Origin of the sequence: Rhizobium sp. L9 (assembly GCF_002531885.1) — a bacterium.
GTDB lineage: Bacteria > Pseudomonadota > Alphaproteobacteria > Rhizobiales > Rhizobiaceae > Rhizobium.
Genome location: NZ_NWSZ01000007.1, coordinates 229,414 through 284,784 on the forward strand (window position 1 = coordinate 229,414; position 55,371 = coordinate 284,784).

The 55,371-nt window shown below is 61.1% G+C and carries 62 protein-coding genes (1 of these 62 only partly in view); 36 read left to right on the forward strand and 26 right to left on the reverse strand.

Translation table 11 applies throughout. From position 1 onward, the window contains the following. The first annotated feature begins 46 nt into the window (after positions 1-46). From rpsF to CO660_RS09450, 5 genes are all read left to right on the forward strand, one after another. Positions 47-505, forward strand: coding sequence for a 30S ribosomal protein S6 (gene rpsF / locus CO660_RS09430; protein ID WP_085777636.1), 459 nt, complete (start codon positions 47-49; stop codon positions 503-505). A gap of 12 nt (positions 506-517) precedes the next feature. Next, entirely contained in the window at positions 518-766 is a 249-nt protein-coding gene (gene rpsR, locus CO660_RS09435) for a 30S ribosomal protein S18 (protein WP_004680498.1), read from the forward strand. Positions 767-922: 156 nt separating this feature from the next. Next, the gene (locus CO660_RS09440; protein ID WP_097598481.1) at positions 923-1,909 is read left to right on the forward strand and encodes a DUF2232 domain-containing protein; all 987 of its coding nucleotides are present in this window, start codon (positions 923-925) and stop codon (positions 1,907-1,909) included. A gap of 22 nt (positions 1,910-1,931) precedes the next feature. After that, on the forward strand, positions 1,932-2,510 hold the full coding sequence (gene rplI / locus CO660_RS09445; RefSeq protein ID WP_085777634.1) for a 50S ribosomal protein L9: 579 nt from the start codon (positions 1,932-1,934) through the stop codon (positions 2,508-2,510). Between the two features lie 375 nt (positions 2,511-2,885). After that, positions 2,886-4,382: a replicative DNA helicase gene (locus tag CO660_RS09450; RefSeq protein WP_097598540.1), complete on the forward strand. Its 1,497-nt coding sequence runs from the start codon at positions 2,886-2,888 to the stop codon at positions 4,380-4,382. Between the two features lie 24 nt (positions 4,383-4,406). On the opposite strand, the gene CO660_RS09455 is transcribed toward CO660_RS09450, so the two are convergent. From CO660_RS09455 to CO660_RS09465, 3 genes are all read right to left on the reverse strand, one after another. Next, positions 4,407-4,709 carry an AzlD domain-containing protein gene (locus tag CO660_RS09455; protein ID WP_097598482.1) on the reverse strand — a complete coding sequence of 101 codons (303 nt, stop codon included), beginning with the start codon at positions 4,707-4,709 and terminating at the stop codon, positions 4,407-4,409. Further along, positions 4,706-5,425, reverse strand: a complete 720-nt coding sequence (locus CO660_RS09460) for an AzlC family ABC transporter permease (RefSeq protein WP_097598483.1) — start codon at positions 5,423-5,425, stop codon at positions 4,706-4,708. Before CO660_RS09460 ends, CO660_RS09455 begins: the two co-directional genes overlap by 4 nt. A 67-nt stretch (positions 5,426-5,492) precedes the next feature. Beyond that, the gene (locus CO660_RS09465) at positions 5,493-6,314 is read right to left on the reverse strand and encodes an AraC family transcriptional regulator (RefSeq protein ID WP_097598541.1); all 822 of its coding nucleotides are present in this window, start codon (positions 6,312-6,314) and stop codon (positions 5,493-5,495) included. Between the two features lie 188 nt (positions 6,315-6,502). Here CO660_RS09465 and alr point away from each other — a divergent pair, with 188 nt between their 5' ends. Next, the gene (gene alr / locus CO660_RS09470; protein ID WP_097598484.1) at positions 6,503-7,666 is read left to right on the forward strand and encodes an alanine racemase; all 1,164 of its coding nucleotides are present in this window, start codon (positions 6,503-6,505) and stop codon (positions 7,664-7,666) included. Positions 7,667-7,675: 9 nt separating this feature from the next. On the opposite strand, the gene CO660_RS09475 is transcribed toward alr, so the two are convergent. Continuing rightward, positions 7,676-8,308 (reverse strand): LysE family translocator, encoded by a 633-nt coding sequence (locus tag CO660_RS09475; protein WP_097598485.1) that lies wholly within the window; start codon positions 8,306-8,308, stop codon positions 7,676-7,678. Between the two features lie 165 nt (positions 8,309-8,473). On the opposite strand from CO660_RS09475, the gene radA reads away from it, so the two are divergent. The 4 genes from radA to CO660_RS09495 all read left to right on the forward strand — a co-directional run bounded on the left by radA (position 8,474) and on the right by CO660_RS09495 (position 13,120). Beyond that, the gene (gene radA, locus CO660_RS09480; protein WP_097598486.1) at positions 8,474-9,874 is read left to right on the forward strand and encodes a DNA repair protein RadA; all 1,401 of its coding nucleotides are present in this window, start codon (positions 8,474-8,476) and stop codon (positions 9,872-9,874) included. Between the two features lie 89 nt (positions 9,875-9,963). Beyond that, positions 9,964-10,578 carry a CvpA family protein gene (locus tag CO660_RS09485; RefSeq protein WP_085777628.1) on the forward strand — a complete coding sequence of 205 codons (615 nt, stop codon included), beginning with the start codon at positions 9,964-9,966 and terminating at the stop codon, positions 10,576-10,578. Between the two features lie 232 nt (positions 10,579-10,810). Next, positions 10,811-12,301, forward strand: coding sequence for an amidophosphoribosyltransferase (gene purF / locus CO660_RS09490; protein ID WP_097598487.1), 1,491 nt, complete (start codon positions 10,811-10,813; stop codon positions 12,299-12,301). 78 nt (positions 12,302-12,379) lie between these two features. Next, complete coding sequence (locus tag CO660_RS09495) at positions 12,380-13,120, forward strand: SDR family NAD(P)-dependent oxidoreductase (protein ID WP_097598488.1); 741 nt, start codon at positions 12,380-12,382, stop codon at positions 13,118-13,120. 9 nt (positions 13,121-13,129) lie between these two features. Here CO660_RS09495 and CO660_RS09500 read toward each other — a convergent pair whose 3' ends face one another. Continuing rightward, entirely contained in the window at positions 13,130-13,879 is a 750-nt protein-coding gene (locus tag CO660_RS09500; protein WP_097598489.1) for a GH25 family lysozyme, read from the reverse strand. 319 nt (positions 13,880-14,198) lie between these two features. On the opposite strand from CO660_RS09500, the gene cysS reads away from it, so the two are divergent. The 8 genes from cysS (at position 14,199) to rarD (ending at position 21,226) form a co-directional block, all read left to right on the forward strand. Next, entirely contained in the window at positions 14,199-15,575 is a 1,377-nt protein-coding gene (gene cysS, locus CO660_RS09505) for a cysteine--tRNA ligase (protein WP_097598490.1), read from the forward strand. A gap of 49 nt (positions 15,576-15,624) precedes the next feature. Further along, positions 15,625-15,993 carry an endonuclease domain-containing protein gene (locus CO660_RS09510; protein WP_097598491.1) on the forward strand — a complete coding sequence of 123 codons (369 nt, stop codon included), beginning with the start codon at positions 15,625-15,627 and terminating at the stop codon, positions 15,991-15,993. Beyond that, entirely contained in the window at positions 15,990-16,466 is a 477-nt protein-coding gene (locus CO660_RS09515; protein WP_097598492.1) for a GFA family protein, read from the forward strand. The genes CO660_RS09510 and CO660_RS09515 overlap by 4 nt, the downstream gene beginning before the upstream one ends. Continuing rightward, entirely contained in the window at positions 16,463-16,948 is a 486-nt protein-coding gene (locus CO660_RS09520; protein ID WP_097598493.1) for a GFA family protein, read from the forward strand. Before CO660_RS09515 ends, CO660_RS09520 begins: the two co-directional genes overlap by 4 nt. Continuing rightward, positions 16,945-17,421, forward strand: coding sequence for a GFA family protein (locus CO660_RS09525; RefSeq protein ID WP_097598494.1), 477 nt, complete (start codon positions 16,945-16,947; stop codon positions 17,419-17,421). The genes CO660_RS09520 and CO660_RS09525 overlap by 4 nt, the downstream gene beginning before the upstream one ends. After that, on the forward strand, positions 17,418-18,380 hold the full coding sequence (pip, locus tag CO660_RS09530) for a prolyl aminopeptidase (RefSeq protein WP_097598495.1): 963 nt from the start codon (positions 17,418-17,420) through the stop codon (positions 18,378-18,380). The genes CO660_RS09525 and pip overlap by 4 nt, the downstream gene beginning before the upstream one ends. Positions 18,381-18,556: 176 nt before the next feature. Then, positions 18,557-20,170 (forward strand): citramalate synthase, encoded by a 1,614-nt coding sequence (cimA, locus tag CO660_RS09535; protein ID WP_097598496.1) that lies wholly within the window; start codon positions 18,557-18,559, stop codon positions 20,168-20,170. Positions 20,171-20,308: 138 nt separating this feature from the next. Continuing rightward, positions 20,309-21,226, forward strand: a complete 918-nt coding sequence (gene rarD / locus CO660_RS09540) for an EamA family transporter RarD (RefSeq protein ID WP_097598497.1) — start codon at positions 20,309-20,311, stop codon at positions 21,224-21,226. Between the two features lie 34 nt (positions 21,227-21,260). Here the strand turns inward: rarD and CO660_RS09545 are convergent, their stop codons facing one another. The 3 genes from CO660_RS09545 to CO660_RS09555 form a co-directional block, all read right to left on the reverse strand. Continuing rightward, positions 21,261-22,193: a hypothetical protein gene (locus CO660_RS09545; RefSeq protein WP_097598498.1), complete on the reverse strand. Its 933-nt coding sequence runs from the start codon at positions 22,191-22,193 to the stop codon at positions 21,261-21,263. 89 nt (positions 22,194-22,282) lie between these two features. Further along, on the reverse strand, positions 22,283-23,290 hold the full coding sequence (locus tag CO660_RS09550; RefSeq protein ID WP_097598499.1) for an alpha/beta fold hydrolase: 1,008 nt from the start codon (positions 23,288-23,290) through the stop codon (positions 22,283-22,285). Continuing rightward, positions 23,283-24,176, reverse strand: a complete 894-nt coding sequence (locus tag CO660_RS09555) for an MBL fold metallo-hydrolase (RefSeq protein ID WP_097598500.1) — start codon at positions 24,174-24,176, stop codon at positions 23,283-23,285. Before CO660_RS09555 ends, CO660_RS09550 begins: the two co-directional genes overlap by 8 nt. Positions 24,177-24,263: 87 nt before the next feature. Here CO660_RS09555 and CO660_RS09560 point away from each other — a divergent pair, with 87 nt between their 5' ends. Continuing rightward, complete coding sequence (locus CO660_RS09560; RefSeq protein ID WP_097598501.1) at positions 24,264-25,199, forward strand: LysR family transcriptional regulator; 936 nt, start codon at positions 24,264-24,266, stop codon at positions 25,197-25,199. 38 nt (positions 25,200-25,237) lie between these two features. Here the strand turns inward: CO660_RS09560 and CO660_RS09565 are convergent, their stop codons facing one another. Next, complete coding sequence (locus CO660_RS09565) at positions 25,238-25,861, reverse strand: TIGR00730 family Rossman fold protein (protein WP_097598502.1); 624 nt, start codon at positions 25,859-25,861, stop codon at positions 25,238-25,240. A gap of 154 nt (positions 25,862-26,015) precedes the next feature. Between CO660_RS09565 and CO660_RS09570 the strand changes: the two genes are divergently transcribed. The 5 genes from CO660_RS09570 (at position 26,016) to CO660_RS33240 (ending at position 32,314) form a co-directional block, all read left to right on the forward strand. Further along, a complete protein-coding gene (locus CO660_RS09570) occupies positions 26,016-28,070 on the forward strand; it encodes a LysM peptidoglycan-binding domain-containing protein (RefSeq protein WP_097598503.1) in 2,055 nt (684 codons plus the stop codon). A 209-nt stretch (positions 28,071-28,279) separates the two neighbouring features. Further along, positions 28,280-30,157, forward strand: coding sequence for an ABC transporter ATP-binding protein/permease (locus CO660_RS09575; protein WP_097598504.1), 1,878 nt, complete (start codon positions 28,280-28,282; stop codon positions 30,155-30,157). A 136-nt stretch (positions 30,158-30,293) separates the two neighbouring features. Then, on the forward strand, positions 30,294-30,992 hold the full coding sequence (locus CO660_RS09580; protein ID WP_097598505.1) for a phosphatidylserine decarboxylase: 699 nt from the start codon (positions 30,294-30,296) through the stop codon (positions 30,990-30,992). A 51-nt stretch (positions 30,993-31,043) separates the two neighbouring features. After that, positions 31,044-31,889, forward strand: a complete 846-nt coding sequence (gene pssA, locus CO660_RS09585; protein WP_085777610.1) for a CDP-diacylglycerol--serine O-phosphatidyltransferase — start codon at positions 31,044-31,046, stop codon at positions 31,887-31,889. A gap of 278 nt (positions 31,890-32,167) precedes the next feature. Continuing rightward, entirely contained in the window at positions 32,168-32,314 is a 147-nt protein-coding gene (locus tag CO660_RS33240) for a hypothetical protein (RefSeq protein WP_176536258.1), read from the forward strand. A gap of 140 nt (positions 32,315-32,454) precedes the next feature. Here CO660_RS33240 and CO660_RS09590 read toward each other — a convergent pair whose 3' ends face one another. Both CO660_RS09590 and CO660_RS09595 read right to left on the reverse strand, forming a co-directional pair. Beyond that, positions 32,455-33,219, reverse strand: coding sequence for an SOS response-associated peptidase (locus CO660_RS09590; protein ID WP_097598506.1), 765 nt, complete (start codon positions 33,217-33,219; stop codon positions 32,455-32,457). Positions 33,220-33,283: 64 nt separating this feature from the next. Further along, a complete protein-coding gene (locus tag CO660_RS09595) occupies positions 33,284-33,604 on the reverse strand; it encodes a YnfA family protein (protein WP_097598507.1) in 321 nt (106 codons plus the stop codon). 183 nt (positions 33,605-33,787) lie between these two features. Between CO660_RS09595 and CO660_RS09600 the strand changes: the two genes are divergently transcribed. The 8 genes from CO660_RS09600 to CO660_RS09635 all read left to right on the forward strand — a co-directional run bounded on the left by CO660_RS09600 (position 33,788) and on the right by CO660_RS09635 (position 38,829). Continuing rightward, the gene (locus tag CO660_RS09600; RefSeq protein WP_085859061.1) at positions 33,788-34,204 is read left to right on the forward strand and encodes an NUDIX domain-containing protein; all 417 of its coding nucleotides are present in this window, start codon (positions 33,788-33,790) and stop codon (positions 34,202-34,204) included. 58 nt (positions 34,205-34,262) lie between these two features. After that, positions 34,263-34,685, forward strand: a complete 423-nt coding sequence (locus CO660_RS09605) for a TIGR02301 family protein (protein ID WP_097598508.1) — start codon at positions 34,263-34,265, stop codon at positions 34,683-34,685. 103 nt (positions 34,686-34,788) lie between these two features. Beyond that, positions 34,789-35,046, forward strand: a complete 258-nt coding sequence (locus tag CO660_RS09610) for a hypothetical protein (RefSeq protein WP_020920882.1) — start codon at positions 34,789-34,791, stop codon at positions 35,044-35,046. A 16-nt stretch (positions 35,047-35,062) separates the two neighbouring features. Continuing rightward, complete coding sequence (locus CO660_RS09615) at positions 35,063-35,818, forward strand: hypothetical protein (protein ID WP_097598509.1); 756 nt, start codon at positions 35,063-35,065, stop codon at positions 35,816-35,818. 96 nt (positions 35,819-35,914) lie between these two features. Continuing rightward, the gene (locus CO660_RS09620; RefSeq protein ID WP_097598510.1) at positions 35,915-36,760 is read left to right on the forward strand and encodes a folate-binding protein YgfZ; all 846 of its coding nucleotides are present in this window, start codon (positions 35,915-35,917) and stop codon (positions 36,758-36,760) included. Positions 36,761-36,789: 29 nt separating this feature from the next. After that, positions 36,790-37,362, forward strand: coding sequence for an HD family hydrolase (locus CO660_RS09625; RefSeq protein ID WP_097598542.1), 573 nt, complete (start codon positions 36,790-36,792; stop codon positions 37,360-37,362). Next, positions 37,359-37,889 carry a tyrosine phosphatase family protein gene (locus CO660_RS09630; RefSeq protein ID WP_097598511.1) on the forward strand — a complete coding sequence of 177 codons (531 nt, stop codon included), beginning with the start codon at positions 37,359-37,361 and terminating at the stop codon, positions 37,887-37,889. The genes CO660_RS09625 and CO660_RS09630 overlap by 4 nt, the downstream gene beginning before the upstream one ends. 58 nt (positions 37,890-37,947) lie before the next feature. Further along, entirely contained in the window at positions 37,948-38,829 is an 882-nt protein-coding gene (locus CO660_RS09635) for a mechanosensitive ion channel domain-containing protein (RefSeq protein WP_097598512.1), read from the forward strand. A gap of 28 nt (positions 38,830-38,857) precedes the next feature. Here the strand turns inward: CO660_RS09635 and CO660_RS09640 are convergent, their stop codons facing one another. Then, positions 38,858-39,361, reverse strand: coding sequence for a superoxide dismutase family protein (locus CO660_RS09640; protein ID WP_097598513.1), 504 nt, complete (start codon positions 39,359-39,361; stop codon positions 38,858-38,860). A gap of 124 nt (positions 39,362-39,485) precedes the next feature. After that, positions 39,486-39,827, reverse strand: coding sequence for a hypothetical protein (locus CO660_RS09645; protein ID WP_085777601.1), 342 nt, complete (start codon positions 39,825-39,827; stop codon positions 39,486-39,488). A gap of 423 nt (positions 39,828-40,250) precedes the next feature. On the opposite strand from CO660_RS09645, the gene CO660_RS09650 reads away from it, so the two are divergent. The 3 genes from CO660_RS09650 (at position 40,251) to CO660_RS09660 (ending at position 43,825) form a co-directional block, all read left to right on the forward strand. Continuing rightward, complete coding sequence (locus CO660_RS09650; RefSeq protein WP_097598514.1) at positions 40,251-42,155, forward strand: EAL domain-containing protein; 1,905 nt, start codon at positions 40,251-40,253, stop codon at positions 42,153-42,155. 143 nt (positions 42,156-42,298) lie between these two features. Next, complete coding sequence (locus CO660_RS09655; RefSeq protein WP_097598515.1) at positions 42,299-42,943, forward strand: HD domain-containing protein; 645 nt, start codon at positions 42,299-42,301, stop codon at positions 42,941-42,943. A gap of 24 nt (positions 42,944-42,967) precedes the next feature. Then, entirely contained in the window at positions 42,968-43,825 is an 858-nt protein-coding gene (locus tag CO660_RS09660; protein ID WP_097598516.1) for an MOSC domain-containing protein, read from the forward strand. Between the two features lie 102 nt (positions 43,826-43,927). Here the strand turns inward: CO660_RS09660 and CO660_RS09665 are convergent, their stop codons facing one another. The 12 genes from CO660_RS09665 to rpoZ form a co-directional block, all read right to left on the reverse strand. After that, positions 43,928-44,932 (reverse strand): aldo/keto reductase, encoded by a 1,005-nt coding sequence (locus CO660_RS09665; protein ID WP_097598517.1) that lies wholly within the window; start codon positions 44,930-44,932, stop codon positions 43,928-43,930. Positions 44,933-45,028: 96 nt separating this feature from the next. Next, entirely contained in the window at positions 45,029-45,799 is a 771-nt protein-coding gene (gene recO, locus CO660_RS09670) for a DNA repair protein RecO (protein WP_097598518.1), read from the reverse strand. 139 nt (positions 45,800-45,938) lie between these two features. Further along, positions 45,939-46,424, reverse strand: a complete 486-nt coding sequence (locus tag CO660_RS09675; RefSeq protein WP_097598519.1) for a response regulator — start codon at positions 46,422-46,424, stop codon at positions 45,939-45,941. A gap of 102 nt (positions 46,425-46,526) precedes the next feature. Beyond that, complete coding sequence (locus CO660_RS09680; RefSeq protein WP_097598520.1) at positions 46,527-47,279, reverse strand: Crp/Fnr family transcriptional regulator; 753 nt, start codon at positions 47,277-47,279, stop codon at positions 46,527-46,529. 146 nt (positions 47,280-47,425) lie between these two features. Beyond that, entirely contained in the window at positions 47,426-48,367 is a 942-nt protein-coding gene (gene era / locus CO660_RS09685) for a GTPase Era (protein ID WP_085777593.1), read from the reverse strand. A 7-nt stretch (positions 48,368-48,374) separates the two neighbouring features. Beyond that, a complete protein-coding gene (gene rnc / locus CO660_RS09690; protein ID WP_085777592.1) occupies positions 48,375-49,094 on the reverse strand; it encodes a ribonuclease III in 720 nt (239 codons plus the stop codon). After that, positions 49,091-49,834 carry a signal peptidase I gene (gene lepB / locus CO660_RS09695; RefSeq protein ID WP_064801523.1) on the reverse strand — a complete coding sequence of 248 codons (744 nt, stop codon included), beginning with the start codon at positions 49,832-49,834 and terminating at the stop codon, positions 49,091-49,093. Before lepB ends, rnc begins: the two co-directional genes overlap by 4 nt. A 225-nt stretch (positions 49,835-50,059) precedes the next feature. Beyond that, positions 50,060-50,464, reverse strand: a complete 405-nt coding sequence (gene acpS, locus CO660_RS09700; protein WP_097598521.1) for a holo-ACP synthase — start codon at positions 50,462-50,464, stop codon at positions 50,060-50,062. 37 nt (positions 50,465-50,501) lie between these two features. Beyond that, complete coding sequence (locus tag CO660_RS09705) at positions 50,502-51,092, reverse strand: DUF2062 domain-containing protein (RefSeq protein WP_097598522.1); 591 nt, start codon at positions 51,090-51,092, stop codon at positions 50,502-50,504. 153 nt (positions 51,093-51,245) lie between these two features. Continuing rightward, the gene (locus tag CO660_RS09710; RefSeq protein ID WP_064706756.1) at positions 51,246-51,395 is read right to left on the reverse strand and encodes a DUF3563 family protein; all 150 of its coding nucleotides are present in this window, start codon (positions 51,393-51,395) and stop codon (positions 51,246-51,248) included. Between the two features lie 197 nt (positions 51,396-51,592). Then, positions 51,593-53,827: a bifunctional (p)ppGpp synthetase/guanosine-3',5'-bis(diphosphate) 3'-pyrophosphohydrolase gene (locus tag CO660_RS09715; protein ID WP_085777589.1), complete on the reverse strand. Its 2,235-nt coding sequence runs from the start codon at positions 53,825-53,827 to the stop codon at positions 51,593-51,595. Between the two features lie 142 nt (positions 53,828-53,969). Then, positions 53,970-54,374 (reverse strand): DNA-directed RNA polymerase subunit omega, encoded by a 405-nt coding sequence (gene rpoZ, locus CO660_RS09720; protein ID WP_011424719.1) that lies wholly within the window; start codon positions 54,372-54,374, stop codon positions 53,970-53,972. 298 nt (positions 54,375-54,672) lie between these two features. On the opposite strand from rpoZ, the gene CO660_RS09725 reads away from it, so the two are divergent. Then, entirely contained in the window at positions 54,673-55,254 is a 582-nt protein-coding gene (locus tag CO660_RS09725; RefSeq protein WP_085777588.1) for an NYN domain-containing protein, read from the forward strand. A gap of 38 nt (positions 55,255-55,292) precedes the next feature. On the opposite strand, the gene smpB is transcribed toward CO660_RS09725, so the two are convergent. After that, positions 55,293-55,371, reverse strand: partial view of an SsrA-binding protein SmpB gene (gene smpB, locus CO660_RS09730; protein ID WP_004675044.1) — the 3' end only. 401 nt of this gene lie beyond the right edge of the window; only the last 79 of its 480 coding nucleotides appear in the window; its start codon lies off the right edge, out of view; its stop codon occupies positions 55,293-55,295.

Consider the following 55,371-nt stretch of genomic DNA (forward strand, 5'->3'; position numbering starts at 1 on the left):
CCGCCGAATATCGGGTTGAACCAAACGCAAGAAAGGCAAAGCTGTCATGGCTCTTTATGAACATGTATTCCTTGCCCGGCAGGATATTTCCGCTCAGCAGGTCGATGCCCTCGTAGAACAGTACAAGGGTGTGATCGAAGCTAACGGCGGCAAGGTCGGGCGCATCGAAAACTGGGGCCTCAAGTCCCTCACCTATCGCATCAAGAAGAACCGCAAGGCGCATTACGCCCTGATGGACATCGATGCACCGGCAGCAGCGATCCAGGAAATGGAACGTCAGATGCGCATCAGCGAAGACGTTCTTCGCTACATGACCATCGCCGTCGAAAAGCACGAAGAAGGCCCATCTGCCATGCTGCAGAAGCGTGACCGCGACGACCGCGGCCCGCGCGAAGGCGGCGACCGCGGCCCGCGCCGCGAATTCGGCGACCGTCCGCCGCGCCGTGACGGCGAGTTCCAGCGCGCCCCTCGTCCGGACCGCGCTCCCCGCGAAGACCGTGCATAAGGAGATATAAGAATGTCTGAAGCTTCCTCCGCTCCGGTCCGCCGTCCGTTCCATCGCCGCCGCAAGACCTGCCCGTTCTCCGGCGCAAACGCTCCGCGGATCGACTACAAAGACGTACGTCTGTTGCAGCGCTACATTTCCGAGCGCGGCAAGATCGTTCCGTCCCGCATCACGGCCGTTTCCCAGAAGAAGCAGCGCGAACTCGCCCAGGCGATCAAGCGCGCCCGTTTCCTCGGCCTGCTGCCTTACGTCGTCGCTTAATCGGCCGATGTGATGACATTTAGGGGAAGGCACTCGTGCCTTCCCTACTCCCTTCCGCGATGGGCGCGGATCGGAATTCTTAAAACCCATGTTGAGATGTTTCTGAATTCGATTCAGCAACAGCCTCTAACTGCTTGATGAAGCAGGACAGCGACCTTGAAACGACCGGATCTTAAAACGCTGCTGATCGGCGCACTCGCCGGATTGACCGCCGCCTTGCTGGTGCTGGGCGCGAGCATGCAGCCGTCGTTTTTCAGCGCGCTTCTCTATACGGCCTCGGCGCTGCCGATCCTGCTCGTCGGGCTCGGCTGGGGCAATGCCGCTGCAATTTCAGCCGTCGTCACGGGAGCGGCGCTTGGTGCTGTCCTCATCTCCCCGTCTTTCGCGCTCATCATGACGCTGGTGACGCTGCTGCCGGCCGGCTGGCTTAGCCATCTCGCCAATCTCGCGCGTCCCGCCTCCGAACTCGGCGGCCCAGACCATCTGCTTGCCTGGTATCCGCTCTCCGATATCCTGCTGCATCTGTGCGGCCTGGTGACGCTTGCCGTCATCGTCATCGGCGTGATGATCGGCTATGGTCCTGATATCACCGACCCGATCGTCGATCTGCTGATCACCTCGGTCAAGCAGCAGCAGCCGGAATTCATTCCCGATCCGGCGGCAACCGCGCAGACCAAATCGCTGATCCTGCTGATGCTGCCGGCCGTGCAGGGCTGCATGTGGGTCAGCATGCTGTTTGCCGCCTATTATTTCGCCGTGCGCATCGTCGCCGCATCCGGCCGCGGCCTTCGGCCGCGCGAGGATATTCCTTCGTCGCTGCGCATGAACCGCAATTCGATCTTCATCTTCCTGGCCGGGCTTGGCGCCTGCTTCTTCGGCGGCGTTCCGGCGCTCGTCGGCGCGACCGTGATCGGCACCTTCGGCGCCGGTTTCATGCTCTCCGGCTTCGCCTCGCTGCATTTCCGCACACGCGGCAAGGACTGGCGGATACCGGCCCTCATCCTCTGCTACCTGGCTTCGATGCTCATGCTGCTGCCAGCTCTCCTCATCCTGGTCGTGGGTCTTAGCGATACGCGCAAAGCGATCGCTCTGACCCCGACGAAAGATGCCGATACCTCCAAACAATCCGACACGAAAATCTGAGACACAAGAAAGGAACAAGAAAATGGAAGTCATCCTTCTCGAACGCATCTCCAAGCTCGGCCAGATGGGCGAAACCGTAAAGGTTCGCGACGGCTTTGCCCGCAACTACCTGCTGCCGCTCGGCAAGGCACTGCGCGCCAACGCCGCCAACAAGGCCCGCTTCGAATCCGAGCGTGCAACGCTCGAAGCCCGTAACCTCGAGCGCAAGTCGGAAGCCCAGAAGGTCGCCGACGTCCTCGACGGCAAGTCCTTCATCGTCGTACGCTCCGCCGGCGAAACCGGCCAGCTCTACGGCTCGGTCGCTGCCCGTGACGTTGTCGAAGTTCTCGCCGCGGAAGGCTTCAACATCGGCCGCAACCAGGTTCACCTCAACACGCCGATCAAGGCGATCGGCCTGCACAAGGTCGAGCTGCAGCTGCATGCCGAAGTCGAAATCAACATCGAGCTGAACGTTGCCCGTTCGGCCGAAGAGGCAGAGCGTCAGGCCAAGGGCGAAGAGCTCACCTCGGTCGACGCGATCTACGGCGTCGACGAAGACGCACTGCGTCCGGAAGATTTCTTCGATCCGGAAGCCGACGGCCTCGACGAAGACGAAGCATAATTCTCGACGGATATTCCTCGATAGGGAGAGCCCGGCCACCGTGCCGGGCTTTTTCTTTTCGTACGTTTCGGGTCCGCGCAGCCCTCGGGTCGCCTTTTTAGCGGGGGATTACCCGGATGTTTTTGCTGCGTTCCCGATGTCATCGGGCTAACATATCCTTCTCCGGAACGGATGAGCTGAGTCGGCTCCGTACCGTGTCCTGCAGGTGACACTGCCAGTATTTCGCATCTGTGGCGCCCGGGACTGTGGAGAAGTCGAACAATGGGCACAGCGTTCAGGATTTAGGCGAGACGAGCCCCGCTCCTTTGGCAGCCCCTTGATTTTCTCCATCCGGAATTGCAAATCCGGAGTTGGAAAAAGACAGAACGGATGATGATGAACGACGCCGCTCGAAAGATTGCAGCCGTTGCTCCGTCGGAGCAGCACTACCGCGAAGCACCCAACAATATCGAAGCCGAGCAGGCGCTTCTCGGCGCCATCCTGATGAACAACGACGCCTATTACCGGGTGTCGGACTTTCTGAAGCCGATCCATCTTTACGAACCGCTGCACAGGAAGATCTTCGAAGTCGCCGGCGACATCATCCGCATGGGCAAGATCGCCAATCCGGTGACGATCAAGACCTTCCTGAAGGCCGACGAGAAAGTCGGCGACATGACGGTTGCGCAATATCTGGCAAGCCTCGTCAGCAATGCCGTCACTGTCATCAATGCCGAGGATTACGGCCGGGCGATCTATGATCTCGCCCTGCGCCGGGCGCTGATCACAATCGGCGAGGATGTCGTCAACATCGCCTACGACGCGCCGCTTGACATGCCGCCGCAGTCGCAGATCGAGGATACCGAGCGCCGGCTGTTCGAGCTCGCCGAAAACGGCCGCTACGACGGCGGCTTCCAGTCCTTCAACGACGCCGTCGCGCTCGCCATCGACATGGCGGCGGTCGCCAAGGAACGCGACGGCGGCCTTTCCGGTATTTCTACCGGCATCCATTCGCTCGATGCGAAGATGGGCGGCCTGCAGCGTTCGGACTTGATCATTCTCGCCGGACGCCCGGGCATGGGCAAGACCTCGCTTGCGACCAACATTGCCTATAATATCGCTGCCGCTTATGAGGGCGAGGTGCAGCCGGACGGCAGCATGAAGGCAAAGAACGGCGGCGTCGTCGGGTTCTACTCGCTCGAAATGTCGTCCGAACAGCTCGCCACCCGTATCATCTCGGAGCAGACGGAAGTCTCCTCCTCAAAGATCCGCCGCGGCGACATCAACGATGCTGATTTCGAAAAGCTCGTCGCCTGCTCGATGATGATGCAGAAGGTGCCGCTCTATATCGACCAGACCGGCGGCATCTCCATCGCTCAGCTTTCAGCGCGGGCGCGCCGCCTCAAGCGCCAGCGCGGCCTCGACGTGCTCGTGGTCGACTACGTGCAGCTGATGACCGGCTCGGGCAAATCAAGCGACAACCGCGTCCAGGAAATCACCCAGATCACCACCGGCCTCAAGGCGCTCGGCAAGGAACTCAATGTTCCGATCATCGCGCTGTCGCAGCTCTCGCGTCAGGTCGAAAGCCGCGACGACAAGCGTCCGCAGCTCTCCGACCTTCGCGAATCTGGTTCGATCGAACAGGATGCCGACGTCGTGCTCTTCGTGTTCCGCGAGGAGTATTACGTCAAGAACCAGGAGCCGCGCGATCCTCACGACCCGAAATATCCGGAATGGGAAGCGCTGTTCGACAAGGTGAAGGGTACGGCCGACGTTATCATCGCCAAGCAGCGCCACGGGCCGACAGGCACGGTGAAGCTCGCCTTCCAGGCGGAATTCACCCGCTTTGCCGATCTCGCAGATCCTTCCTTCATCCAGTATGAGGAACATTGACGCGGTTTCCCCGCGTTGATTTCTTCAGAGTCCTGCCGCCCGCAGCAGTGCGACCGTTGCGACGCCGACCACGACGCTTGCAAGCATCGGTAGGCGGCGCGCGGCGATCGCGGTTGCTGCGCATGCCAGCGTCTCCGCCCAGCCGGTCGCAAAGGCTGTCGGGGCGATGACGGCCATCAGCACGGCCGGCGGAATGGCTTCGATTGCCGTTCTCCGGCGCTCATCGATCTCGACATGCCGGATCAGGACGAGACCGCTGATGCGGGTAAAGACGGTTGCGGCTGCCATCGCGAGGATGGCGATGAGGATATCGAAATGCAGCGTCATGCCGCCTGCTCCCGCGCCCTGCCCTGCCAGAGGGCCATTGCCAGCCCAGCCAGCGCCCCGGCGGCGATATACCAGACCCCTGGCACGAAATGGTGGACAGCAACGGAAGCGGCACCGCTTGCGGCAAGCACGGCGCCGGTTTCCGGCCCCTTCCAGAAGCCCATGACCAGCACGACGAAGACAGCCGGAAAGGCGAAGTCGAGGCCGATGACGGCCGGATTGCCGAGAAACGCGCCGAGCAGTGCGCCTGTCAGCGAGGAAATGACCCAGGTGAGGTAAAAGGGCATGACGATACCGGCATACCAGGCGGGCCTCAGCCGCGTGCTTCCAGCGCGGAATTCCGCCATGGCCCAGAGCTCATCGGCAAGAAAGAGCATGGCGATATAGCGTTTGATGCCCGAGAAGGACTGCATCTTCGTGCCGATCGACGCGCTCATCAGCACGTGGCGGATGTTGACCAGCAGGGCTGCGAAGCCAATGCCGATCCAGCTTGCCGGATGTGTCCAGATGTCCATCGCCACGAATTGCGAGCCGCCTGCAAAGACAAGTGCGCTCATCAGCGTCGTTTCCAACGGGGAAAGGCCCTTAGTGGCCGCGACCGCGCCGAAGACAAGACCGATCGGCAAAACGGCGACGACGAGCGGAAAGATGGCACGCATTCCGGCGAGAAATTCGCCAAGACGAAATTCGCCGGATGGCCGGCCGTGCTGCATCATGGCAACCTCCTGATTAAGATCGCGGAGGGTTAGCCCAGGCCGCCACGGCTGTATTGAACGAAAGTGATCAGCCCAGGCGGAACTGGCCGGGCGTCACGCCCGTGCGTGCCTTGAAGTGCCGAGTAAAGTGCGCCTGATCAGCAAAACCGCATTCCAGCGCGATGTCGGCTGGCATGCGACCCTGCCGCAGCAGCCGCCGGGCCACCTGCACCCGCCGATCCGTCAGGAAGGCGTGTGGTGTGATGTGATATTCCTTGCGGAAGGCGCGGATGAGATGAGCCCGGCTCAATCCCGCCACTTCGGCCAGTTCCTTGAGGCCAACATCGAGGTCGAAATTCTCGATCAGGTATTCGCGAGCGCGGGCGACGGCGCTTCGCTCCTTGGTATCGACAGGCACGACAATCGTGCTGCCGTGACGCGCAAAGATCGCCGCCAGCACCGAGAACATTCCTTCATCTGACTCGAGAGCGCCTGCGCCGCTCTCCAGCGTTCGGTGAGCGGCATGAAAGGCATTGGCGAGCTCGGGATCGCGTGGAAGCGCGCCGGAAAAAGAGGGCGTCGCATGGAAGGCCTTGCCGGTGACATCCTCCAGAATATCGACGAACAGCTTCGTGTCGGGATAGATCATGCGGTAGCGGTAGCCGTTACCGCCCGGAGCGCCGTCATGGATGACACCGGGGTCGATCAAATAAAGGTCGCCGGGCCCGGTTTCCTCCCGCCTGCCGCTGAGGGTGGCGATCTGGGTGCCGCTTTCTATCGCGCCGATGCTGAACGTATCATGCGCATGCGGCGCATATTCATGGGTGAGAAAAGTGGCGCTCAGGCATTCCATGTCGCGGAAGCGGCTATCCCGCCAGAAGCGGGCCGATTCCACATTGGCCAGCGGCATGGCTTCCGCCGCCTCTTTCTGCGATACATTCTGCATCCAATAGAATTAGCGCGAAAGCCTGCATGCGTCTTGAACAAAAGTGATCGTACAAGAAGCAAAGGGTGATATGTGACCGCCTGCGCTTTTCCTTGGCCACAATGCTCTCTAGACTGAGCGGGACGGTTCCTTCCATTTCCTCACGGCGATTCATGACAGATTTTCCTATCCCCTCCGATGATGATGATCTTTTCACTTCCGCAGGCCTGCGGCTGACCGTTGATCTCAGTGCGCTCACGGAAAACTGGCGCGACATGGCGCGCCGCTCGGGTGCAGCGCGCGCCGCAGCCGTCGTCAAGGCGGACGCCTACGGCACGGGCATCGAGGACGTCGGCGAAGCGCTCTATCTCGCAGGCGCGCGGGATTTCTTCGTCGCGACCGTCGATGAGGGCGTCACCCTTCGCCTCTATGCGCCGGAGGCACGCATCTTCGTGCTCTCGGGCATATGGCCGGGCACGGAACGGCGGTTCTTCGACAATGATCTCGTACCGGTGATTTCCTCCGACGAGCAGTTCGCCTTCTGGATGGCGGTGCTTGCCGATTACGGCGATTACCCCTGCGCCCTGCATGTCGATACCGGCTTCAATCGGCTCGGGCTGCACATCGACGACGCTATCGCGCTTGCCGACGACGTCTCGCGGCCGGCCAGTTTTGCGCCGGTGCTGGTCATGAGCCACCTCGCCTGCGGCGACGATCCCAGCCATGCGATGAACCGACAGCAACTCGAATCATTCCGTAGGGTTACGGCCGTCTATGAAGGCATCGATTCAAGTCTTGCCGCCTCGGCCGGCATCTTTCTCGGCGAGGATTATCATTTCGACCTGACCCGGCCGGGCATCGCGCTCTATGGCGGCGAGGCGGTCAGTGGCATGGCGAACCCGATGCGGCCGGTCGCGACCGCGGAAGCACGCATCATCCAGGTGCGCACCGTCGAGGCCGGCGAGACCGTCAGCTACGGCAGGGCACTGCAGCTTTGCCGCAGAAGCCGGCTGGCAATCGCGTCTGCCGGTTATGCGGACGGTTACATGCGTAGCCTATCGAGCGCCGGCGTGCCGCTGCGCCAGGCTCTGCCGCAGGGCGGGCAAGGCTTCATCGCCGGACACAAGGTGCCGGTTGCCGGCCGGATCACTATGGACCTGACGATCTTCGATATCACCGACCTGCCCGAGAACGCCGTGCGCGCCGGCGATTATGTCGAGCTGTTCGGAACGAACATGCCCCTCGACGACGTGGCGCGGGCGGCGGGCACGATTGGCTACGAGATCCTCACCAGCATGGGGCTGCGCCACGAACGGCGCTATGTGGCCGAGGAATAGGCCCGGCTATCACCGGCCGCTCAGGGCTAGGCGTACACCAAGCCCGACGAAAAGCGCGCCCAGGCCGCGATCGAGCCATCGCCCGATTTTCTGGTTGCGCCTTAGCGCATCGGCAAGGCGCCCTCCGAGAAATACAAGCGGCGGCTCGATAAAGGCGGCGACGGCGATGATGAGCCCGCCATGAAGCATCAGCTGCGCCCATGCCGGCCCCGCACCCTCGACGACGAATTGCGCCAGGAATGCCAGGAAGAATATCGCCACTTTCGGATTGAGCAGCGACACCAGTATCCCTTGCCGATAGATCCTTGCCCCCGGCATTTCCTCACCAGTCGCGTTCATCGGGCCGTTGTCGCAGCCGCGCAGAGCCTGAATGCCCAGCCAGACGAGATAGGCAGCACCGAGCCATTTGACCGCAGAGAACGCCAGGGCAGAGGCGGCGAGCACGGCGGAAAGACCCAGTGCCGCCATCAGAACGTGCAGGCAGGCGCCTGACCAGACGCCGAACAATGCGGAAAAACCGGCGCGTTTCCCGCCTCTCATCGTATGGCCGAGGATGAAGGCGATGTCCGGGCCTGGCGAGAGGTTGAGCAAAATCGCCGCCGACAGAAATGCAAGCCAGTGCGCGAGCGAGTAGTCGAACATCTTCACCGTTCCTGATGATCAGAGGCGAAAAGCATAGGCACCGCTAGGGCTGATGGGGAAATCATTAGTTTTGATCCATTGCGATAGCCATTATCTCGGACACGACAATGATTCGGTGAAGCTTTCGACGGCTTCATTTGTGGAACGCGACTGAAAGAAAGATTGATGGCGAAGGCGAGGACACAGTTCATCTGCCAGAATTGCGGCGCGGTTCACAACCGCTGGGCCGGCAAATGCGATAATTGCGGCGAGTGGAATACGATCGTCGAGGAAGACCCGATGGGCGGCATCGGCTCCGGTCCCGGCAAGACGCCGAAGAAGGGCCGGCCGGTGGCTCTGACGGCGCTGTCGGGTGAGATCGAGGAGGCGCCGCGCATCCATACCGGCATGTCGGAACTCGACCGCGCGCTTGGCGGCGGTTTCGTGCGCGGCTCGGCGGTTCTGATCGGCGGCGATCCCGGCATCGGCAAATCGACGCTGCTGATGCAGGCCGCCGCCGCCCTTGCCCGGCGCGGCCATAAGATCATCTATGTCTCCGGCGAGGAGGCGGTGGCGCAGGTCCGCCTGCGAGCGCAGCGGCTTGCCGCCGCCGATACCGACGTGATGCTGGCGGCCGAAACCAATGTCGAGGATATTCTGGCAACGCTTGCCGAGGGTAAACGCCCCGATCTCGTCATCATCGATTCAATCCAGACCCTGTGGAGCGAACTGGCGGAGTCCGCGCCGGGAACGGTGACGCAGGTGCGCACCGGCGTGCAGTCGATGATCCGCTTCGCCAAGCAGACGGGTGCGGCCATGGTGCTCGTCGGGCATGTGACCAAGGACGGGCAGATCGCCGGGCCACGCGTCGTCGAACACATGGTCGATGCCGTGCTTTATTTCGAAGGCGACCGCGGCCATCACTACCGAATCCTACGCACGGTCAAGAACCGCTTCGGCCCCACCGACGAGATCGGCGTCTTCGAAATGTCCGACAGAGGGCTACGCGAGGTCGCCAACCCCTCCGAACTCTTCCTCGGCGAGCGCAATGAGAAATCACCTGGCGCGGCCGTCTTCGCGGGCATGGAGGGCACCCGCCCGGTGCTCGTTGAAGTGCAGGCGCTGGTGGCGCCGACATCGCTTGGCACGCCGCGGCGCGCCGTGGTCGGCTGGGATTCAGCCCGGCTGTCGATGATCCTGGCGGTGCTGGAGGCCCATTGCGGCGTCAGGCTCGGCCAGCACGACGTCTATCTGAACATCGCGGGCGGCTACCGCATCTCCGAACCGGCGGCCGATCTCGCCGTCGCCTCGGCGCTGGTTTCGTCGCTTGCCGGTATTGCCCTTCCCGCCGATTGCGTCTATTTCGGCGAAGTCAGCCTGTCGGGCGCCATCCGGCCGGTTGCGCACACCGCCCAGCGCCTCAAGGAAGCCGAGAAGCTGGGCTTTTCCGCTGCGCTGCTTCCTTCCGCCTCCGCCGAGCTGCCGAAGGGTTCCGGCGGGCGATGGAGCGAGGTCGAAAGCCTGCCGGATCTGGTTGCGCGCATCGCCGGGTCCAAGGGAGCGCTGCGTGTGGAAGACGAGGTTTGATCCTTTCATTGCCGCGAATGGTAATGTTATAGGAGGCACACGATAAGGCCGACACGGCCGCCGAGCGGCAGTCCTGGAGTTGAATTTTCATGCCCATTACGATTTTCGACGGTATTGTCATCGGCGTCGTGCTCTTCTCCGCCGTGCTGGCAATGGTCCGCGGTTTCTCGCGCGAGATCCTTTCGATCGCGAGCTGGGGCGGTTCGGCCGCCGCCGCCTACTACCTCTATCCGTACCTGCTGCCCTATGCGAAGAAGTACACCGATGACGATCGCATCGCGATCGCCGGTTCGGCGGCGGTCGTCTTCCTGATCGCGCTCATCGTCATTTCCTTCATCACCATGAAGATTGCCGATTTCATCATCGACAGCCGCATCGGCGCTCTCGACCGCACCCTCGGTTTCCTGTTCGGCGCGGCCCGCGGGCTGCTGCTGATGGTCGTTGCCGTCGCGTTCTGGAACTGGCTGGTCGATGTCGACCACCGGCCGGCCTGGGTCAACGAGGCCAAATCGAAACCCTTTCTGGATTCGATGGTCGTGAAGCTGAAGGCGGTGCTGCCGGAGCAGTTTGCCCAGATGATACAGGCAAGCTTCCGTGATAAGATGCAGCCGGCACAGGGCAGCGAAGGCGCCACGCCGCCGGCGGCCGATCAAGCGCCGGCGGACGACGCGCCCGCAGGTGGCGCGCAGCAGCCGGCGAATTGACACAGTGTTCAGCAGCTTGACTCGCCTCGCGGCAATTGCCATTTGAGCGGGACGTGAAATAAGGGTCCGGCCGGGCATTCCAGCTCCGCCGGACCTAAGCCGTTTCTGAGCCCGCTGAACGGGCTTTGAAGCAGATGTCGTTCAGCACGAAGCTCTCGGAAACCTGCGAGATTTCCGGTATCGTGCTATTGGTAATGCCGATCCATTCTTGTGAGAGCAGAGGCCCGCAGAAATGAACCAGTCCCATTCCTTCCCAATCGACGATCCGCTCGACGGAGATACGCTGCATGAGGAATGCGGCGTTTTCGGAATTCTGGGACATCCCGATGCCGCGGCTCTCACGGCTCTCGGGCTGCACGCCCTGCAGCACCGCGGACAGGAGGCAGCCGGCATCGTCTCCTTCGATGGCAAGCGCTTCTATCAGGAACGCCATATGGGGCTGGTGGGAGACCACTATACCAATCCAATGACGCTGGCCCGCCTGCCCGGCAGCATAGCGATCGGCCACACACGCTATTCCACGACAGGCGAAGTAGCGATGCGCAACGTGCAGCCGCTGTTTGCCGAACTGGAAGAAGGCGGCATCGCCATCGCCCATAACGGCAATTTCACCAATGGCCTGACGCTGCGCCGCCAGATCATCGCCACCGGCGCCATCTGTCAGTCGACATCCGATACCGAAGTCGTCCTGCATCTCATCGCCCGCTCGCGCCATGCTTCCACATCCGACCGCTTCATCGACGCCATCCGCCAGATGGAAGGCGGCTATTCGATGCTCGCCATGACCCGCACGAAACTGATTGCCGCGCGCGATCCCACCGGCATTCGCCCGCTTGTCATGGGTGAACTCGACGGCAAGCCGATCTTCTGTTCGGAAACCTGCGCGCTCGACATCATCGGCGCCAAGTTCATCCGCGATGTCGAAAACGGCGAGGTCATCATCTGCGAAATCCAGCCTGACGGCTCGATCAGCATCGATGCCCGCAAGCCGAGCAAGCCACAGCCGGAGCGTCTCTGCCTGTTCGAATATGTCTATTTCGCCCGTCCGGATTCGGTCGTCGGCGGCCGCAACGTCTATACGACGCGCAAGAACATGGGCATGAACCTTGCCAAGGAATCGCCCGTCGATGCCGATGTCATCGTGCCGGTACCGGATGGCGGCACGCCCGCGGCTCTCGGCTATGCGCAGGAAAGCGGCATCCCCTTCGAATACGGCATCATCCGCAACCACTATGTCGGCCGTACCTTCATTGAGCCAACGCAGCAGATCCGCGCCTTTGGAGTCAAGCTGAAGCATTCCGCCAACCGGGCGATGATCGAAGGCAAGCGCGTGGTGCTGGTCGATGATTCCATCGTGCGCGGCACGACGTCGCTGAAGATCGTGCAGATGATCCGCGAGGCCGGTGCGCGCGAAGTCCATATCCGCGTCGCAAGCCCGATGATCTTCTTCCCGGATTTCTATGGGATCGATACGCCCGACGCCGACAAGCTGCTCGCCAACCAATATGCCGATGTCAAAGCCATGGCCAAATATATCGGAGCGGATTCGCTTGCCTTCCTGTCGATCAACGGACTTTACCGCGCCGTCGGCGGCGAGGACCGCAATCCGGCCCGCCCGCAGTTCACCGACCACTACTTCACCGGTGACTATCCGACCCGCCTGCTCGACAAGAACGGCGAGTCCATGGGCAACAAGCTTTCGATGCTTGCCAGCAACGGCTGAGCCGCTGCCGCTTTGACTTTCGCTTCCGAGGGGCCTATTGCGCCCCTCACCTTTGCAAGCAAATCCGGAACCGGACAGATGAACATCAATCTTGAGGGCAGGATCGCACTCGTCACCGGTGCGTCGCGCGGCATCGGCTACTTCACAGCCCTTGAACTTGCCAAGGCCGGCGCTCATGTGATCGCCTGCGCACGCACGGTCGGCGGACTCGAGGATCTCGACGATGCCATCAAAGCCGTCGGCGGCAGTGCGACCCTCGTGCCCTTCGACCTTGCCGATATGAATGCGATCGACGCACTCGGCGGCTCGATCTTCGAGCGCTGGGGCAAGCTCGATATCCTCGTTGCCAATGCCGGCGTGCTCGGCGTCATTTCGCCGATTGGCCATATCGAGGCGAAGGTGTTCGAGAAGGTGATGACGATCAACGTGACGGCGACATGGCGGCTGATCCGGTCGGTCGATCCGCTGCTCGCCCGCTCGGATGCCGGCCGCGCCGTAATTCTGTCTTCAGGCGCCGCCCACAAATGCCGTCCCTTCTGGGGCGCCTATTCCGCATCAAAGGCCGCCGTCGAGGCGCTGGCGCGCACCTGGGCCGGCGAGAGCCAATCGACGCCGCTGCGCATCACCAGCGTCGATCCGGGCGCAACCCGAACGGCGATGAGGGCGCAGGCGGTGCCCGGCGAAGATCCGCAGACGCTCCCGCATCCCACCGAAGTGGCGAAGGCGATCCTGCCGCTGGTCGGTCCCGGTGTGACAGAGACGGGCAAGCTGTTCATCGTGCGCGAGAATAAGCTCGTCGACTACCGCCTGCCGGAATAAACGGACGTTTCAGTTCGCGGCAATGGCCGGGAACAGATGCGCGACACCTGTTTCGGCGGGGCATAGGACATTGAGGTCCACTGGTCCTCGGATGCCGTTCACAGCGCCGTTGTCGGCAAATTGCCAGACCGACCAACGACTGCAGCCTACCTGCGTTGGCTCCTTGAACACGCTTCGAAGCCAAAGGTAATGCTCGGGGAAGCGAGCCTCGTTGCCTTTCAGATACTGATCGAAAAATTCCTGCGTGACGTAGAAGATCGGCTTTTCCGGGAAGATGCCTTTCAGCTCGGTGACGAAGGCATTGACCTCCGTTGCCATTTCTTCGACCGTCGGGACCTTGTTGCAATTACCGACAAATTCCAGATCGATGGCGATCGGCAGGGTTCGCGGCGCCTTCGGCACGGTGGCCAGGACATTCTGCGCCTGATCCTTGCCCGGGCGGCAGAAGGTAAAGAAATGGTAGGCGCCTCTCACCAGCCCTGCATCTCCGGCACGTTGCCAGTTCTCGGCGAACCTGGAATCCTTGTGATCGCCGCCTTCGGTCGCCTTCATGATTGCGAAACGCACGTTCGGCTGGGCGGCCACCGTCTTCCAATCGATGTCGCCCTGGTGATGGCTGACATCGATGCCTTGGATCGGATAACGCGACAAGGTCGGATTGTTGAAGCGAAGCATGCCGAAATCGTATGCGAAATATGCGGCCAATGCGACCACCAGAATTGCAGCCGCACCGATCGTCCATCGAACAACGCTTCCCAATCATTCCTCCCGTATTTTCAGCAGCTTCCGAACCGGCTATACGCGATTTGCGCCACGAAAATGGCAGACGAGCCTCAGGGGATGCAGCGCATCGGATAGGTCGCTCGAGTTGCCACCGATCCTCCCCTCCCCCTCTTGACCAAACGCCATTCCCGCGCCATAAAACGCGGCATGAAAACGGTTATCTGCATTATCTGCGGAAAGATTATTCGCTAGCGCACGCGCTGGCCTGGCCGTTTTCGTCTCCCCAATTGTCAAGATGCGAAACGCCCCGGCCTGCCGGTCGCGATTTTTCTGATCGTGCATTTGGGAGAGTGAAATGGGCGGCACGCCGGAACTGAAGCTGTACAACACGCTGACGCGGGAGAAATCGGTCTTCAAGCCGATCGATGCCGAGAACGTCCGCATGTATGTGTGCGGCCCGACGGTCTATGATTTCGCCCATATCGGCAATGCCCGCCCGGTCATCGTCTTCGACGTGCTGTTCCGGCTGCTGCGCCATCTCTATGGCGAAGATCGAGTCACCTATGCCCGCAACATCACCGACGTCGACGACAAGATCAATGCGCGGGCGCTGAGAGATCATCCCGGCCTGCCGCTCAACGATGCGATCCGCGCGGTCACCGAAAAGACCGAGACGCAGTTTCACGCCGATGTCGCCGAACTCGGCTGCCTGGAGCCGAATGTCGAGCCGCGCGCCACCGATAATATCGCAGAGATGATCCAAATCATCGACAAGCTGATCGGCAACGGGCATGCCTATGTGGCGGCAGGCGAAGTGCTGTTCGACACCAAATCCATGGCCGATTACGGTCAGCTTTCGAAGCGGCCGCTCGACGAGCAGCAGGCCGGCGCCCGCGTCGCCGTCGATGCGCACAAGAAGAATCCGGGCGATTTCGTGCTCTGGAAGCTCTCGAGTCATAACGAGCCCGGCTGGGAGAGCCCCTGGGGCCGCGGCCGGCCGGGCTGGCATATCGAGTGCTCCGCGATGAGCAGGCGTTATCTCGGCGATGTCTTCGACATTCACGGCGGTGGACTGGACCTGATCTTTCCGCATCATGAAAACGAGATCGCCCAATCGCGCTGCGCCCATGGGACCGAGGTGATGGCGAATGTCTGGATGCACAACGGCTTCGTTCAGGTCGAAGGCCGCAAGATGTCGAAGTCGGAGGGCAATTTCGTCACCATCCACGATCTGCTCCACACGGAAACCTTCGGCGGCCGCAGATGGCCGGGCGAGGTGCTGCGCCTTGCCATGCTGATGACGCACTACCGCGAACCGATCGATTTCTCGATCAAGCGGTTGGAAGAGGCCGAACGCCTGCTCGCCAAATGGCCGACCTCGGAGGCCGGCGATGCCGCAGCCGATGACAGCGTGCTGAACGCGCTGGCCGATGACCTCAATACCGTCGCCGCCGTGCAGGCGCTGCATGCGCTGGCGCAATCCGACAACGATACCGTCTTCGCCGCAAGTGCGGCGCTCCTCGGAGTGCTGCCGAAGAAAGTGGAGCTTGACGAAGCCTTCGCAGCGGCAGTCGATGCGCTAGTCGCCATGCGCCTCGAAATGCTGAAAGCGAAGAACTTCGCCGAGGCCGACAAAGTTCGCGACGAATTGACCGCGAAAGGCATCCAGTTGAAGGACGGCAAGGATCCGGCGACCGGCGAGCGGGTGACGACGTGGGAGGTCAAGCGGTAGAATGGATTGGGTGGCAGAGGGGGGTGTAGCCCAGAGCGAGTGGCTAAATATGTCGCATACACCAGTTCCGCCGCAGCGGCGGGCGAATTCCAAGCGTATGCGCAAGGCTATGACTGATGCCGAATTAAAGCTCTGGAACGAACTTCGCGCCCATCGCCTAATGGGTCTTGGCTTTCGCAGGCAGTTGCCGATTGCGGGCTATATCGTCGATTTCGCATGCCCCAGCCATCGGCTTATCGTGGAGGTAGACGGCTCGCAGCATGCCATTGCCGAAAATGCCTTCTACGACGACATCAGGACTGAGCGCCTAAAGGCAGATGGCTGGACCGTCCTGCGCTTCTGGAATGACGATATTCTCCGGGATCTGGACAATGTATGCAGCCATATCATCCGCACCATCGGAAAGGACCTGCCATGACCACCTACACGGGCGGATGCCAGTGCGGCGCCATCCGCTTTCGCGTCAGCGGCGACCTCAAGGATTCGTCGATCTGTCATTGCCGCATGTGCCAGAAGGCGTTCGGAGCCTATTATGCACCGCTGGTCTCGGTGCGCGGCGCCGATTTCGAATGGACGCGGGGGGAGCGCAAAAGGTTTCGCTCGTCGAATTTCGTCGAGCGTGGTTTCTGCGGCGATTGCGGCACGCCACTGACCTATGAAGCCCCGGATGGGATGGCGATTGCGGCGGGCGCGTTCGACGATCCGTCGCAGCTGCCGCCGACCGTTCAATGGGGTTTGGAAGGCAAGATCGACTTCGTCGATCATCTGCACGAACTGCCGGGAGAACGGACCGAGGCGGATCTGACGGCGGGCTCCTTCCTGCACGAACTGATTTCCTATCAGCACCCCGACCACGACACGCCGGTCTGGCCGCCGGAGGAGCGCACTTGACGCACGAGACGAGACAGACCGGCGGATGCCAGTCCGGCGCGGTTCGTTATCGCGCGCTGGGCGAACTCGGTTATCCCCATATCTGCCACTGCCGCATGTGCCAGAAGGCGGCCGGCAATTATTTCCTGCCGCTTGCGGCGGCCAAGCGCCAGCATTTCGAACTGACGCGCGGCGATCCCAAGTGGTTCCGCTCCTCCGATCTCGTCCGGCGCGGCTTCTGCGGCGATTGCGGCACACCGCTGTTCTACGATATTCCCGAAGAGGATTTCATCAACATCGCACTCGGCTCGCTTGATGATCCCGATGCGGTCAGGCCCGTAATGCAATCCAACACTGGCCGCAAGATGTCCTGGTTCCACGCACTCAACGGGCTGCCGGTGGAGGCCGAGCCAGATACGCACGACCGCGAGAACGCGATCGCCGCAAGCAATCATCAGCACCCGGATCACGACACTTCCCATTGGCCACGGAGAATTCCATGACGGATAAGATCAAAACAGGCGGATGCCAGTGCGGCGCCGTGCGCTTCCGCATATCAGGCCAGTTGGGACGGCCCTCGATCTGCCATTGCCGCATGTGCCAAAAGCAGTTCGGCGGCTTCTTCTCTGCACTCGTCACCGCACCCGAAGAAGGCATGGAATGGACGCGCGGCGAGCCGAGCTATTTTCAATCCTCGGTCAATATCGACCGCGGCTTCTGCAGCAATTGCGGCACGCCGATGACCTATCGCCATCCAGGCGGGCTGGAGCTTGCGATTGGCACCTTCGACGACCGCAGCGATCTCGCGCCGCAGATCCAGGTGAATTATGACGCCCGGCTGCCATGGGTGGAGACGATCTTCGATGCGCCCGCGCACAAGGACCCGGATTTCTATGCCCGACAGGAGGCGATCATCTCCTTTCAGCATCCCGACCACGACACCCAGGCCTGGCCCGCAAAAGGCGTGAAAATATGACCGAGATCCTGCGCACGCTCTATCCCGAAATCGAAGCCTATGCCTCCGGCCATCTCGATGTCGGCGACGGCCATGTGATCTACTGGGAAAGGTCGGGAACGCCCGGCGCCAAGCCCGCCGTCTTCCTGCATGGCGGCCCGGGCGGCGGCTTCTCGCCCGCCCACCGCCGGCTTTTCGATCCCGCTCTCTACGATGTCATACTGTTCGACCAACGCGGCTGCGGCAAGTCGACACCGCATGCCGAACTGAATGCTAACACCACCTGGCATCTCGTCGCCGATATCGAGCGCCTGCGCGAAATGGCCGGCGTCGAGAAATGGCAGGTGTTCGGCGGCTCCTGGGGCTCGACGCTGGCGCTCGCCTATGCCGAGACCCATCCCGAGCGCGTGTCCGAACTCATCCTGCGCGGCATCTACACGCTGACCAAAGCGGAGCTCGACTGGTACTACAAGTTCGGCGTGTCGGAAATGTTCCCCGACAAGTGGGAGCGTTTCGTCGCTCCCATTCCCCCGGAAGAGCGGCATGAGATGATGCATGCCTATCATCGCCGTCTGACTCACGAGGACAGGAACGTGCGCCTTCAGGCCGCGCAGGCCTGGAGCATCTGGGAAGGCGAAACGATCACGCTGCTGCCGGAGCCTTCCACCAGCGGCAAATTCGAAGAGCCGGAATTCGCTTATGCATTCGCCCGCATCGAGAACCATTTCTTCGTCAATGCCGGCTGGATGGACGAGGGACAACTGATCCGCGATGCCGGCAGGCTCAGGGATATCCCGGGCGTGATCGTGCATGGGCGCTACGACATGCCCTGCCCTGCCAAATATGCCTGGCTGCTGCACAAGGCCTGGCCGAAGGCGGAGTTCCATCTGATCGAAGGTGCGGGCCATGCCTATTCGGAGCCGGGAATTCTCGATCGGCTGATTCGGGCGACGGATAAGTTCGCCGGGAAGCCGGACTGATCATTTGGGGCAGCCCCTCACCCTAGCCCTTTCCCCGCTCGCGGGGAGAGGGGACGTGCCCCGCGATACGGTGCGGCATTCCCCTTCTCCCCGTCAGAACGGGGAGAAGGTGGCGGCAGCCGGATGAGGGGCAGCATCCGCAGTACAACAACACCCGCCCGTCGGGAGGAAACGACATGAAAGAACGCATCTACCTCTTCGACACGACCCTCAGGGACGGGCAGCAGACGCCCGGGATCGACTTTTCCGTCGAGGACAAGATTGCGATCGCCGCCATGCTCGACGAGTTCGGCCTCGATTACGTCGAAGGCGGATATCCCGGCGCCAACCCGACGGACACCGCCTTCTTCAGCGAGAAGCGCACCCGTCAGGCAACCTTCGTCGCCTTCGGCATGACGAAGCGGGCAGGCGTTTCGGTCTCGAACGATCCCGGCATCGCCGGGCTGCTGCAGGCCAAAAGCGACGCCATCTGTTTCGTCGCCAAGAGCTGGGACTATCATGTCGCCGTGGCGCTCGGCTGCACCAACGAGGAAAATCTCGAATCCATCGCCGAAAGCGTCAAGGCGGCGGTCGGCGCAGGCAAGGAGGCGATCGTCGACTGCGAACATTTCTTCGACGGCTTCAAGGCCAATCCGGCCTATGCGATCGCCTGCGCGAAGACGGCCTATGAAAGCGGCGCCCGCTGGGTCGTGCTCTGCGACACCAATGGTGGGACGCAGCCGCCGGAGGTGCGTGCCATTGTCGAGGCGGTGATCGCGGCCGGCGTGCCCGGCCGCTGTCTCGGCATTCACGCTCACAACGATACCGGCCAGGCCGTTGCTAATTCGCTTGCTGCCGTTGAAGCCGGCGTCCGGCAGATCCAGGGCACCTTGAATGGCATCGGCGAGCGCTGCGGCAACGCGAATCTGGTGACGCTGATCCCGACCCTGGCGCTGAAAAGCGCCTACAACACCCGCTTCGAAACGGCGATCGACGAGGAGAGGCTGCTCAACCTCACCCGGCTCTCGCACGCCTTCGATGAGCTCCTCAACCGCTCGCCGGATCACCAGATGCCTTATGTCGGCGCCTCTGCCTTCGCCACCAAGGCCGGCATTCATGCTTCCGCTCTGCTGAAAGATCCTCGCACCTACGAACACGTGCCGCCGGAAAGCGTGGGCAATTTCCGCAAGGTCATGGTCTCGGACCAGGGTGGCAAGGCGAACTTCATCAATGCGCTGAAGCGGCGCGGCATTATCGTCGCCAAGGACGATCCGAAGCTCGATCTCCTGATCTCGATCGTCAAGGATCGTGAATCGATCGGCTATGCCTATGAGGGCGCGGATGCGAGCTTCGAACTTTTGGCGCACCGCACGCTCGGCACGATCCCGGAATTTTTCACCATCGAAGGCTTCCGCGTGATGATCGAGCGCCGCTTCGACAGTCTTGGCCGTGTGAAGATCGTCTCGGAGGCGGTGGTCAAGATCACCATCGATGGCCAGACGCTGATGTCGGTCGCCGACGCCGAGGGTCCGGTCAACGCGCTCGACCTGGCGCTACGCAAGGATTTCGGAAAGTACCAGCACGAGATCGACGATCTGGTGCTCGCGGATTTCAAGGTGCGCATCCTCAGTGGCGGCACGGCGGCAATCACCCGGGTTCTGATCGAATCCACCGACAGCGACGGTGTGCGCTGGTGGACGGTCGGCGTCTCCGAGAACATCATCGACGCTTCGTTCCAGGCGCTGATGGATTCCGTCATCTACAAGCTGATGAAGAACCGGCAGCTGGCGGGGAAGATCGCGGCGGAATAAGTCTCTGCCGCCGGGATTCGTCCACCGCTCGGGTTTTCGCTTCAAATCCTCTCAGCCTTCGTTCAACGAAATGAATTGGCCTATTCACGGCGCTTAAGCTAGGCCGGATCAGAAGAAGAACAAAGATGGAAACACCCGATGTCGACCGATGCAACCGTTCCACTGGCCAAGAACGAAGATAGTCCGCGCGGTTTCGCTTTCGCACTGACCGCATATCTGCTCTGGGGCTTCCTGCCCTTCTACATGAAGGCGGTGGCACATATTCCGCCGGCCGAAGTCATTGCCCACCGCATCGTCTGGTCGCTGCCGCTGGCCGGCATCGTGTTGGTCGTGCTCGGACGCACGGCGGACATCCGCGCAGCATTGCGCTCGCCGCGCATGCTGGCGATGGGCGCCTTGACCGCATCGCTGATCACCGTCAACTGGGGCACTTATGTCTGGGCGATCGGCGCCGGCCATTCGCTTGATGCAGCACTAGGCTATTTCATCAATCCGCTGTTCAGCATTTTCCTCGGTGCGGTGCTGCTCAAGGAAAAGCTGCAGCCGCCGCAGATGGCAGCGATCGCGCTTGCGGCACTTGCCGTCGCCATTCTGGCCCTGGACAGTGGTGGCATCCCCTGGGTGGCGCTGACGCTTGCGGTCAGCTGGGGTTTTTATGCCTTGCTGCGCAAGACGCTGCCGCTCGGACCCAATCAGGGCTTCTTCCTCGAGGTTCTGATCCTCAGCGGCCCCGCCCTCGTCTACATCCTCTATCTCGAATACGGCAACGGACTCGGCCATTTCTACCGTACCGGCCTTGCCGATACGACCCTACTTCTCGGCTGCGGTGTCATCACCGCCGTGCCGCTGATGATCTATGCCAACGGCGCCAAGCTCCTGAAGCTCTCGACGATCGGCATCATGCAGTATATCGCGCCGACGATGATCTTCCTGATCGCCGTCTTCGCCTTTCGCGAGCCGCTCGGCACGGCGCGGATGATCGCCTTCCCGCTGATCTGGGCGGGGCTGTTCCTCTATAGTTGGTCGATGCTGAAGGGAAGCCGCGGAAGGATGTAGCCGTTACGCTCATCGCACGCCCGAGCGCCTTGACTCAAAGCCAGGATAGCAGCGCAGTGCGGGCGAGGATTCCGGCCAATGCGCTGAAGACGGCGACGCCTGCGACCGAGCGGAGCGCCGGCACCGAAGCGACAAGGATGGAGAGGCCGGGAAGGTCGAGAGGGTTTAGCAGAAATGCGGATCCGCGAATGATTTTCTCAGGCGGAAGGCTCAGTTGCTTGTGGGCGTCGATTAACAGCGTGACCGCTGCGCTCGATCCTGCCAGACACTTTGTGAGGATGAACAGGACATCCTGCTGCGAGGCGCCGAGCAGCTGAAGCAATGGCTGCGCAGCCGACGTGACGGCCGAAAGTGCGCCTGTGCTCTGGGTAAGCCTTACCAGAGCAAGTGAGATCACGAGCATCGGCAGGATCGCAGAAATGACGCCAATGGCATCCGCGCCGCCGCGATTGATCGCAGCCAGCAGATCGCGCCTTGCGACGTCGTGGTCATCCGCCCTGTCGCAGGAACAGATCTTTCCGGGCAAGGAACGGCGTCCAACGATCCAACAGGCGAGAGTGGACGCAACGAGCGCTCCGCAAATGCCGTTTACGATGATCCAACCCGGATCGACCCCGAGGCTTGCGAGCGGAAAACTGGCATTCGCCGGCGCGGCCGCAAGCACCGCGGCAAAGGCTGCGGCAATAAATTTCTCCGATCTTCTTTTGTGCGCCATCAGCGACAGGGCGGCGATCGGGGCAGCCGAACTGACGAGGCTGAGCTGGATGATTGCTAGGGCCCCGAAACCGTCCAGACCGAAAAGTCTGAAGAGCGGGTTGGCCTTGTCGGCGATCGATCGCAGTGCACTTACGCCCTCGAGGTAGCGCATCAGCGAAAACGTCACGATCATGAGCGGCAAAAAGGTGAAAATCGCGATGTCGACGGCACTTCGTCCGGCATCCAAAATGGCGGTGATCAGAATTGTCATGGGAACGACTGGTTGATGGCCGTGAACGCGGCCGGCTTGAGGGAGGAAGTGGGCTCCGGATGCACTCCCGGAGCCCTGTCGTTCAGACTCTATTCCGGTTTGAATGCTTCATCGAAGAAGTGGGCGATCTCGGAATAGGCCTGCATGCGGTGGCTCTCGATGAGGGCGAGATGCGTTGCCTCCCCGATTTCTACCCATCGCCTGTAGGAGGCGCCGGTCAGTTGCTCGAAATAGGCCCGTGCCAGGTCAAGCGGAACATCGATGTCCCATTCGCCGTGCAACAGCAGCACCGGCGCGCGAATCTCGCTCGGCCGATAATAGGGGTTTCCAGCTCTCCAATAGGTTCGGATGTCCTGGATCGGCCCGTTGGTGGCTCGCAGTCTGCCTAGCTCCCTGTCGGCCTGCGACGTCTCCTCCGAGAGGGTCAATTCGGCCCAGAGGTCGAACCAGCCCTCGGGCACAAGACGTTCACGCGCGTATTCGGGTGCGGTGCCCAGCCAGCGCGCCAGCGCCGCATGGACCGGAACAAGCCTGTAGGAGCCGAGGGCGCCACCCTGATCGATGGGGATGGGAACGTCACTCAGCCATTGCGGCGCGAGCAGTGCCAGCTTGACGACCTTGTCTGGGTTGCGCGCAGCATATGCGCCGGCAACGGTACCGCCCCACGACATTGCGAAGACGTTGACGGCCCTCAGGCCGCGAAGCCGGAGAACGAAATCGACAGCCGTTGCGAAATCGGCGACGCCGGTGTCGGTGGCGACAAGCGGCAGGTTGAGATCGGGGTTCGCCTGCATTTCCGGCGGGCGGGTTGATTTTCCATAGCCCCGGACATCGACCGCAAAGACATCGAAGCCCCGATGAGCGAGGAAGTCGATGAAGGACATCCCGTTGAAGGGTACGTCGTAGAGACTTCCGGACGAGAAGGTCGCCCCATGCACCATCACGATTGTTTTCTCCGCGAGAAAGTCTTCGTGCCCCTTCTTTCGCTTATTGCGGAGATAGAGCTTGATGCCTTCGGTTCCGCTGTCGATGTAATGCTCCTCGAATACGATCTCGCCGCGGTCAAAAGCTGAAGATGCAAGATTGTTCTTAGACATAGGACCACCTGAATTTTTCGCCGTCGCGGGTGACATATCCGGCAGACGAACCGGGGAAATGGGTGGAGAAGTACAGGGCGCGATTATCGGCTGCCAGTTCGAGGACGCGGCGTCTCGACTGGGCAGCCTGATCCAGGAATTCGCAGAAGACCGTGTTGAGGTCGGGCCGCTCCACCTGGATCGGATGGTGCGTGACATCTCCCGCGAAGATTGCCGCTTGATTGTCCGCTTCGAGCAGAACGGACATATGGCCGATGCTGTGGCCAGGCGTCGGCAGGAAGGTAAATCGATCCAGGAAAGGACCACCTGCGCCGTCGATGACATCGGCAAGCCCCGCCTCGATCACAGGCCGCACGCTGTCTTCATAGACGCCGGCACTCGGAATGTTGACGTCGTTGTGGCTAGCCGTCGACGCGTAATATTCCTGCTCGGCGCGCGGGAAGACGTAACGCGCATTTTTGAAAGTGGGGATCCATCGTCCGTCCTCGAGCACGGTATTCCAGCCGGAATGATCAACGTGAAGATGGGTATTTATGACGAAGTCGACATCTTCGGGCTCTACACCCGCCTGACGCAGCCTGTCGAGAAACGGAATGGTCTGATGATGGAAGCCGGGATTGCGCGGTCTTTCCTTGTCGTTACCCGAACCCGTGTCGATGAGGATGACGTGGTCGGGCGTCATGACAAGCCAGCTGTGAATGCTCACCACAAGGGCATCGCGGCCCTCTTCCATATCGACGGCGGAAAGCCGCGGCTCGACAGCCTTGATCTCTTCAGATCCGGCAGTCGGGTAGAGAAACGAGGGCGAGACGTTGTGCAGATACTGCTCCTGCACTTTTCTCACTGTCGCGCCGGCAATACGATATTCCTTTCCAAGATCGCTCATGGAACTTCCTTTCGAGTTAAGTTTGGAACGGGGACAGCGCTGTGATGCCTATGGACAGTAGGGAAGATTCATGCAACGATCAAATCGATGAACGAAATTGTCTCCATCGATCATTTCAATTTATGGTCTTTCGACCTCAACCTGCTCGTGGCCTTCGACGCGCTCATGAAGGAGCGGAGCGTTACGAAAGCTGCTGTTCGCCTGAAAATCCAGCAGCCTGCCATGAGCCACAATCTCGGCACTCTCCGTACATTGCTTCAGGACGAGCTGTTCGTGCGTGTCGGCCAGGTCATGCAGCCGACCCACCGGGCGCTGCGTTTCGCCGAAGCGGTGGAGCAGATACTCAGCCGCACCCAGCAGGCAATCGTAACGCCTGCGTCCTTCGAGCCAGGACAAGCCGAGCAGATATTTCGCATCGGCTTTTCCAGTGAGCTTGAGGTGCTGCTTGTGCCGCGTCTCGCCGCTGTGTTGAACGAGATAGCCCCCGGTATCAAAGTGCTTGCGCGAGCGGTCGGCCCCGAGCTTGTCCACAAGCTTCTGGACGACAACATCATCGACCTCGGCGTCGGCTGCTATGATGACGGCAACAACAGACATCGGCGGAGCCTGCTGTTCGAACAATCGCTGATGTGTTGCTACAATCCGAAGCTTCTCGATCTTCCCGAAACTTTGGACCGCGACAGCTATGTCGGGCTCAAGCATGCCCTGGTTTCACAGAAGGACGCCATCGAAGGATGCATCGATGAAGCCTTGAAGCGGATCAGCGTGCGACTCGACGTGTCGGTGGCTGCGCCGGAATTCCTGACTGTGCTTACCGCTGTCCTCGAAGCGCCTCTGATCGCGACCCTGCCGACCAGAATCGTGAAGCGGTATGCGGGCCTGTTCGGCTTGGCGATCACCGAGGTTCCCCTCGATCTAACGGTAAGCCCGATATCGATGGTCTGGTCGGCGGCAAGCGACAATGATCCCGCCAACCGATGGATGCGATCTCAGGTGACGGAGCTTGTTTCCGCCTATAGCTGAATAGAGAGAGGCTGGTCGGTGCCAGGCTCCTGCCCTGCCTACATTTTGGAGATCACCTCGTCCTCGCCGTCGCGATCGGCGGCAAGCTGGGCTGCCTGAGCCATGATCGCCGGAATGATGCCGGCGACATCGTCGACAACGAGCGGCTGCACCCGGTGGGCGGTGTGCAGGAAGCCTTCGTCGGTCATATGACGCATCAGCTCCATCATCGGATCCCAAAAGCCGTTGATATTGGCAAAGACCATCGGCTTTTCATGACGGCCGAGCTGCGCCCAGGTCATGATCTCGACGATCTCCTCCAGCGTGCCGATGCCGCCGGGCAGCGCGACGAAGGCATCGGAACGCTCGAACATCGTATGTTTGCGCGCGTGCATGTCAGGGGTTACAATAAGTTCGTTGAGCTGACCGAGCGAATGGCGAGTCGCTTCCATATCGATCAGGAATTCCGGGATGATACCCGTGACCTGACCGCCGCCTGAAAGCACTCCGCTCGCAACCGCGCCCATGATGCCTTTGGTACCTCCGCCATAGACGAGGCGCAGGCCGTATTCGGCGATCTCTCTTCCGAGAGCACGCCCGGCCGCCATGTGGGAAGGATCGCGTCCCGGCCTTGAGCCGCAGTAAACGCAGATGGATCGAATCGATACAGATTGTTCGGTCATAGGGCAAAACAACTATTCCATTTCAATGCAGTCAAGAAAATTGACTGAAAAGCAGCCTGCCGAGCTTGCGAAATTGCGTTGAATGCTTGTGAAAAGCATCGGAAATCGCTAGCAATTTCGGTTACTACGGCAAATTGCCGCCTTGGGAGACATAATGATGAAGAACCGTGCCGGCTTGCTGGCCCTTGCAGTGCTCGTAATCGCAATCCTACTGATGGTATTCTTCGTCATGCCGCGCATCGGCAGCGATGCATCCAAAGTCGGCGACGCCATCAACCAGGCGGGCACGGAGCTCAAGAACACGGTTAACGAAGCGGCAAAGACATCACGCTCTGCCGTGGCCGACTCGACTGGGGTCGCCGATCAGGTCAGACGCCTCTCGGCCGATGCCGGCGTGGCGCTCGGCGAGCTGAAGGCGCTGTTTGCCGATGGCAAAGGCCCGGCCATTGAAGTCTTCACCGCCGCCAAGACCAAGGCCGTCAATGCGCTCACCGCACTTGTCGGCTTCACCGTTCCCGAGGGCATCGATCCCGCAACACAAGCCATTGCCGCCAAGGCCAAGGAAGGCGGCGCCAAGGCGCTCGCCATCGTGCAGTCGCTGCCGGAAAATATGGCGGATGCGCCTGCCGCGATTTCCAGAGCCGAAGCTGCGCTGACCGGTGCGCCCGAACCAGCCTCTGCCGCGACCCCGGCGGCCGCAAATACCGGCCCGAAACTTCCGGCCTTCGACGTCCTGCGTGTCGAGCCTGATGGATCGACCGTCATCGCCGGCTCCGCCGAGCCGAACGGCAAGCTCGAAGTGCTCGACGGCGAAAAGGTGGTGACGACGGCCAACGTCGGTCCGAGCGGCGATTTCGCGGCCGTCCTCGACGATCCGCTCCCGGCCGGCGACCACCAGCTCGTGCTCAAGGTAACGGACAAGGATGGCAAGACCGCGCTTTCCGAGGAAGTCGCCACCGTTTCCGTGCCGAAGGACGGCAATGCCGCCAACCTGCTCGCCATGGTCTCCAAGCCCGGCGCGGCGAGCCGCATCATCACTGCGCCGACAGGGGACACCGAAGTCGCCGACGCCTCCAATCCGTTGGCGCCGGCTGCGGACAAGCCGGCAACTGGCGGGACCGCTGCAGCCGACGCGCCTGCCGCAACAGCAGCGCCAACCGGTGAGCTGGCGCTGCAGACGCCTGGTCTGCCCGACGCCTCCACCACCGGCACAGATGCGACACCGGCCGTTCCAGGTACTGGCGAAACCCACGAGGCCACCGCGCCCGATGTGATGGTCAACGCCGTCGAGATCGAGGGCAACAAGATCTTCATTGCCGGCACGGCGCGCGCCAACGCCAAGGTCCTCGGCTATGCCGACGACAGCCTTGTCGGCCAGGACACGGCCGGTCCCGACGGCCATTTCGTCATCGATGGCGTCGCGGCGCTTTCGGTCGGCGATCATAAGATTCGCGTCGACGTCGTCGATCCCGCGGGCAAGGTGATCGTGCGGGCCGCAGTGAACTTCAATCGGCCGGCGGGCGACCAGGTGCGGGTTGCCGCTCAAGCCGGCCCCGCCGATGCAAATGGTGCTGCCTCGATGGTGCCGCTCGACGAGGGTGAACTCGGCAAGCTCAAGGCCGAAGCCGGCAAGGCGTTCGGGCTCTTGAAGGGGCTGTTTGCCGATGGCCAGCTGCCCGGCGCCGAACAGCTGGCGGCGGCGCGCTCAGCAACGGAATTCGCGCTGCGCTCTGTCGCAGACTTCCGCCCGGCGGCGGATGCGTCCGACAGCTTCAAGCAAGCCTCAGGCGCCTCCTCGCAGACCGCCGCCAAGGCGCTGAAACTGCTGCAGGATCTGCCGAAGGACGCAAAATCGGTCGGCGCCGGGCTCGACGGGCTGGGTGCAATCATCGGTGAATTGACCGACACGCCCGCACCGGCCGCGCCCGCCGCAAACGGTGTTGTGAGCAATCAGCCGAAGACGATCGAGCAGGCACCGCTGACGGCAAACAATGCGGCGGTCATCATCCGCCGCGGCGATACGTTGTGGCAGATCTCCCGCCGGACCTATGGGCTCGGCGTGCGTTATACGACGATCTACATCGCCAACGAGGACAAGATCATCGACCCGGATCGTATCCGTCCCGGGCAGATTTTCGGCCTGCCGAAGGACGCGCTGCCGAACGCCGAGGAGCTGCACCGCAAGCGGCTCTCCAAGCAGCACCTCTGAAAGGCCGCTCCTTAAGCGCAACGCGAGTTGATGAAGCCGGGCAGGAGAAACGCCCGGCCTCACTTTTCCCGGCCCCCGCACGTGTTGTATTCCTCGGCCCGACGCCCTATCTGCCGGTGGCGGTTCGGGATTCAGGTAAGCGCTTCAGGTGCGCCCCTGCCCCCGCCTTGCCGGACATCGAAGAAAATCATCCGGACTGGAGACACGGCATGGCAAACGGCAAGACAGTCTCGGAATCCCACCTGCTGCGGACGCTTTTCAACCTCTGGCCCTATATGTGGCCGGCCGGGCGAACTGACCTCAAGATGCGGGTCGTCTGGGCGTCGGTCTATCTGCTGATTTCCAAGTTCGTCCTGCTGCTCGTCCCCTACTTCTTCAAATGGTCCACCGATGCGCTGAACGGCAGGATGGACCTTGCCGGCACGGTACCGCCGCTGCTTGCCGGCGCCGTAGCCCTTGTCATTGCCTATAACGTCACCCGGTTGATCCAGCTCGGCCTCAACCAGTTGCGCGACGCGCTCTTTGCCAGCGTCGGGCAACATGCGGTGCGCCAGCTCGCCTACAAGACCTTCGTGCACATGCACGAGCTGTCGCTGCGCTTCCATCTGGAGCGAAAGACCGGCGGCCTGTCACGCATCATCGAGCGCGGCACCAAGGGCATCGAGACGATCGTGCGCTTCACGATCCTCAATTCCGTTCCGACCGTGATCGAATTCCTGCTGACGGCGGTTATCTTCTGGTGGGGCTACGGCTTTTCCTATCTTGCGGTCACCGCCTTCACCGTCTGGGCCTATATCTGGTTCACGATCCGTGCATCCGACTGGCGCATCGCCATCCGCCGCTCGATGAACGACAGCGACACCGACGCCAACACCAAGGCGATCGACTCTCTCCTCAATTTCGAAACCGTCAAATATTTCGGCAATGAGGAAATGGAGGCCAAACGCTTCGACAAGTCGATGGAGCGCTACGAGAAAGCGGCGACCGATGTCTGGACCTCGCTCGGCTGGCTGAACTTCGGCCAGGGCGTCATTTTCGGCATCGGCACGACCATCATGCTGGTGCTGTCGGCGCTGGCGGTGCAACGCGGCGATCAGACGGTCGGCGATTTCGTCTTCGTCAATTCGATGCTGCTGCAGCTTTCCGTGCCGCTCAATTTCATCGGTTTCGTCTACCGGGAAATCCGGCAGGGTCTGACAGATATCGAGCAGATGTTCGATTTGCTCGAGGTGAAGGCCGAGGTCAAGGACGCCCCCGACGCTGCCGAGCTTCGAATCCGCCAGGGCGCGATCTCCTTCAAGGATGTGCACTTCGCTTACGATCCGGCCCGTCCGATTCTGAAAGGCATTTCTTTCGATGTGCCGGCCGGCAAGACGGTCGCCGTCGTCGGGCCGTCGGGCGCCGGCAAATCGACGCTGTCGCGCCTGCTCTATCGTTTCTACGATATCCAGAGCGGCGCGATCACCATCGATGGCGAGGATATCCGCACGGTGACGCAGAAAAGCCTGCGATCGGCGATCGGCATGGTGCCGCAGGATACCGTGCTGTTCAACGACACGGTCGCCTACAATATCCGCTACGGCCGCACATCGGCGAGCGATGGCGAGGTGTTTGCAGCGGCCGAGGTGGCGCAGATCGCCCATTTCATCGAGGCGCTGCCCGAAGGCTTCGAGACCAAGGTCGGCGAGCGCGGGCTCAAGCTTTCCGGCGGCGAGAAACAGCGTGTGGCGATCGCCCGCACCATCCTCAAGGCGCCGCCGATCCTGATCCTCGACGAGGCAACTTCAGCGCTCGACACCACCACGGAACGAGAAATCCAGACAGCCCTGGACGTGGTTTCGAAGAATAGGACGACCTTGGTCATCGCCCACCGGCTCTCGACCGTCATCGGCGCCGACGAGATCATCGTGCTCAAAAGCGGTGAGATCGCCGAGCGCGGCACGCACGCCGCCCTCCTCGAAAGGAACGGCCTCTATGCCTCGATGTGGAACCGCCAGCGCGAGGCGACACAGGCGGAGGAGCATCTGAAGCAGGTGCGCGAAAGCGACGAGATGGGCGTCATCACGCGGCTTGCCCCGGCAAGCTGAAGCGAACACCGATAGCGGCGCCGGCTTTTATTGTTCAGAACTGCGGCGGCGGAACCGAGGCCAGGGCCGGAGCATTGCTCAGGAGCTGGTTTTTCGCTAACCAGCAAAAAATGACAACGCAAGGAGACCGGCAGCCATGAGCCTGTTCAACACGGTTCGCAACACGATCGTGCCCGTGCATAAGGAAGGCTACCCCTTCGTCGCCGCCTTCTTCGTTGCATCTCTGGTGCTGGGCTGGATCTTCAAGCCGCTCTTCTGGATCGGCATGATCTTTACGCTCTGGTGCGCCTATTTCTTCCGTGATCCCGAGCGGGTGACCCCGCAGGACGACGATCTCGTGATCTCTCCCGCCGACGGCAAGGTCTCGGCGATCCAGATGGTTACCCCGCCGGCAGAGCTCAACCTCGGCTCCGAGCCGATGCTGCGCATCTCGGTCTTCATGAACGTTTTCAACTGCCATGTGAACCGGGCGCCGATGCGCGGGCGTATCGTCAGCATCAACTACCGCTCCGGCAGCTTCGTCAATGCCGAGCTCGACAAGGCGAGCGAGGACAACGAGCGCAACGGGCTGGTGATCGAAACCCGGCACGGCCAGATCGGCGTCGTGCAGATCGCCGGCCTCGTGGCGCGGCGTATCCTTTGCTGGGCAAACACCAACGAGCCGCTGGACGCCGGCGAACGTTTCGGGCTGATCCGTTTCGGCTCGCGGCTCGACGTGTTCCTGCCCGCCGGTGCGGCGCCACGCGTCTCGCTCGGCCAGACGGCGATTGCCGGGGAAACCGTGATTGCCGAATTTGCCTCGGCCAAGGGTCCGGTGATCAGCCGCCGAAGCTAAAGCGCTGCCGCGCCTTTGCCGGAATTGCTCAAGGAACGATTGGAACGCGACATGGAAACACCCTTTCCGCCTTTCGAGCCAAACGGGCCGGATGATTCCGCCCGGGGTCCGCGCCTGCGAGAGATTCCGCTTCGCCTCGTCTTTCCGAACCTCATCACCATTCTGGCGATCTGCGCCGGGTTGACGGGCATCCGGCTCGCTTTCGAGAACCGTTACGAGCTCGCCGTCGCGATGGTGCTGCTCGCCGCCTTCCTCGACGGCATCGACGGGCGCGTGGCGCGGCTGATGAAGGCGACCTCGAAATTCGGCGCGCAGATGGATTCGCTTGCCGATATCGTCAATTTCGGCGTCGCGCCAGCGCTCGTCGTTTACGTTTTTGCTCTCGATCAGGCTCGTTCGCTCGGCTGGATTGCCGCCTTGATCTATGCGATTGCCGCCGGGCTTCGCCTTGCCCGCTTCAATGTCATGGCCGAGCGCGAAAACAAGGCGAGCTGGCAATCGGAATATTTTGTCGGAGTGCCCGCGCCGGCCGGCGCCATGCTGGTGCTGCTGCCAGTCTATCTTGGCTTCCTCGGTCTGGCGACGGACCGCACCTTCGCCTATCTCTCGTCGATCTATACCGTCGCCATCGCCTTCCTGCTGATCAGCCGGCTGCCGGTCTGGTCGGGCAAATCGGAAGGCAACCGCTTGCGGCGCGATCTGGTGCTGCCGATGATGCTCGGCGTCGTGCTCTATGTGGCTCTGCTGATGAGCTACACCTGGGAGGTGATGGTCTTTACCGTTGCCGCCTATCTCATATCGCTCCCCTTCGGCGCACGCAGATGGCGGCGGAAATATGGGACCCTGACGATCGAGGAACCCGGCGTCGGCGACGACGATATTGGCCGGCACATCTGACCTCCGCGCGCTTCCGAATTCTCTCGCATCACCGAAATGCTTCTCTCCCATGTTGTGGCCCCGGATATACGCTGCGCGTTGCCTGGGGAAAACCGCTTTGCGGTTTTTTGGAACCGCTCCCTTCAGTAAGTATTAACCAACGTAGGCTTCAGTTAAGCCTCGCGAATTATGGTGGCCGTTCACAAATCCTGATAGGCGACGCCGCCGTTTGGTCGCTATTTCTGACCAAATAGCAAAATACAAAAATACTCAGGGAAGCAACACGCAAGGAGAGTATCGTGACTTCGAAGAAGAGCAGTGCCGGCGAACAACAGGCGGCCAAGCCAGACCTCGCCGCCAACTATCGCCCGGTCGGCTTGAAGGCCGTTGCCGCGGCATCATTGATGACAAAGAACAAGCCGGACGGCGTCAAGAAATCCGCTTGAGGTGCCGAGCTTCGAACGGCACATCCGCGCTTCACGTTTTGCGGCATGCCGTCATCCCAAGACTGCGGCATGCTTGGTGACGTGCCTCCGGCACTGCGGGTAAGCCGAGCAGGCCGCGGTGCCGGAAGCGCTGCGCCGTTTTAGAAAAAACTCAGCTGGCCATGATCCGGCCTTTGTTTCGCAGGCGCCTCAGGCGGTCTTTCGACGACGACCTGCTCCTGCAGGTCCGGCCCCATATGAGCAACCTTGTTGACCTTGTCGGAAACCGGGATAGCCTCGAAGAAATCGCCCTGAGCAGGCTGCATCAGGTCGACCACCTCGCGCGGTTCCTGCGCCTTGCAATCGAGCCAGCGCGAGAAGTCCTCCGGTTTGATGACGACAGGCATGCGATCGTGGATCGCGGAGATGCCCGCATTGGCTGACGTTGTCAGGATCGCACCGGTATCGACCTCCGAGCCATCGGCCGAGGACCATGTCTCCATCAGCCCGGCAAAGGCGACGACCCCGCCCCGGCGCGGCCTGATCCAATAGGCCTGCGGCTTGCCGCCGCTCTCCTTGGAGGGGCGATGCCATTCGTAAAAACCTGAGGCCGGAATAAGCACGCGGCGATGACGCATCGCCGCTCGAAACGAGGCCTTGCCGATCGCGGTCTCGGCGCGCGCGTTGATCAGCAGCGGGAAATCCCTCGGATCCTTGACCCAACCCGGCGTGAAGCCCCATCGCACGAGAACGGCGCGACGATCGGGCAGATTGCTGCCCCGCTCCCGGCCCTCGCCTGCCATGACCACGAGGATCGGCTGCGTCGGGGCGATGTTGTAGCGCGCCGGGAAGTCCTCGAGATCGAGACCGGAGAAGAAGTCGCGCAGGTCGGCGCTGGAACTTGTCAGGGCGAAACGTCCACACATCGTCCTGTCTTTGCAGCCGGCCCGAGTCCGGTCAAGGCGCGTTGCATGCTTTTGCGTGACGGTTTCAGGCGCGCGGCGCAAAGAGGATGACGCTCGCCCCGGCAAGGCAGATCAGTCCGCCGCCGATATCATAACGATCGGGCACCCGGCCTTCGATCAGCCACAGCCAGGAGAGCGAAGCAAGAATGTAGATGCCGCCATAGGCTGCGAAGGTTCGACCGGCGGCATCGCTCGGCACCAGCGTCAGAAGCCAGGCGAAAAGCGCAAGCGAGATCATGCCCGGCGCCAGCCACCAGATCGGCTTCTCAAGCTTGAGCCACGCCCAGAAGGCGAAGCAGCCGGCGATCTCGAAAACGGCGGCAAACGCGTAAATGATATAGGTCACGCAAAGCCCTTTCGAATATTTTTTGCCTCCTTGTTGCACAGATGTCGTTATTTCGCGAACCGCTGCGCAATTTTTTGGGGCTTGTCTTGGGAGCTATCCCACAGGAAAATCGGGCCGGCCCGCAGCCGCGATCCGCAATCATCAGCCCGTCAGATCGAATAGGCCGTCACAGCAAGAGCAGCCATGACCTCCACCGCTAAAGCCGCCTCCTCCGCCATTCTCGAACGCGACGGGCGATTCCTTCTGGTATTGCGACGCAACCCGCCCTCTGCTGACATGTATGCCTTTCCCGGCGGCCGCGCCGAGCCGGGCGAAACGCCGGAGCAGACCGCGCTGCGCGAGTTTCGCGAGGAAACCGGCATCTCGGCGCACAATCCGCGGCTGTTCTCTACCTATGACCTCAAGACGCATGGGCCGGATGGCAGCATCAGGAGCCATTTCTTCCTGTCAGTCTTTTGCGTCGACGCCGACCGGGAAATGGTGGCGGAAGCCGCCGACGATGCGGCGGCGCTCGGCTGGTATACGGTAGAGGAGATCCGGCGACTGCCTGTGCCGCAAAGCGTGCTCGAATGCGCGGAACGGCTGGCGGGCGGTGAATAGAAGTGGAAACTTTCAGACGCGCCTTGTTGCCGTCACGCTCAACGTATCAAGTGGAAGCATGATTCCCGTTCGACGCGTTGTCCTGTCCCTGCTCGTGCTTGCCGGGCCCACCATGGCTCAGGGTAAGAATACGGCGCCTCCGCAGGAGGAGATTGCGCCGCCGGTCGCAGCCGTTCCCGTGCCCTATGACGACAAGCTGGCGCGGCTGGCCGAAGTGCTGGGTTCGGTGCATTATCTGAGAACGCTCTGCAAGGCGGCGGGCGGCGATGAGTGGCGGGAAGGCATGAAGCAGTTGCTCGATTCGGAGACGGGTAACGAGCCGCAGCGCAAGGAAAGGTTGACCGCGGCCTTCAATCGCGGGTATCGCGCCTTCGCCTCCGTCTATACGGATTGCACCCCGGCGGCCATCGTGGCAGAAGAGCGCTACCGTAACGAAGGTGCAACACTCGCCACAGAAATTACTTCGCGCTTTGGAAATTGACATTTAATTAACCTGTTTTCGCATGCGGACGTGTCGTTTTGGGAAAAGGCTGTTAGTGTTATTAACGGTGCAGTAAGACATGAGAAGTTCTGAGGAAAAGACAATGGAAGCAAGCCTCAACGACATCGACGACATGATCGTCCACGAAAAGATGCAGGCGGCTCTGGAGTACCAGAACGAGGCTTGGGCCGACGGCATGGCCGATGGGATCGAGCCGGAGATCATAGCTGATGCCGCCATCGCGCATGCCCTGCGCGAAACCATCCGATTGCACGGGGAAAACAGCGCCGAAGCTCTGCTCGATTCGCTGCGCGACCGTATGCTTGCCGGCGAATTCTCCGCCAACCGCACCCTGCAATAGTTATTCAGAGAGTTCGATGCCCATCGGTAAAGAGAAAGTTTCGCGAATTCGGCTCGCGCCGGTGTTGCTTGCGTTCAGCCTTGCCGCCGGCAACGCCTTCCTCGCGCCCTCGGCCTATGCGCTTTCCGAACTCCATAAGATCCCCGGCCAGGCCCCCAACGAGGCGCCGCCCGCACAGGGAAGTGCTGAGGGGCAGAACCAGCCCCAGGGCACCACCCCCGGCGTTCCCATGGCCGAGCCGCTGGTCAACAGCCAGAACAGTGAGGGCGTCGACAAGACGCCGGGCGCCCAGGACGCATCCAAGCCGGTCGAGGTAATTTACGACATCAACAAGGCGCCCGAGCCGGTTCGCAAAATGCGCCAACAGATTGTCGAGGCCGCCGCCTCCGGCGATCTCGAACGGTTGCGACCGCTGATGGGCACCGGCAAAGACCAGACGCAGGTGACGGTGGGTGAAGCAACCGACGACCCGATCGGCACGCTGAAAGATCTCTCCGGCGATCCCGACGGAGATGAAATTCTAGCCATCATGCTCGATATCGTCTCGACCGGTTTCGTTCATGTCGGCCAAGGCACAGCCGACGATATGTATGTCTGGCCCTATTTTGCCGAGAAGGATCTGAAGTCGCTGACACCGCCGGAGCGAGTCGAGCTGTTGCGCATCGTGACCGCCGGCGACCTTTCCGACATGCAGGAATTCGGTGGCTATAATTTCTACCGCCTCGGCATTACGCCTGACGGCAAGTGGAAGTTCTTCACAGCGGGCGACTGACGCCGCCTCGCATGCGCCTTCCGCATGTCGCATGACCTTGCGATCCACTCCACGAAGTCATACCTCTGAGCGACGACCAACGCGACAGGTTCCGCCATGCCAGCCGTATTCCTGAAAGACCGCTCACTGCTCTCCGTCGGCGGCGCGGACGCCCAATCTTTCCTGCAGAACCTGATCACCACCGATATTCTTTCGCTTGCGCCCGATGAGGCGCGGCCTGGAGCACTGCTGACGCCGCAGGGGAAGATCCTGTTCGACTTCATGGTCTGGCGGGACTGCAACGGCTACCTGATTGAAACGGATGCGGCCCAGCTCGAAGGGCTGGCGAAGCGGCTGACGATGTACAGGCTGCGGGCCGCCGTTACGCTTACGCCTCAGCCTGAGAATGGCATTACCGTTTGCTGGGGCGAGGATGCCGATCGCATCGGAGGTGCCCGAGACAGCCGCTTCGCCAAGGCAGGTGTCCCGCTGCGCCGCCGGGCAGGAAAGCATGGCGATGATGCGCCGTCACTCTATGAGAGCTTGCGCATCCGCCACGGTATCGTCACCTCGGGATCCGACTTTGCCCTGCAGGACGCCTTCCCGCATGACGTGCTGATGGATCTGAACGGCGGCCTCTCCTTCAAGAAAGGCTGCTATGTCGGCCAGGAGGTCGTCTCGCGCATGCAGCACCGCGGCACTGCGCGCCGGCGCGTTGTCACCGTGTCCGCCGCTACGGCCTTGCCTCTAGCGGGCACGGAGATCACCGCCGCCGGCAAGCCGGTGGGGACACTCGGTTCGGTCGAGGGCGGCAGCGGGCTTGCGATCGTGCGAATCGACCGCGCCGGTGCTGCAATGGCGGAAGGCACGCCGCTGCTGGCCGGCCAAACGCCGGTTTCTCTCGCCCTGCCGCAATGGTCCGGCCTTGTCTTTCCCACCAGCGCAGACGAGGCCAGCGCGTGACGGCCAAAGCTCCGCGTGCCTGGCAACGCATGCTGTCCGGGCGCAGGCTCGACCTGCTCGACCCCTCGCCGCTCGATGTCGAACTCGCCGATATCGCCCATGGTCTCGCGCGCGTGGCACGCTGGAACGGCCAGACATCGGGCGATCATGCCTTTTCGGTGGCGCAGCACAGCCTCGTCGTCGAAGATATTTTCCGCCGTTTCAACAATGCGCGGCCGGAGGAATGTCTGATGGCGCTGCTCCATGACGCGCCTGAATATGTGATCGGCGACATGATCTCGCCGTTCAAATCCGTGGTCGGTGGCGGCTATAAGGCGGTGGAAATGCGGCTGGAGGCCGCCGTGCACCTGCGCTTCGGCCTGCCGCCTCACCCATCGCGCGATCTCAAGGACCGGATCAAGAAGGCCGACACGATCGCGGCCTATTTCGAGGCGACGGTACTTGCCGGCTTCACGCCCGCCGAGGCGCAGAAATTCTTCGGCCAGCCGCGCGGCATCAGCAAGGAGATGTTGCTGATCGAACCTTTGCCGGCGCTGGAAGCCCAGCGGCTGTTCTGCGAGCGCTTTGCGGCGATCGAGGCCGAGCGGGTGATGGTATCGTGAGCTTGATCGTCGTCTCGCCGCTCTCGCGCATCGCCGAAATGGCGGTGCGCCACAAGGCGCGTGACATGATCAGCCTGATCGCCAAAGAACAGGCCTTTCATCGGCCGGGTGTGATCGCGCCCGATCGTCACCTGACGCTTTCGATGAACGACATCACCTTCAAGGGCACGGGCGGTCTCGTGGCGCCTGACGAAACGCATGTACAGGCGATCATCGAGTTTGCCGCATCGTGGCGGCAGGAGACCCCGCTGCTCATCCATTGCTGGATGGGCGTGTCGCGATCACCGGCCGCGGCACTCATCGCCGCTCTGTCGATCGCGCCGGATCAGGACGAGGAAGAGCTTGTCCGTCGGCTGCGCGCCGCTTCACCTTTCGCAACTCCGAACACCCGGCTGATCGAGATCGGTGACACCTTGCTTAGCCGCGGCGGCCGGCTGGTTGCGGCGGTAAGGGCGATCGGGCGTGGCGCCGATGCGGACGGCAATGCGCCCTTCCTGCTGGCGATCCGGAACCCTGTCTGCGGTTGACGCTGCTGGCGTCTGCTCCATCTTGGCCTCGACCTCGCAATCTCCACAGGGCCAGATCATGGAACAACAAGCAGCCGATGTCCTTCTCGCCACCCGCACGGCACTCAGCCAGGCAAGCGCACTTGCAGTCCAATATTCCTTCTCCATTCTCGGGGCGTTGATCCTGCTCGTCATCGGTTGGACGCTGGCCGGCTTTGTCAGCCGCTGGGCCTATGAGGGCCTGTCACGCATCCATGGCATCGACGAGACACTGGCGCGATTCTTCACCAATGTGGTGCGTTATGCGCTTCTGATTCTGGTGTTCATCACCGTGCTCGGCCAATTCGGCGTCCAGACCGCCTCGATCATCGCCGCCCTCGGCGCAGCCGGCCTGGCGATCGGGCTGGCGCTGCAAGGGACACTACAGAATATCGCGGCCGGCATCATGCTCCTGATCCTCAGGCCGTTTCGGGTCGGCGAATATATCGAAACCAGCAGCGTGGCCGGCACGGTGCGCGAGGTCGGATTGTTTGCGACTGAACTCAGAACCGGCGACGGGCTCTATCGGCTGGCACCGAATTCAACGCTGTGGAACACGCCGATAACCAACTTCAGCCGTGAGCCTACGCGGCAGAACGACCTGAAAATCAGCATTTCTCGTGAGGACGACCTCGATCAGGCGATGGAGACCTTGATGGGCATTGCCAAAGGCAACCCAAGGGTGCTGCCGTCACCGGCACCCAGCGTTTTCATCGACGCGCTCGGTGACAGCACGATATCGCTAACGCTACGCTACTGGGCAAAGACCGGTGACTGGTGGCAGGTCAGCCGCGACATGGTGAAGCGGGTAAAACTTGCCTTTGACGAAAAGGGCGATCCGGCCGCTGTGCGGGACGGTGGAAATTCCGCGCTGGGAAAAAGGTCTAACGGCACGGCGGCGGAAGAGCCAACACGGCAGTGAAACATTGCAGCGCGGGGCGATCGTCGGCCTATTCGACCACGCCGCAAGCAAGTCTTTCCCCGGCGCCACCGGAAGGCTGACTGCGATAATCGTCGGAATTGGCGTGCACCATCAATGCGCGGCCGCGAATGCCATCTTTCTTGCCATCGAGCGTGACCATGCCATCGAAGATCTGAGCTCTGAGCACGCCATCCTGTCCAACATACTGGTTGGGCATGTCGCCGGCATGCGGCCCCTTGGCGGCGAGAATGCCGTGTTCGGCAGAGCCCGGGTTGAAATGACCGCCTGCCGATTCGTAATGGCTTGCCGCGTCGCAGCGGCCGGTTTCGTGAACATGAAAGGCTACCCATTTATTCGCCGGCAGCCCCGATATCTCCACTTCGATTAGAACGCCGCCATTGGCGGCGGCCGTCAATTGGGCCCGACCGTCCTCGCCGACAAAATTGGCGACCGCCGTCTGCTTGTCCTGGGCACTTGCCGGCAAGGCAAGGGCCAGCAGGCTCAGGGCGGCGATGATGCGCATGGCTTTCATGGAGATCTCCTTCCGTCCGGATGTCCTTCTGAACGTCTCAGCCCGGAAGGTGTTCCTCTGCGGAGCATCCAATGAGAAAAGCCGACCAACGGGCCGGCTTCAGATCACGTGAACGATGCTATCGTCAGGCGACGGCGTCGAAATCGAACTGGCCGTAGGTGTTGCGGTAGAGATCGTCGGATTGGCTGCCGGTCGCAGACGCGCTCTGCTGCAGCGGATAGGGCACGGCGATGCTGCTTGTCGTGCCGCTGTCGTGGGTATCCATCATCAGCGCAATCAGACTGCCGGAAAATTTGGGCTGAGTCTCGCTGCCCATGTCTTCCTCCAGGAGTTCCTTGATGATGCCTGGCTTCTCATCGGCGGCACGTTCGCCGCGGCTCAATACGCCGTCGCCGTTTAGATCTAGCCGTGAAAGTGTCGCAAGATACGCATATGACGTGTCTGAAACGGATGTGGTGCGGGTCATACAAACCTCCATTCACCGCCTTTTGCCGGTGGTGTTTGTACGCAATACGAGGTGGGAAATCACTGTTGACTCGGTGGTTAAACTGATTTGCGCAGTGCGTCAATAAGTTGTTAACTACTCGTTAACAATGGTTGACAGAAATTAATGGAGCGCGCTCGAACCGGGTTTCCGCTGCTGCCCGCCCCGGTATTCCAGTAATTTCCAATATGGAAAGCAACCTGTCTGACGACGTGCACCTCTGCTGCACTGCAACCGAATATTAATCCGCCCGCTCCAAAATAGTCATCAGGCATTACCCGTACGTCACTCATAAAAATTGATTTCAATGGTTTCTCTGAGAAAGGTTTTCATGTCCGGTATTTTGAGGCACGTCCATCAGACGCGGACGGCTCTTGCTATTGCCGTCAGCCAAGATGCTTTCCCATGAAGGCTGAAGCGCTCTTCTGGCGGCAATGCACAGAGGCTGTCATGGCCGACGGATCAATTGACGCGCAGCGTCTGATGGAGCTGGTGATCGCAACCTACCGCGGCCATGAAAGCGACTATGATGCAATCGAGAGAAGTGCGGAAACCCTTCAAAAGGAAAACCAGACGCTGAGAGGGAATCTATCGGCGCTCAGTCAAGCGTTCGACGGACAGAAAAAACTCTTCGAGATTGTCCTGAACAACCTCCCGCTCGGCCTCAGCGTTTTCGACGCCGGCCAGCGGCTGACGCTTTACAATATCCGCTTCCCTCAGCTCTTCGGCCTGACGCCGGAAGACATCGCCGCGGGCGCGACGATTGCCGAACTCATCGGCAAAATGCGCGGCAACGAAAGCACCGCCTCCAAAAGCGTCCGGCAGACAGCACGACCTTCCCTCGCCAAGGCAGAAAGCAGCAGCATCCGCCGACGCGAATGGCAGATGCATGATGGCCGCATCATTCAAAGCGTGGTGACCATCCTCTCCGACGGCAGCAGCATCGCCATTCATGCCGATATCACCGAGGATCGAAAGGCCGCCCAGCGCATCACCTATCTCGCCCATCACGATCCCCTGACGGGTCTTCCCAATCGGATGTATTTCCGCGAGCAGGTCGATGCGACGCTCGCCGAGCGCAAGCCGCATGAGCAGATCGCCCTCGTCCATCTCAATCTCGACCGCTTCAAATCGATCAACAACACGATCGGCGTATCGGTCGGCGACAAGATCCTGCAGCAGGTTGCGGAGCGCATCCGAGCTTCGGCTGGATCGGAAAACACGCTGGCGCGCCTCGGTTCGGACGAATTCGCCATCCTGCAGACGGGTAAGCAGCAGCCTAAAAACGTGACGGTGCTGGCCGACCAAATCCGCCGCGCGCTTTCCGAGCCATTCCTGAATGGCGAGAAACAGGTGACGCTCAGCGTCTCCATGGGTATTGCAATCGCTCCTGAGAACGGCGGGGAAACCGATATCCTGCTGAAAAATGCCGGCGTGGCGCTGTCGCATGCCAAGGCGGACGGACGCAAGCGCGAGCGCTTCTTCACCGGCGAAATGGAAGCGCAAATGCAGTTGCGCCATGCGCTGGAGGCAGATCTTCGAGCCGCCGTCGAGAACGGGGAATTCGAGTTGCATTACCAGCCGCTTTACGATCTTGCCGAGCGGCGGATCTGCGGTTTCGAAGCGTTGATCCGCTGGAACCATCCGTTCCGAGGCCGAGTGCCGCCGATGGATTTCATTCCGCTTGCCGAGGAGGTCGGCCTCGTCGTTGATATCGGCCGCTGGGTTTTACGCCAGGCCTGCAGGGATGCGGCCCAATGGCCGGAAAACATCAAGGTCGCAGTCAATGTTTCGGCGATCCAGTTCCGCAGCGGCAACCTGACGCAGGACGTCAGCGAAGCGCTTGCCGCCGCCGGGCTCTCGCCATCGCGGCTCGAACTGGAAATCACCGAGAGCGTGCTGATGGAAAACCTCAGCGAGGTGCTGCCGATCCTGCATGCCCTGAAGGACCGCGACATCCGCATCTCGATGGACGATTTCGGCACCGGATATTCCTCGCTGAGCTATCTCTCCAGCTTTCCCTTCGACAAGATCAAGATCGACAAATCCTTCGTGAACGACATCGTCGACAGCAAGGAAGCGCATGCAATCATGCGCGCAATCATCCTGCTCGGCGATGCGCTCGGCATGCGCGTCACCGTCGAAGGCGTCGAGACGGCGGCCCAGCTGACGCTGCTCGAAAGCGAGGAATGCGACGAGATCCAGGGCTATCACATCAGTCCGCCGCGCCCGGTCCGTGACGTGCCCCATCTTCTCTCCCCGCCGCCGAAGAGCAGCGGCGCGCCAGCTTTTCAGACGCTCGAGCGCTGACCTCCCTCGATTGCGACTCGCACGTTGAGCCGCTACAAACCGGCTTCGATATCTCCGTTTTTCGTAGCGGCGTCTTCCTGTGAAGCTCCCTTTGCTTTCGGCCGGCGCTCCTCGACGTTTTTCTTCCGACAAGAGGTGGCACAATGTTCGAGGCCGAAGCCTTCTCCCCTCATGGAACGCTCGCAGCGGCGCTGATCGCACACGCCGCCGAAGGCGACGACGGCTCACACGATCTTGCCCATATCTTGCGCGTCTTCAGGAACGCCATGCGCATCCATGCGGGAGAAGGCGGAGATGGGCGCATCCTTGCCGCCGCCGTGCTGCTGCACGACTGCGTCGCCGTCGAGAAGAACTCACCCTTGCGGGCAAAAGCATCGGCCTTGGCGGCGGAAAAGGCTTCAGTGATCCTTTCCGAACTCGGCTGGAGCGAAGCGGATATCGAAGCCGCGGCCCACGCCATCACCGCTCATAGTTTTTCCGCCGGGGTGGCGCCGCAGACGCTCGAGGCGAAGATCCTGCAGGATGCCGACCGGCTGGACGCGATCGGCATGGTCGGCGTCGCACGCTGCTTCTATATCGGCGGACGAATGGGATCGGGACTCTACGATCCCTTCGACCCCGCGGCAACGAACCGGCCCTTCGACGACAAGCGTTATGCCATTGACCACTTCCAGACGAAGCTGTTCAAACTGGCGGAGGGATTCCAGACCGAGACCGGCCGCCGGATTGCGGCCGCGCGCGACAAGAGCCTGCGCGATTTTCTCGCGGCGTTCATGGATGAAATCTAGAGAACTATATCCAGGGAGAACGGCATGCGCATAAGCGACCTCTTCATATACCCGCTCAAGAGCGCTCGCGCCATTGCGCTGCCCGCCGCCGATATTGGCGCCGAGGGGCTTGCCGGCGACCGGCGGGCGATGATTACCGATTTGAACGGTCACTTCATCACCCAGCGCGAACTGCCGGACCTCGCGCGCATCGAGATCCGTCCGGAACCCGGCGCCTTTCGGCTGCTGATGCAGGGAAAGTCTGAGCTAGCGGTGCCTCCGCCTCGGCCTGAAGTCCGCATGGATGTGACCGTATGGAAATCGACCGTCAGCGCCGCGGTCGCCGATCCCGACAGCAACAGGCAGCTTTCCGAATGGCTCGGCCGCGAGGTGCGGCTGGTCTTCTTCGACGGGCAGGCACGGCGGACGGCGAACGCCGAATGGGCCGGCGAAGGCTCGCCCGTCACCTTTACCGACGGATACCAGATCCTGGTGACGACGACGGGCTCACTGAAGGCGCTGAATGCCGATCTCGCCGCGCATGGCGAAGGCAGCGTCGGAATGGAACGTTTCCGTCCGAACATCGTCATAGACATCGATGAGGCATGGCCGGAGGATCGCTGGGCGGCGATCGAAATATCAGGCGTTCGTTTCGATCTCGTCAAACCTTGCTCCCGCTGCATCATGACGACGCAGGACCAGTTGACCGGTTCACGCGAGGGGCCGAACCCGATGCCGGCCATGGGTCGCATCCGCATGTCTGCCGACCGGCGTGTGCCAGGGCCGCTCTTTGGCTGGAACGTCACGCCTCGCGGCAGCGGACGGATCGCCATCGGCGACGAGGTGAAGATCATCGAGGCGCGGCCGGAGGGCTGGGCGATGAAGGTTCGCGCACGAGAGTAGGTTCAATTGCGGAAGGGCTGAGGGCGCTTTGTCCCTTATAAATCGCAACATTCTCCCTCATTGCTGTGACAGGCACAGGAATGAGGGAGCGTGGGGAGAGTTTCACCGTCTCTCACCCATGCCGAGTGCGGCGTCGATAGCCGCCATGACGTCAGCCGACAGAGGTCCCTTTTCCAGTGCGCCGGCATTTTCCTCCACCTGGCTGATGGTGCGGAAGCCCGGAATGGGGAAAGTGCGCGGCGACCTCGCCAGGAGCCAGGCGAGCGCCCCCTGTGTCAGCGTGCGGCCGCCTGACGTCAGGAGATCGCGGACGGCATCGAGCCTTGCGGCAAATTCCGGAGCCATGCGCCCGTCCTTGAAATAGACCATCCAGGGGAGTGCCGCACCGCGGACATCCTTGGCGCCCACTACCTTGTCGGAGGTGAACTTGCCGGTGAGCAGCCCCATGGCCAGCGGACCGCGATTGATGGAAATCAGGCCCTTCCCTTCGATCACAGCGATCATCTCCGGCACCGGATCGAAGACGTTCATCGTATGCTGGACCGAGACAAAGCCGGCGCGGCCGGCATGGCGGGCGGCGCGATCGGGAAAATCGGTGCTCCAGCCGAATGCGTCGATCTTGCCTTCGGCTCGCATCGCCTCCAGCGTATCGAAGACAGCATCCGACTGTTCCAGCGGAAAATCATTGATGTGAAACTGTAGCAGATCAAGGCGATCGCGCTTGAGACGGCGCAGCGATGTCTCGACCGAGCTGCGAATGAACGCCTCATCGGCGAAGGCGCCAATTGCCTGCTTCGTCTCCGGATCGGTCGCGAAGCCGAATTTGGTGGCGACGATGATGTCGTCACGATTGCCGACCGCCCGGCCGAGCACCTCTTCCGAGTGGCCGGCGCCGTAGTTCGAGGCAGTATCGAAGAAGCGGATGCCGAGCGCGATGGCGCGATCGATCGCTTCGACGGATTCATTGTCGTCGACTTCGCCCCAACCAAGCGGCGTGTCACCAGCGAAGAAAGGGCCGCCGATTGCCCAGCACCCCATGCCGAGGCGCGGGATTTCGCGACCGTTCCAGAGCGTGATCGTCGTCGGTGATGCGGTCTTGGTCAGCATGGAATCCTCCTTGATTGGCAATCAAGAGATAGGAGCCACCGATCAGCGGGTAAACCGCCAAATCCGGAGGATATTTTGCAGCAGTAAAAAATCAGGTCAGGCGGGGACGCCGTTCGGATCGGAAAGCGTCCGCGAGGCTGGATCAAGCGCCCTGAGCGCGGCCCGCACGAAACCGTCACGGGCTGCCGCAGCCTCGATGCCGCGCGGCTCGTAAACATGGCGATGCAGGAAGAACCCGGTCAGACGGAACGCGGCAGCAAGGCTGTCGAAGTCCGCCGCGTGATTGCCTTCGACACCGAGGAAGGGCGGCAGGACCAGCATCTTGTCGGCCCACGGCGCCCCGGCGCTACGGCTCACGGCGCGGCCGGACTTCGGCGAGACATAGACGAGATCAGAGCGGGCGCCGGTCGCCGCGCATTCGGCAAGATCGAGCCCGAAGCCGAGATCGTTCAGCACCGCCAGCTCGAAACGTACGAAAAGCTCACCGGCATCGGCCGGGTTGTGCAGATGATCGAGGATCACCTCCAGCGCGTCGAAGAGATGCGGATGCGGGTCTCGCTCCGGCAGCAGCCGCAGCAGAGCGCCCATCGCCTGGACCCCGTAGACGGCGGTCGCCGTTTCCATCAGACGGGCGGCGCGCAGCGTCACAGGCTCGAGGCGGAATTCGCCGAGATGTTCGTCGAGCCGGGCGCGCCAGACGACCTCGACGGCATTGCCCGGCTGCAGCACCGGCTGCATGGCGCGCGAACGGCCGGAACGCACCAGGCCGAGGTGACGGCCGCGACCACGCGTCATAACCTCGGCGATGACGCTCGTCTCGCCGTGGCGTTTGACACCCAGAATGATTGCCTGGTCCTGCCACTGCATAAGAAGTTCCTGCGACCGATTACCTTATCGTAGCGCATAAATCGGGAAACCGGAATCGATTTCCCGAAGGATTGCCCGCAGTTTCAAAGTGATAGCATCAGGCGCTCTCAAGCAGATCCCGCGTCCGTCACGGACTACGTTAGGCCGCAGCCGGCAGAAGCCTCTGCAGGAATTCGCGCATCGCCTTTTCGTCGAACGGCTTCACCAGCAGCGGTATGTGCTGAAGGTCGCACGGGAAGTCACGTATATCGGAATAGCCACTGACAAAACCGAAGGGGATGGCGGCATCGAGAAGATGGCGGGCAAATCCGAAACTCATGCCCTCGCCGAGGTTGACGTCGAGAAGAGCGAAATCATACGTCTCCGCAGCGATGGCGGCTCTTGCCTGATCGAGACTGCCGACAATATCGATGCTCTCGACACCGGCCATGCGCAGGATATCCTCCGCCTCCATCGCGATGATCAGACTGTCCTCGAGAACCAAAACACGGAGTGCGTTCATGCTTCCGCGCCCCTCGTCGGGCGCTTTTCGCAGCGCCCTGGCCCTTTCGCCAACATCATTGCCCTCCGGTGCCCCGCATGGCACGCTATCGGTGAATTGCGCCACCAGTTCTGAATAAACCATTTTTCTGCCCGGTCGATAAGAATCAAAATCGGAGGAAAGATGACGACCGACCTTATTTTCCGAAAAGCTTAACTGCATTTAAAAAAGACATAGGCCATCGGGCTAAATGAAGGGACGCTTGCCCTCTCCAAGTCCTTCCCAACCGGCGATCGCCATTAACTCCTCACCGTTTTGAACTTCGCAGCCGCGTTCCTGCCAGCGGATCAAACCGCGTTCTCCAAGCTTTCTCAGCGTCTTGTTAGTGTGAACGATGGAAAGACCGAGAGTGTCGGCGATGTGCTGTTGAGTGATGGGGATGAATTTGCGGCCGTTGAAGAGATCGAGCTTCCGGCCGCGTTCATACAGGAAAGCGATCAGATAGGCCGCTCTTTCCAAGGCGGTGCGGCGGCCGATGGAGAGGAGATGCTCATCCAAAATCCGCTCTTCGCGCGCTGCAATCCAGGTGATGTCGAAGGCGAGCGAAGCATGTTTGTTGTAGAGCGTCATCAGCCGGTCGCGCTCGAAGACGCAAAGGGAAACGGGCGACAGCGCTTCGATGGAATGCTGCATTTCGCCGGCGATCGTTCCCTGAAGACCGATCAGGTCGCCCGGCATGATGTAATTCAGAATCTGGCGGCGCCCGTCCTCCAGCATCTTGTAGCGGAAGCCCCAACCGGACAGCACGGTGAAAAGATGAGCGCTGTGGGCGCCTTCGACAAGAATGGTGGAGCCGGCATCGACGGCAAGCTCGCCGCGTTTGAAACGTGAAACGAATTCCAGCTCGTCTCGGCTGAACTCCCTGAAATGCGGCAGAGGCCGCAATGGACATAATTCGCAAGGGGTCTTGAATGAATGGATGCGTCTCGACGTCGCCATGCCTGCCCCGCGGTCGCGCAAACGACGGCCCGTCTGGCCGCCGTTGACCGAGGAATGCGCAAAGCTCGGATTCGTTCCGCAACGAGACGGATTTTTTCCTAAGAAACAAGGGGCTGGAGGCTGCTCGATAAAATCGTTGCCGTCCCTTATTTAGGGAATTCGAGGCCCATTTCGCGGAACCGCTCGGGGTCATCGCCCCAGTTCTCGCGGACCTTGACGAAGAGGAAGAGATGGACCGGCTGCTCTAATATTTCCGACAATTCCTTGCGGGAGGCGGTCGAGATCGCCTTGATGGTTTCGCCACCTTTGCCGAGGGCGATCTTCTTCTGGCTGTCACGCTCGACATAGATCACCTGCTCGATCCGCACTGAGCCGTCCTTACGCTCTTCCCACTTTTCCGTTTCGACATGCGAGGAATAGGGAAGCTCCTGGTGCAGGCGCAGGAACAGCTTTTCGCGGGTAATCTCCGCGGCGAGCTGACGCATGGGGAGATCGGAGATCTGGTCTTCCGGATAGTACCACGGCCCCTCCGGCAAGGTGGTGGCCAAATAGTCCATGACATCGTCGCAACCGGAACCGGTTTCGGCCGAGATCATGAAAGTGCGATCGAAAGCAATCTTCTCATTGGCGGCGGCGGCCAGCGCCAGCAGATCCTCGCGGTTGACGCGGTCGATCTTGTTGAGCACCAGGATCTTCGGCTGCTGGACTTCCTTCAGGCCCTCGAGGATGGCTTCGGCGTCGCCGCGCAAACCGCGCTCGCTGTCGATCAGCAGCATGATCAGATCGGCATCCTTGGCGCCGCCCCAGGCAGAAGTCACCATGGCTCGGTCGAGCCGACGGCGCGGCTTGAAGATGCCGGGCGTATCCATGAAGACGATCTGGGCATTGTCATGAATGGCAATGCCGCGGACGATCGCGCGCGTCGTCTGCACCTTGTGACTGACGATCGACACCTTGGCGCCGACGAGGCGGTTCACCAGCGTCGACTTGCCGGCATTAGTTGGCCCGATCAGCGCAACGAAACCCGAATGTGTCGGACCATTGGCTTCTACGGCAGCTTCGGCCGCGATATCTTCTTCTTGTGTCATTGTCCCGTCAGTTTCCGGCAGACGATTGCTGCCAAATGCCTTCACGCTCGAGCATCTTGGTCGCCGCAACCTGTTCGGCGGCACGCTTCGACCGCTCTACGCCGGTTTCCGGCTTTATGCCAGCAACTTCTACCGTCACCTTGAAGCGCGGATCATGATCCGGTCCGCTGCGTTCATCAACCCGATAGATCGGTGTGACGCCGAATTTCGCGTGTGACCATTCCTGCAGCTCGGTCTTGGCGTCACGCTTGGCGCCGTCGGCCCTGACCGCCCTGCCCTGCCAATAGCGTAGGATGAACCGGCGGGCGACTTCGAGACCGCCATCGAGATAGATCGCGGCGATCAGGCTCTCGACGACATCGGCGCGCACATTCATCATGCGCTTGCCGGTCAATTTCTTCACATCGGCGCCGGTGCGGATATAAAGGTGGAGATTGAGTTCGTCGGCGACCGCTGCACAGGTTTCGGCGCTGACGAGCTGGTTGAGGCGAACCGAGAGCTCGCCTTCCCCGGCAGTGCCGAAGGTGCGGAACAGAAGCTCGGCGATGCAGAGCCCGAGGACCCTGTCGCCGAGAAACTCCAGCCGTTCGTAGTTGCCGCCCTTTTCGGTACGGGCGCTGGCATGGGTCAGTGCCCGGTCCAGGCGTGCCTTTTCGGCGAAGTCATGGCCGATCAGGCTTTCGAGCTTTGCGCGGTCCGCCGCAGAAAGCGTCTGCGCCTTACTCATTCAACGACCTTGAAAAGGCGGTCCCAGCGCATGTTGGTCGGCCACTTCCAGATTTCGCGGAAAGACGTGTCGTTGCCGAGCGAGAAGAAGATGACGCTGGCGCGACCGACAAGATTTTCAGCCGGCACGAAGCCGACGTCGAAGCGGCTGTCGAGCGAGTTGTCGCGGTTGTCGCCCATCATGAAATAATGGCCTTCCGGCACGATGAACTCACGGGTGTTGTCGCCGCGCGAGACCGGCGACTGGTCGAGCGTGTCGTAAGTCTTGCCGTTATCCAGGGTTTCGCGGAAGACCGGTACGTCCTCGCCCGGATCGAGCTTGTAGTCCGAGGTGAAACTGCCATCCGCCACCTTCGGAACCGGCTTGCCGTTGACGTAGAGGACGCCGTCGGTGACCTGGATATGGTCGCCGGGCAGGCCGATGCAGCGCTTGATATAATCGACATCGGGATTCGGCGGGAAGCGGAAGACGACGATATCGCCGCGCTTCGGATCGGAGCCGAAGATGCGGCCGCTGAAGAGATCAGGCGAGAAGGGCAGCGAATACTTCGAATAGCCGTAAGCGAACTTATTGACGAAGATATAATCGCCGACGAGCAGCGTCGGCATCATTGAACCGGACGGAATGGTAAAGGGCTGGAACAGCACGGTTCTGATCACCATCGCCAAAATCAGCGCCTGAATGATGACCTTGATGTTTTCCCAGAGGGCGTTCGGCTTGGTATCGACTTTTTCGGACACGCAGTCTTATTCCTTCAAGACGCCGTAAAGGCGCAATTCTTTCTGCCGTTCTCTCTAGCGGCTTCGGCCGGTTGCGGCAATGGCGACAACATGAAAAGCGACGAGACGTCGCGTTGAAACGCTTCCGTGGTCGCTACCAAACACTCCCGGGGTCGCGTTGAAACGCTTCTGCGGTCGCTACCAAACGCTCCCGGGGTCCCGTTGAAACGCTCCCCGGGGTCGCCATCATGGCCTTTCGGACAACGCCTCGATGATAACGAAGGCCTGCGCCAAGGGATAATCATCGGTTATTGTCAAATGAATGGCGGGTCTATGGCCCGCGGGCAGCATCGCTTCCAGGAGCGCGGCGGCGGTACCGGTCAGTTGCATGGTCGGCTTGCCGCTCGGCAGGTTGACGACGCCCATGTCCTTCCAGAAGACGCCCTGGGCTATGCCGGTGCCGAGCGCCTTCGAGCAGGCCTCCTTGGCGGCGAAACGCTTGGCATAGGATGCGGCGCGGTTTGCTCGGCGGTCGGAACGGGCGCGCTCGATCTCGGTGAAGCAGCGATGAGTGAAGCGCTCGCCGAAGCGCTCGATCGATTTCTCGACACGACGAATGTCGATCAGATCGCTGCCAATGCCGATGATCATGCCGGAACCTTCCGTCGCTCAACAATTCTGTACCGGTTCATACGCTCGGCATGTCGCTGGCCGTACCCGCCAGGCGCAGACGTGCCCGCTCCAGCAGTCGCGTGCGGCGGCGGGCCTGAAAACCTTTGACGGTGTAGAACGTCAGCGCATAGAGCGCAACGGCGGTTACGATTCCCGGTGGGATGGCGCCGATCAACATCGGCTCCAGCACGGGCTTCCACAATTCGGTGAAGTTCAGCTTGTGAAAGAGCGCGGCGAGATCCACCGCCTGACCGGCCAGATGATCCTCACGGCTGAGCAGCAGATGGCCGATTTCCCAGGTGATACCCCAGATGAAAGGATAGGTCAGCGGATTGCCGAAGGCCGCGCAGCCGAGAGCCGCGGCCACCATATTGCCGGAGAGGAAATAGGTGATGGCGAAAGCCATGACGAAATGCACGCCAATGAACGGCGTCCACGAGACAAAGACGCCGGCGGCAACACCGGCCGCAACCGCATGCGGCGAAGCGCTCAGGCGCAGAATGCGCATTGTCAGGTAACGGATCGGGCGAAGGAAACCTTTTCGGGGCCATAGAAGCTCCCGCATCTTTTCCTTGAAACCCGCAGGCTTGCGACGGCGAAACAACATGGCCGCTATTTAGTGCAGTGCACCGGACCATGACAAGAGCGGCAAATGGTACCGCCCGAAACAGCCCCTTATCTTTCTTGCAAAGGAGCATCTTCATGCCGAGGGGCGCTCATTAACGTAACGTCCCTCACTCGACAAAGTATAAAGGCGGTGTCAGCGATTGCGGAACAGACCGCGATCGACCTGACGCTGACGAAACTCGAGATCGATACGATCCAGCGAACCGTTCAGATAGGCCATTTCACGTTCCTGCGTGGTCGGCGCGCGAAAGGCGCGAGCGATTTTCCTGATAGGATCAAACATTACCTTGTCTCATCTTCTGTTTACGTTTTTCGATGACCAGAAGATAGTCCCGGCAAAGGTTAATTACCACCGCCGCAACATGGACACAGCTATGCGCTCAACGCATTCCTTGCCTTATTGCTGCGCCGTCGCGAGTAGAGACCGATGATAAAATGTGCATTTTTGTCGATCAGCTCCATGGCAGGCCTAACAAAAGCCTACTCATAGAGCCGCCGGACCGTGGCGATGCAATCCAGGTCCTTCATCTGGGCGAGCAACTGGTTGAGCTGCCTCAGGTCCCACACCTCGACTTCGAGCATCATCTCGGTGAAATCGGCTGCCACGCGCACCGTGTTCAGCATGCGAATATTGACGTCGAGCCCGGCCACGGTCTGGGCGACCTTGGCAAGCGTGCCGGGCTCATTCAATGCATTCACCATGATACGCGCCATGAAACGCGACTTGTTGGCCTCGTCGAGATCCCAGCGCACGTCGATCCAGCGATCGGGTTGATCGTCGAAACGCTGCAGGCTCGGCGACTGGATCGGATAGATGGTAATGCCCTTGCTCTGATCCATGATGCCGACGATGCGGTCGCCGGGCACGGCGCCGGTCGAGGCGAACTTGACGTCGACATTGCCGGACAGGCCGCGGATCGGACCGACATCGACATCGGCATCGAGTTCCGAATGGCCGCCTTCGGCCCCTGTTTTAGCCTTTCCGGGAATCTTGAAGATCATGCCCGCGGCGCTGCGGACGTTGAACCAGCCGTCATCGCCGGAAGGTTTGACGGTGACGCGCTCGTCCTGGTGATCAGGATAGACGGCGCGCAGCACGTCGAGCGAGGACATCTCGCCGCGACCGACGGCGGCGATTGCATCCTCGACATCCTTCTGGCCCAGACGGTGCAGCGCCGGCTTCATCGCCTCGCGCGAGAAAATCTTGCCGGCCCGGTTGAAGGTGCGCTCGAGAATGCGGTGGCCGAGGCCTGCATATTGCTTGCGGATCGCCATGCGGGTGGCGCGGCGGATGGCAGCCCGCGCCTTGCCGGTGACGACGATTTCTTCCCACGCCGCCGGCGGAACCTGCACGCCGGAGCGGATAATCTCGACCTCGTCGCCATTCGCCAGCCGCGTCACCAGCGGCATGATGCGGCCGTTGATCTTGGCGCCCACCGTCGTGTCGCCGATATTGGTGTGCACCGCATAGGCGAAATCGATCGGGGTGGCACCACGCGGCAGGGCAATCAGCTTGCCCTTCGGCGTGAAGCAGAAGACCTGATCCTGAAAGAGTTCGAGTTTGGTGTGCTCAAGGAATTCCTCCGGGCTGTCACCTTCGGCGAGCGCCTCGATCGTATGGCGCAGCCAGGAATAGGCGTTGGATTCGCGCGAAAGAATGTCGCCATCGGCATTGGTGGCGCCATCCTTGTAGAGCGTGTGAGCGGCGATGCCGAACTCGGCGATTTCGTGCATACGCTTCGTGCGGATCTGCAACTCGATGCGCTGGCTGGAGGGGCCGACGATGGTGGTGTGGAGCGAACGGTAATCATTCTGCTTCGGCGTCGAGATATAATCCTTGAACCGGCCGGGCACGACGCGCCAGCGCGTATGGACGATGCCGAGCGCCCGGTAACAGGATGGAATGTCCTCGACGATCAGACGGAAGCCGTAGACATCGGAAAGCTGTTCGAAGGAGAGCGACTTCGACTGCATTTTGCGAAAGACCGAATAGGGCTTCTTCTGCCGGCCCTTGACATAGGCGCTCGTCAGGCCGCTTGCGACCAGCAGGTCGCGCAATTCGGCCTCGATCTTCTTGACGATGCCTTCGTTGCGCTTGGAGAGCTCTTCCAGCCTTTTCGTGACGGTCTCGTAGGCCTCCGGGTTCATGTGCCGGAAGGAAAGCTCCTCGAGTTCCTCGCGCATATCCTGCATGCCCATGCGGCCGGCGAGCGGCGCATAGATTTCCATCGTCTCCTCGGAGATGCGGGCACGCTTGTCGGCCGACATGTGATCGAGGGTACGCATATTGTGCAGGCGGTCGGCGAGCTTGACGAGCAGCACCCGCACGTCATCTGATATGGCGAGCAGCAGCTTGCGCAGGTTCTCCGCCTGCTTAGCCTTCTTGGTGACGAGATCGAGCTTCTTGATCTTCGTCAGCCCCTCGACCAGGCGGCCGATGTCCTCACCGAAGAGTTCGTCGATTTCGGCGCGCGTCGCCGTCGTATCCTCGATCGTGTCGTGCAGAAGGGCGACCGCGATCGTCGATTCATCGAGATGCATATCGGTCAGGATGGCAGCGACCTCGAGCGGATGGGAAATATACGGGTCGCCGCTCGCGCGTTTCTGCTGGCCATGTTTCTGCATGGCGTAAACATAGGCCTTGTTCAGCAGTGCTTCATTGGCATCGGGCTTGTATTGCTGAACCCGCTCCACGAGCTCGTACTGCCGCATCATTCCAAAGCCACTCCGACAAAAATAAAAGCGCGCCAATCAACGATTGGCGCACACATGGGCAATAATATGCCTAAGCAATAAAGGCGCAAGATTGACGATTGGTAATCGTCGCTCTTTTCCGGTTCAGATCCGGTCGAGACGCTTAATAATCGTCGCTCTTTTCCGGCGGCACGAGGCCCTCGATACCGGCAAGCAGCTCTTCTTCCGACATCTGGTCGAAAGTGATCGTCTCCGGCAGGTCATCCTGCTCCTCGCTATCGGCGGCAGCAGCGCCGCCGGCGGCGATCATGCTGGCCGGATCGGGCTCGGGCTCGTCGACTTCGACATGCTTCTGCAGCGAATGGATCAGATCTTCCTTGAGATCATCGGGGGAAAGCGTCTCGTCGGCGATTTCGCGCAGCGCCACGACAGGATTCTTGTCGTTGTCCCGATCGATGGTGATCGAGGCACCCTGGGAAATCAGCCGGGCGCGGTGGCTGGCGAGCAGAACCAGCTCGAAGCGGTTCTCCACCTTGTCGATGCAATCTTCAACTGTGACACGGGCCATTGCCTGTCCTTTACGGTCGTCATTTCGGGATTAGCACGCCCGATACAATTAAAACCGGGCAAATACAAGTTTTTCGTTCCGGCTCCCCTCGTCTTTATCCGGTGGCGAGCTAAATTTCCATGGAGAATGTGACAATTCCACCAAAGGTTGCTTGGAATATGCGGAATCGTGCCCTAAATCTCTCTTATATGAATAGATGGTAAAGTAAGCATCAGATCAAGGATCACAATAAGCCATTGTATTTATTGCAATTTGATGCCCTGCGAATTTCGATTTCTCTCATTGGAATTGATAAGCGATGTTTGACCCACGCGAAAAAATTGCACTCTTCATTGACGGCGCCAACCTCTACGCTGCATCCAAGAGCCTCGGTTTCGACATAGATTACCGCAAGCTCTTGAAGGCATTCCAGAAACGCGGCTACCTCCTGCGCGCCTACTATTATACGGCGTTGATCGAGGACCAGGAATATTCATCGATCCGTCCTCTGATCGACTGGCTCGACTATAACGGCTACAAAGTCGTCACCAAGCCCGCCAAGGAATTCACCGACTCCATGGGCCGGCGGAAGATCAAGGGCAACATGGACATCGAGCTGGCGATCGACGCCATGGAGCAGTCGGAAACCGTCGACCATCTCGTCATCTTCTCCGGCGACGGCGACTTCACGAACCTCGTCGAAGCGCTGCAACGCAGAGGTCGCAAAGTCTCGGTGATCTCGACCATGGCGACGCAGCCGCCGATGATCGCCGACGACCTGCGCCGACAGGCCGACCATTTCATTGATCTCTTGTCGCTGAAGGCTGAGATCGGTCGCGATCCCGCGGAACGGGCGCCGCGCCCGGTCGAAGTCGCCCCAGCCAGCGATTTCGGGGACTAATCGAAGCGTCGCGAGCCGATCGGCTGCGGCGTGATGGGTTAGCCGTTATCCTTCAATAAGCGGCTCTTCTGCCGGTTCCAGTCGCGCTCCTTCTCGGATTCGCGCTTATCGTGCAAT

Bases quoted from the DNA above. Each gene is read 5' to 3' on its own strand.
- rpsF (WP_085777636.1), top strand. From the start codon at position 47: ATGGCTCTTTATGAACATGTATTCCTTGCCCGGCAGGATATTTCCGCT.
- rpsR (WP_004680498.1), top strand. From the start codon at position 518: ATGTCTGAAGCTTCCTCCGCTCCGGTCCGCCGTCCGTTCCATCGCCGC.
- rplI (WP_085777634.1), top strand. From the start codon at position 1,932: ATGGAAGTCATCCTTCTCGAACGCATCTCCAAGCTCGGCCAGATGGGC.
- CO660_RS09450 (WP_097598540.1), top strand. From the start codon at position 2,886: ATGAACGACGCCGCTCGAAAGATTGCAGCCGTTGCTCCGTCGGAGCAG.
- CO660_RS09455 (WP_097598482.1), bottom strand. From the start codon at position 4,709: ATGACGCTGCATTTCGATATCCTCATCGCCATCCTCGCGATGGCAGCC.
- CO660_RS09460 (WP_097598483.1), bottom strand. From the start codon at position 5,425: ATGATGCAGCACGGCCGGCCATCCGGCGAATTTCGTCTTGGCGAATTT.
- CO660_RS09465 (WP_097598541.1), bottom strand. From the start codon at position 6,314: ATGCCGCTGGCCAATGTGGAATCGGCCCGCTTCTGGCGGGATAGCCGC.
- alr (WP_097598484.1), top strand. From the start codon at position 6,503: ATGACAGATTTTCCTATCCCCTCCGATGATGATGATCTTTTCACTTCC.
- CO660_RS09475 (WP_097598485.1), bottom strand. From the start codon at position 8,308: ATGTTCGACTACTCGCTCGCGCACTGGCTTGCATTTCTGTCGGCGGCG.
- radA (WP_097598486.1), top strand. From the start codon at position 8,474: ATGGCGAAGGCGAGGACACAGTTCATCTGCCAGAATTGCGGCGCGGTT.
- CO660_RS09485 (WP_085777628.1), top strand. From the start codon at position 9,964: ATGCCCATTACGATTTTCGACGGTATTGTCATCGGCGTCGTGCTCTTC.
- purF (WP_097598487.1), top strand. From the start codon at position 10,811: ATGAACCAGTCCCATTCCTTCCCAATCGACGATCCGCTCGACGGAGAT.
- CO660_RS09495 (WP_097598488.1), top strand. From the start codon at position 12,380: ATGAACATCAATCTTGAGGGCAGGATCGCACTCGTCACCGGTGCGTCG.
- cysS (WP_097598490.1), top strand. From the start codon at position 14,199: ATGGGCGGCACGCCGGAACTGAAGCTGTACAACACGCTGACGCGGGAG.
- CO660_RS09510 (WP_097598491.1), top strand. From the start codon at position 15,625: ATGTCGCATACACCAGTTCCGCCGCAGCGGCGGGCGAATTCCAAGCGT.
- CO660_RS09515 (WP_097598492.1), top strand. From the start codon at position 15,990: ATGACCACCTACACGGGCGGATGCCAGTGCGGCGCCATCCGCTTTCGC.
- CO660_RS09525 (WP_097598494.1), top strand. From the start codon at position 16,945: ATGACGGATAAGATCAAAACAGGCGGATGCCAGTGCGGCGCCGTGCGC.
- pip (WP_097598495.1), top strand. From the start codon at position 17,418: ATGACCGAGATCCTGCGCACGCTCTATCCCGAAATCGAAGCCTATGCC.
- cimA (WP_097598496.1), top strand. From the start codon at position 18,557: ATGAAAGAACGCATCTACCTCTTCGACACGACCCTCAGGGACGGGCAG.
- rarD (WP_097598497.1), top strand. From the start codon at position 20,309: ATGTCGACCGATGCAACCGTTCCACTGGCCAAGAACGAAGATAGTCCG.
- CO660_RS09545 (WP_097598498.1), bottom strand. From the start codon at position 22,193: ATGACAATTCTGATCACCGCCATTTTGGATGCCGGACGAAGTGCCGTC.
- CO660_RS09550 (WP_097598499.1), bottom strand. From the start codon at position 23,290: ATGTCTAAGAACAATCTTGCATCTTCAGCTTTTGACCGCGGCGAGATC.
- CO660_RS09555 (WP_097598500.1), bottom strand. From the start codon at position 24,176: ATGAGCGATCTTGGAAAGGAATATCGTATTGCCGGCGCGACAGTGAGA.
- CO660_RS09560 (WP_097598501.1), top strand. From the start codon at position 24,264: ATGAACGAAATTGTCTCCATCGATCATTTCAATTTATGGTCTTTCGAC.
- CO660_RS09565 (WP_097598502.1), bottom strand. From the start codon at position 25,861: ATGACCGAACAATCTGTATCGATTCGATCCATCTGCGTTTACTGCGGC.
- CO660_RS09570 (WP_097598503.1), top strand. From the start codon at position 26,016: ATGATGAAGAACCGTGCCGGCTTGCTGGCCCTTGCAGTGCTCGTAATC.
- CO660_RS09575 (WP_097598504.1), top strand. From the start codon at position 28,280: ATGGCAAACGGCAAGACAGTCTCGGAATCCCACCTGCTGCGGACGCTT.
- CO660_RS09580 (WP_097598505.1), top strand. From the start codon at position 30,294: ATGAGCCTGTTCAACACGGTTCGCAACACGATCGTGCCCGTGCATAAG.
- pssA (WP_085777610.1), top strand. From the start codon at position 31,044: ATGGAAACACCCTTTCCGCCTTTCGAGCCAAACGGGCCGGATGATTCC.
- CO660_RS09590 (WP_097598506.1), bottom strand. From the start codon at position 33,219: ATGTGTGGACGTTTCGCCCTGACAAGTTCCAGCGCCGACCTGCGCGAC.
- CO660_RS09600 (WP_085859061.1), top strand. From the start codon at position 33,788: ATGACCTCCACCGCTAAAGCCGCCTCCTCCGCCATTCTCGAACGCGAC.
- CO660_RS09605 (WP_097598508.1), top strand. From the start codon at position 34,263: ATGATTCCCGTTCGACGCGTTGTCCTGTCCCTGCTCGTGCTTGCCGGG.
- CO660_RS09610 (WP_020920882.1), top strand. From the start codon at position 34,789: ATGGAAGCAAGCCTCAACGACATCGACGACATGATCGTCCACGAAAAG.
- CO660_RS09615 (WP_097598509.1), top strand. From the start codon at position 35,063: ATGCCCATCGGTAAAGAGAAAGTTTCGCGAATTCGGCTCGCGCCGGTG.
- CO660_RS09620 (WP_097598510.1), top strand. From the start codon at position 35,915: ATGCCAGCCGTATTCCTGAAAGACCGCTCACTGCTCTCCGTCGGCGGC.
- CO660_RS09625 (WP_097598542.1), top strand. From the start codon at position 36,790: ATGCTGTCCGGGCGCAGGCTCGACCTGCTCGACCCCTCGCCGCTCGAT.
- CO660_RS09635 (WP_097598512.1), top strand. From the start codon at position 37,948: ATGGAACAACAAGCAGCCGATGTCCTTCTCGCCACCCGCACGGCACTC.
- CO660_RS09640 (WP_097598513.1), bottom strand. From the start codon at position 39,361: ATGAAAGCCATGCGCATCATCGCCGCCCTGAGCCTGCTGGCCCTTGCC.
- CO660_RS09645 (WP_085777601.1), bottom strand. From the start codon at position 39,827: ATGACCCGCACCACATCCGTTTCAGACACGTCATATGCGTATCTTGCG.
- CO660_RS09650 (WP_097598514.1), top strand. From the start codon at position 40,251: ATGAAGGCTGAAGCGCTCTTCTGGCGGCAATGCACAGAGGCTGTCATG.
- CO660_RS09655 (WP_097598515.1), top strand. From the start codon at position 42,299: ATGTTCGAGGCCGAAGCCTTCTCCCCTCATGGAACGCTCGCAGCGGCG.
- CO660_RS09660 (WP_097598516.1), top strand. From the start codon at position 42,968: ATGCGCATAAGCGACCTCTTCATATACCCGCTCAAGAGCGCTCGCGCC.
- CO660_RS09665 (WP_097598517.1), bottom strand. From the start codon at position 44,932: ATGCTGACCAAGACCGCATCACCGACGACGATCACGCTCTGGAACGGT.
- recO (WP_097598518.1), bottom strand. From the start codon at position 45,799: ATGCAGTGGCAGGACCAGGCAATCATTCTGGGTGTCAAACGCCACGGC.
- CO660_RS09675 (WP_097598519.1), bottom strand. From the start codon at position 46,424: ATGGTTTATTCAGAACTGGTGGCGCAATTCACCGATAGCGTGCCATGC.
- CO660_RS09680 (WP_097598520.1), bottom strand. From the start codon at position 47,279: ATGGCGACGTCGAGACGCATCCATTCATTCAAGACCCCTTGCGAATTA.
- era (WP_085777593.1), bottom strand. From the start codon at position 48,367: ATGACACAAGAAGAAGATATCGCGGCCGAAGCTGCCGTAGAAGCCAAT.
- rnc (WP_085777592.1), bottom strand. From the start codon at position 49,094: ATGAGTAAGGCGCAGACGCTTTCTGCGGCGGACCGCGCAAAGCTCGAA.
- acpS (WP_097598521.1), bottom strand. From the start codon at position 50,464: ATGATCATCGGCATTGGCAGCGATCTGATCGACATTCGTCGTGTCGAG.
- CO660_RS09705 (WP_097598522.1), bottom strand. From the start codon at position 51,092: ATGTTGTTTCGCCGTCGCAAGCCTGCGGGTTTCAAGGAAAAGATGCGG.
- CO660_RS09710 (WP_064706756.1), bottom strand. From the start codon at position 51,395: ATGTTTGATCCTATCAGGAAAATCGCTCGCGCCTTTCGCGCGCCGACC.
- CO660_RS09715 (WP_085777589.1), bottom strand. From the start codon at position 53,827: ATGATGCGGCAGTACGAGCTCGTGGAGCGGGTTCAGCAATACAAGCCC.
- rpoZ (WP_011424719.1), bottom strand. From the start codon at position 54,374: ATGGCCCGTGTCACAGTTGAAGATTGCATCGACAAGGTGGAGAACCGC.
- CO660_RS09725 (WP_085777588.1), top strand. From the start codon at position 54,673: ATGTTTGACCCACGCGAAAAAATTGCACTCTTCATTGACGGCGCCAAC.